54 protein-coding genes (2 of these 54 running past the window's edge) are annotated in these 56,293 nt (G+C 71.7%); 31 read left to right on the forward strand and 23 right to left on the reverse strand.

Going from position 1 to position 56,293, the window contains the following annotated elements; all coding sequences use genetic code 11:
* The 3 genes in view from AB4Y76_RS04980 to AB4Y76_RS04990 are tightly spaced (at most 9 nt apart) and all read right to left on the reverse strand, a layout consistent with a single transcriptional unit that may run on beyond the window.
* Positions 1-68, reverse strand: the beginning of a protein-coding gene (locus AB4Y76_RS04980) for a S8 family serine peptidase (protein WP_441922742.1). It extends 1,615 nt beyond the left edge of the window; 68 of the gene's 1,683 nt are visible here — the first part of the coding sequence; the start codon lies at positions 66-68; the stop codon falls past the left edge of the window.
* Between the two features lie 9 nt (positions 69-77).
* Entirely contained in the window at positions 78-590 is a 513-nt protein-coding gene (locus tag AB4Y76_RS04985; protein WP_441922744.1) for a hypothetical protein, read from the reverse strand.
* The gene (locus AB4Y76_RS04990) at positions 587-1,201 is read right to left on the reverse strand and encodes an RNA polymerase sigma factor (protein ID WP_441922746.1); all 615 of its coding nucleotides are present in this window, start codon (positions 1,199-1,201) and stop codon (positions 587-589) included. Before AB4Y76_RS04990 ends, AB4Y76_RS04985 begins: the two co-directional genes overlap by 4 nt.
* 185 nt (positions 1,202-1,386) lie before the next feature.
* Here AB4Y76_RS04990 and AB4Y76_RS04995 point away from each other — a divergent pair, with 185 nt between their 5' ends.
* Positions 1,387-1,824 carry a DUF5709 domain-containing protein gene (locus AB4Y76_RS04995; protein ID WP_441922748.1) on the forward strand — a complete coding sequence of 146 codons (438 nt, stop codon included), beginning with the start codon at positions 1,387-1,389 and terminating at the stop codon, positions 1,822-1,824.
* On the opposite strand, the gene AB4Y76_RS05000 is transcribed toward AB4Y76_RS04995, so the two are convergent.
* The 3 genes from AB4Y76_RS05000 to AB4Y76_RS05010 all read right to left on the reverse strand — a co-directional run bounded on the left by AB4Y76_RS05000 (position 1,821) and on the right by AB4Y76_RS05010 (position 4,305).
* Positions 1,821-2,195 carry a hypothetical protein gene (locus AB4Y76_RS05000; protein ID WP_441922750.1) on the reverse strand — a complete coding sequence of 125 codons (375 nt, stop codon included), beginning with the start codon at positions 2,193-2,195 and terminating at the stop codon, positions 1,821-1,823. The two genes, AB4Y76_RS04995 and AB4Y76_RS05000, sit on opposite strands and share 4 nt — an antisense overlap.
* A gap of 62 nt (positions 2,196-2,257) precedes the next feature.
* Positions 2,258-3,139, reverse strand: coding sequence for a crotonase/enoyl-CoA hydratase family protein (locus tag AB4Y76_RS05005; RefSeq protein ID WP_441922752.1), 882 nt, complete (start codon positions 3,137-3,139; stop codon positions 2,258-2,260).
* Complete coding sequence (locus tag AB4Y76_RS05010; RefSeq protein ID WP_441922754.1) at positions 3,136-4,305, reverse strand: LCP family protein; 1,170 nt, start codon at positions 4,303-4,305, stop codon at positions 3,136-3,138. Before AB4Y76_RS05010 ends, AB4Y76_RS05005 begins: the two co-directional genes overlap by 4 nt.
* Before the next feature lie 123 nt (positions 4,306-4,428).
* Here AB4Y76_RS05010 and AB4Y76_RS05015 point away from each other — a divergent pair, with 123 nt between their 5' ends.
* The 7 genes from AB4Y76_RS05015 to AB4Y76_RS05045 all read left to right on the forward strand — a co-directional run bounded on the left by AB4Y76_RS05015 (position 4,429) and on the right by AB4Y76_RS05045 (position 15,988).
* Positions 4,429-5,868, forward strand: a complete 1,440-nt coding sequence (locus AB4Y76_RS05015) for an LCP family protein (RefSeq protein WP_441922755.1) — start codon at positions 4,429-4,431, stop codon at positions 5,866-5,868.
* A 24-nt stretch (positions 5,869-5,892) separates the two neighbouring features.
* A complete protein-coding gene (locus AB4Y76_RS05020) occupies positions 5,893-7,701 on the forward strand; it encodes a glycosyltransferase (RefSeq protein ID WP_441922757.1) in 1,809 nt (602 codons plus the stop codon).
* A gap of 62 nt (positions 7,702-7,763) precedes the next feature.
* Positions 7,764-8,942 (forward strand): UDP-galactopyranose mutase, encoded by a 1,179-nt coding sequence (gene glf, locus AB4Y76_RS05025; protein WP_441922759.1) that lies wholly within the window; start codon positions 7,764-7,766, stop codon positions 8,940-8,942.
* The gene (locus AB4Y76_RS05030) at positions 8,935-10,944 is read left to right on the forward strand and encodes a glycosyltransferase (protein WP_441922761.1); all 2,010 of its coding nucleotides are present in this window, start codon (positions 8,935-8,937) and stop codon (positions 10,942-10,944) included. Before glf ends, AB4Y76_RS05030 begins: the two co-directional genes overlap by 8 nt.
* A complete protein-coding gene (locus AB4Y76_RS05035; protein ID WP_441922763.1) occupies positions 10,941-11,963 on the forward strand; it encodes an ABC transporter permease in 1,023 nt (340 codons plus the stop codon). The genes AB4Y76_RS05030 and AB4Y76_RS05035 overlap by 4 nt, the downstream gene beginning before the upstream one ends.
* A complete protein-coding gene (locus AB4Y76_RS05040; RefSeq protein ID WP_441922765.1) occupies positions 11,963-12,739 on the forward strand; it encodes an ABC transporter ATP-binding protein in 777 nt (258 codons plus the stop codon). The genes AB4Y76_RS05035 and AB4Y76_RS05040 overlap by 1 nt, the downstream gene beginning before the upstream one ends.
* A gap of 204 nt (positions 12,740-12,943) precedes the next feature.
* Positions 12,944-15,988: an FG-GAP-like repeat-containing protein gene (locus AB4Y76_RS05045; RefSeq protein WP_441922767.1), complete on the forward strand. Its 3,045-nt coding sequence runs from the start codon at positions 12,944-12,946 to the stop codon at positions 15,986-15,988.
* Here AB4Y76_RS05045 and AB4Y76_RS05050 read toward each other — a convergent pair.
* Positions 15,985-16,650, reverse strand: coding sequence for a TIGR03089 family protein (locus AB4Y76_RS05050; RefSeq protein ID WP_441922769.1), 666 nt, complete (start codon positions 16,648-16,650; stop codon positions 15,985-15,987). The two genes, AB4Y76_RS05045 and AB4Y76_RS05050, sit on opposite strands and share 4 nt — an antisense overlap.
* Before the next feature lie 38 nt (positions 16,651-16,688).
* On the opposite strand from AB4Y76_RS05050, the gene AB4Y76_RS05055 reads away from it, so the two are divergent.
* Positions 16,689-17,768 (forward strand): mannose-1-phosphate guanylyltransferase, encoded by a 1,080-nt coding sequence (locus AB4Y76_RS05055; protein ID WP_441922771.1) that lies wholly within the window; start codon positions 16,689-16,691, stop codon positions 17,766-17,768.
* A gap of 2 nt (positions 17,769-17,770) precedes the next feature.
* Here AB4Y76_RS05055 and AB4Y76_RS05060 read toward each other — a convergent pair whose 3' ends face one another.
* The 4 genes from AB4Y76_RS05060 to cofD all read right to left on the reverse strand — a co-directional run bounded on the left by AB4Y76_RS05060 (position 17,771) and on the right by cofD (position 21,502).
* A complete protein-coding gene (locus AB4Y76_RS05060; RefSeq protein ID WP_441922773.1) occupies positions 17,771-18,496 on the reverse strand; it encodes a DUF3105 domain-containing protein in 726 nt (241 codons plus the stop codon).
* A 184-nt stretch (positions 18,497-18,680) separates the two neighbouring features.
* Complete coding sequence (locus AB4Y76_RS05065; protein ID WP_441922775.1) at positions 18,681-19,403, reverse strand: DUF3105 domain-containing protein; 723 nt, start codon at positions 19,401-19,403, stop codon at positions 18,681-18,683.
* A gap of 84 nt (positions 19,404-19,487) precedes the next feature.
* Entirely contained in the window at positions 19,488-20,471 is a 984-nt protein-coding gene (gene cofE / locus AB4Y76_RS05070; RefSeq protein ID WP_441922777.1) for a coenzyme F420-0:L-glutamate ligase, read from the reverse strand.
* Positions 20,468-21,502 (reverse strand): 2-phospho-L-lactate transferase, encoded by a 1,035-nt coding sequence (gene cofD / locus AB4Y76_RS05075; protein ID WP_441922779.1) that lies wholly within the window; start codon positions 21,500-21,502, stop codon positions 20,468-20,470. The genes cofE and cofD overlap by 4 nt, the downstream gene beginning before the upstream one ends.
* A 209-nt stretch (positions 21,503-21,711) precedes the next feature.
* On the opposite strand from cofD, the gene AB4Y76_RS05080 reads away from it, so the two are divergent.
* The 3 genes from AB4Y76_RS05080 (at position 21,712) to AB4Y76_RS05090 (ending at position 26,211) form a co-directional block, all read left to right on the forward strand.
* Entirely contained in the window at positions 21,712-21,966 is a 255-nt protein-coding gene (locus AB4Y76_RS05080; protein ID WP_441922780.1) for a WhiB family transcriptional regulator, read from the forward strand.
* An 85-nt stretch (positions 21,967-22,051) separates the two neighbouring features.
* On the forward strand, positions 22,052-24,910 hold the full coding sequence (locus AB4Y76_RS05085; protein WP_441922782.1) for a glycosyltransferase: 2,859 nt from the start codon (positions 22,052-22,054) through the stop codon (positions 24,908-24,910).
* Positions 24,907-26,211 (forward strand): DUF5719 family protein, encoded by a 1,305-nt coding sequence (locus tag AB4Y76_RS05090; RefSeq protein WP_441922784.1) that lies wholly within the window; start codon positions 24,907-24,909, stop codon positions 26,209-26,211. The genes AB4Y76_RS05085 and AB4Y76_RS05090 overlap by 4 nt, the downstream gene beginning before the upstream one ends.
* On the opposite strand, the gene AB4Y76_RS05095 is transcribed toward AB4Y76_RS05090, so the two are convergent.
* The gene (locus AB4Y76_RS05095; protein ID WP_441922786.1) at positions 26,212-26,676 is read right to left on the reverse strand and encodes a metallopeptidase family protein; all 465 of its coding nucleotides are present in this window, start codon (positions 26,674-26,676) and stop codon (positions 26,212-26,214) included.
* A gap of 49 nt (positions 26,677-26,725) precedes the next feature.
* Between AB4Y76_RS05095 and AB4Y76_RS05100 the strand changes: the two genes are divergently transcribed.
* The 4 genes from AB4Y76_RS05100 to AB4Y76_RS05115 are packed head-to-tail and all read left to right on the forward strand — an operon-like array spanning position 26,726 to position 29,687.
* Entirely contained in the window at positions 26,726-27,082 is a 357-nt protein-coding gene (locus AB4Y76_RS05100; protein ID WP_441922788.1) for a DUF3499 domain-containing protein, read from the forward strand.
* 10 nt (positions 27,083-27,092) lie between these two features.
* Positions 27,093-28,439: a phosphomannomutase/phosphoglucomutase gene (locus AB4Y76_RS05105; RefSeq protein WP_441922790.1), complete on the forward strand. Its 1,347-nt coding sequence runs from the start codon at positions 27,093-27,095 to the stop codon at positions 28,437-28,439.
* Between the two features lie 28 nt (positions 28,440-28,467).
* On the forward strand, positions 28,468-28,653 hold the full coding sequence (locus AB4Y76_RS05110; protein WP_441922792.1) for a Trm112 family protein: 186 nt from the start codon (positions 28,468-28,470) through the stop codon (positions 28,651-28,653).
* 11 nt (positions 28,654-28,664) lie between these two features.
* Positions 28,665-29,687 (forward strand): SIS domain-containing protein, encoded by a 1,023-nt coding sequence (locus tag AB4Y76_RS05115; RefSeq protein WP_441922794.1) that lies wholly within the window; start codon positions 28,665-28,667, stop codon positions 29,685-29,687.
* Here AB4Y76_RS05115 and AB4Y76_RS05120 read toward each other — a convergent pair.
* Complete coding sequence (locus AB4Y76_RS05120) at positions 29,684-30,637, reverse strand: DUF808 domain-containing protein (RefSeq protein WP_441922796.1); 954 nt, start codon at positions 30,635-30,637, stop codon at positions 29,684-29,686. The genes AB4Y76_RS05115 and AB4Y76_RS05120 overlap by 4 nt on opposite strands.
* A gap of 125 nt (positions 30,638-30,762) precedes the next feature.
* Between AB4Y76_RS05120 and ahcY the strand changes: the two genes are divergently transcribed.
* The 9 genes from ahcY to AB4Y76_RS05165 all read left to right on the forward strand — a co-directional run bounded on the left by ahcY (position 30,763) and on the right by AB4Y76_RS05165 (position 40,676).
* A complete protein-coding gene (ahcY, locus tag AB4Y76_RS05125; RefSeq protein ID WP_441922798.1) occupies positions 30,763-32,202 on the forward strand; it encodes an adenosylhomocysteinase in 1,440 nt (479 codons plus the stop codon).
* A gap of 4 nt (positions 32,203-32,206) precedes the next feature.
* Positions 32,207-32,953 (forward strand): MtrAB system response regulator MtrA, encoded by a 747-nt coding sequence (gene mtrA / locus AB4Y76_RS05130; protein ID WP_441922900.1) that lies wholly within the window; start codon positions 32,207-32,209, stop codon positions 32,951-32,953.
* A 67-nt stretch (positions 32,954-33,020) separates the two neighbouring features.
* On the forward strand, positions 33,021-34,673 hold the full coding sequence (mtrB, locus tag AB4Y76_RS05135; RefSeq protein WP_441922800.1) for an MtrAB system histidine kinase MtrB: 1,653 nt from the start codon (positions 33,021-33,023) through the stop codon (positions 34,671-34,673).
* Positions 34,670-36,427, forward strand: coding sequence for an LpqB family beta-propeller domain-containing protein (locus AB4Y76_RS05140; RefSeq protein WP_441922802.1), 1,758 nt, complete (start codon positions 34,670-34,672; stop codon positions 36,425-36,427). Before mtrB ends, AB4Y76_RS05140 begins: the two co-directional genes overlap by 4 nt.
* A 74-nt stretch (positions 36,428-36,501) precedes the next feature.
* A complete protein-coding gene (locus AB4Y76_RS05145; protein WP_441922804.1) occupies positions 36,502-37,203 on the forward strand; it encodes a ComF family protein in 702 nt (233 codons plus the stop codon).
* A gap of 424 nt (positions 37,204-37,627) precedes the next feature.
* Positions 37,628-38,242, forward strand: coding sequence for a ribosome hibernation-promoting factor, HPF/YfiA family (gene hpf, locus AB4Y76_RS05150; RefSeq protein ID WP_441922806.1), 615 nt, complete (start codon positions 37,628-37,630; stop codon positions 38,240-38,242).
* Positions 38,243-38,343: 101 nt separating this feature from the next.
* Positions 38,344-39,021, forward strand: coding sequence for a response regulator (locus AB4Y76_RS05155; protein WP_441922808.1), 678 nt, complete (start codon positions 38,344-38,346; stop codon positions 39,019-39,021).
* A 34-nt stretch (positions 39,022-39,055) separates the two neighbouring features.
* Positions 39,056-40,264: a winged helix-turn-helix domain-containing protein gene (locus tag AB4Y76_RS05160; protein WP_441922810.1), complete on the forward strand. Its 1,209-nt coding sequence runs from the start codon at positions 39,056-39,058 to the stop codon at positions 40,262-40,264.
* 25 nt (positions 40,265-40,289) lie between these two features.
* On the forward strand, positions 40,290-40,676 hold the full coding sequence (locus AB4Y76_RS05165; protein WP_441922812.1) for a PLD nuclease N-terminal domain-containing protein: 387 nt from the start codon (positions 40,290-40,292) through the stop codon (positions 40,674-40,676).
* Here the strand turns inward: AB4Y76_RS05165 and AB4Y76_RS05170 are convergent.
* From AB4Y76_RS05170 to AB4Y76_RS05180, 3 genes are read right to left on the reverse strand one after another with little or no spacing between them, the layout of a single operon-like run.
* Positions 40,673-40,810 carry a hypothetical protein gene (locus tag AB4Y76_RS05170; protein ID WP_441922814.1) on the reverse strand — a complete coding sequence of 46 codons (138 nt, stop codon included), beginning with the start codon at positions 40,808-40,810 and terminating at the stop codon, positions 40,673-40,675. The two genes, AB4Y76_RS05165 and AB4Y76_RS05170, sit on opposite strands and share 4 nt — an antisense overlap.
* Positions 40,807-41,685, reverse strand: coding sequence for a glycosyltransferase (locus tag AB4Y76_RS05175; protein WP_441922816.1), 879 nt, complete (start codon positions 41,683-41,685; stop codon positions 40,807-40,809). The genes AB4Y76_RS05170 and AB4Y76_RS05175 overlap by 4 nt, the downstream gene beginning before the upstream one ends.
* 1 nt (position 41,686) lies before the next feature.
* Positions 41,687-42,292: a TetR/AcrR family transcriptional regulator gene (locus AB4Y76_RS05180; RefSeq protein ID WP_441922818.1), complete on the reverse strand. Its 606-nt coding sequence runs from the start codon at positions 42,290-42,292 to the stop codon at positions 41,687-41,689.
* 167 nt (positions 42,293-42,459) lie between these two features.
* Between AB4Y76_RS05180 and secA the strand changes: the two genes are divergently transcribed.
* Positions 42,460-45,333 (forward strand): preprotein translocase subunit SecA, encoded by a 2,874-nt coding sequence (secA, locus tag AB4Y76_RS05185; protein WP_441922820.1) that lies wholly within the window; start codon positions 42,460-42,462, stop codon positions 45,331-45,333.
* A gap of 64 nt (positions 45,334-45,397) precedes the next feature.
* On the opposite strand, the gene AB4Y76_RS05190 is transcribed toward secA, so the two are convergent.
* From AB4Y76_RS05190 to AB4Y76_RS05210, 5 genes are all read right to left on the reverse strand, one after another.
* Positions 45,398-45,931: an Rv3235 family protein gene (locus AB4Y76_RS05190; RefSeq protein WP_441922822.1), complete on the reverse strand. Its 534-nt coding sequence runs from the start codon at positions 45,929-45,931 to the stop codon at positions 45,398-45,400.
* 145 nt (positions 45,932-46,076) lie between these two features.
* Entirely contained in the window at positions 46,077-47,546 is a 1,470-nt protein-coding gene (locus tag AB4Y76_RS05195; RefSeq protein WP_441922824.1) for a basic amino acid/polyamine antiporter, read from the reverse strand.
* 12 nt (positions 47,547-47,558) lie between these two features.
* A complete protein-coding gene (gene arcA / locus AB4Y76_RS05200) occupies positions 47,559-48,824 on the reverse strand; it encodes an arginine deiminase (RefSeq protein WP_441922826.1) in 1,266 nt (421 codons plus the stop codon).
* 98 nt (positions 48,825-48,922) lie between these two features.
* A complete protein-coding gene (locus AB4Y76_RS05205; RefSeq protein WP_441922828.1) occupies positions 48,923-50,299 on the reverse strand; it encodes a hypothetical protein in 1,377 nt (458 codons plus the stop codon).
* Positions 50,300-50,725, reverse strand: coding sequence for a hypothetical protein (locus AB4Y76_RS05210; protein ID WP_441922829.1), 426 nt, complete (start codon positions 50,723-50,725; stop codon positions 50,300-50,302). It abuts the gene before it with no gap.
* A gap of 128 nt (positions 50,726-50,853) precedes the next feature.
* On the opposite strand from AB4Y76_RS05210, the gene AB4Y76_RS05215 reads away from it, so the two are divergent.
* Genes AB4Y76_RS05215 through AB4Y76_RS05230 form a run of 4 tightly spaced genes read left to right on the forward strand, consistent with a single transcriptional unit; the run spans position 50,854 to position 54,481 of the window.
* Positions 50,854-52,281 (forward strand): WS/DGAT/MGAT family O-acyltransferase, encoded by a 1,428-nt coding sequence (locus AB4Y76_RS05215; RefSeq protein ID WP_441922831.1) that lies wholly within the window; start codon positions 50,854-50,856, stop codon positions 52,279-52,281.
* A complete protein-coding gene (locus AB4Y76_RS05220) occupies positions 52,278-52,625 on the forward strand; it encodes a DUF6912 family protein (protein WP_441922833.1) in 348 nt (115 codons plus the stop codon). Before AB4Y76_RS05215 ends, AB4Y76_RS05220 begins: the two co-directional genes overlap by 4 nt.
* 49 nt (positions 52,626-52,674) lie before the next feature.
* Positions 52,675-54,303 carry an L-glutamate gamma-semialdehyde dehydrogenase gene (pruA, locus tag AB4Y76_RS05225; RefSeq protein WP_441922835.1) on the forward strand — a complete coding sequence of 543 codons (1,629 nt, stop codon included), beginning with the start codon at positions 52,675-52,677 and terminating at the stop codon, positions 54,301-54,303.
* A 19-nt stretch (positions 54,304-54,322) separates the two neighbouring features.
* Positions 54,323-54,481, forward strand: coding sequence for a hypothetical protein (locus AB4Y76_RS05230; RefSeq protein WP_441922836.1), 159 nt, complete (start codon positions 54,323-54,325; stop codon positions 54,479-54,481).
* On the opposite strand, the gene AB4Y76_RS05235 is transcribed toward AB4Y76_RS05230, so the two are convergent.
* Together AB4Y76_RS05235 and AB4Y76_RS05240 are read right to left on the reverse strand one after the other, a co-directional pair.
* A complete protein-coding gene (locus tag AB4Y76_RS05235; protein WP_441922838.1) occupies positions 54,478-54,963 on the reverse strand; it encodes a DUF2505 domain-containing protein in 486 nt (161 codons plus the stop codon). The genes AB4Y76_RS05230 and AB4Y76_RS05235 overlap by 4 nt on opposite strands.
* Positions 54,963-55,442 (reverse strand): DUF2505 domain-containing protein, encoded by a 480-nt coding sequence (locus AB4Y76_RS05240; RefSeq protein ID WP_441922840.1) that lies wholly within the window; start codon positions 55,440-55,442, stop codon positions 54,963-54,965. Before AB4Y76_RS05240 ends, AB4Y76_RS05235 begins: the two co-directional genes overlap by 1 nt.
* Before the next feature lie 42 nt (positions 55,443-55,484).
* Here AB4Y76_RS05240 and AB4Y76_RS05245 point away from each other — a divergent pair, with 42 nt between their 5' ends.
* Positions 55,485-56,293, forward strand: partial view of a tryptophan 2,3-dioxygenase family protein gene (locus AB4Y76_RS05245; protein ID WP_441922842.1) — the 5' portion only. Its footprint extends 22 nt past the window's final position; only the first 809 of its 831 coding nucleotides appear in the window; the start codon lies at positions 55,485-55,487; its stop codon lies off the right edge, out of view.

A 56,293-nucleotide genomic window follows, 5' to 3' on the forward strand; every position in this document is an offset into this window, starting at 1 on the left:
CGCGCGCGGATGGCGCTGAGCTGGTCGTGGGTGAGCCGGCGGACGGGCTTCAGGCTGTCGTCGGGCATGGGAGTACCTCAGATCCAGAAGGGAGGGGTGACCAGCGGGCGGGTGCTGCCGCTGGGGCCCGAGAAGAACGTGAGGCGGCAGGCGCCGGTGGGGGTCACCGGGAACTCGAACCTGCCGGATTCGCTGACCTGTGCCTCGTCGCTGCTGCCGCGCTTGCCCATCGAGGTGAGGTGCACGGTCATCGGCTGGGCGGGCACGACCCAGCCGTCCAGGCGGGCGTGCCGCTGGCTGCGCGAGATCCGGACCTGGACCCGGAAGCCGGGGCCGAGGTACTCCAGCGACCAGGTGCCGACCTCGTCGGGGGCACGCAGCATCGTCACCGAGCGGACGCCGGCGAGCTCCTTGTCGAACTCGACCAGGGTGAGCAGCTCGGCGTCGAGGCTCTCCACCTCGATCCGGGCGAGCACGCCCTCGGCGAGGTCCTCGGGCGGCGGGTCGATCGCGTCGTACAACATGCCGATCGCCTCCAGCAGGGCCTCGTCGGAGAGCGGGTCGCGCGGGGCGTCGTCGTCGGGAGTCACCGGGCACCTCCCGCCAGGACGAGCTCGTCGCGGAGCTTGTCGAGGCACCGGGCCCGGGTCGGGCCGATGCTGCCGACCGGCATACCGAGGGTGCGGGAGATCTCCTGGTAGTCCGGCCGGGCGCCGGCGGCGACGATCCGGAGCAGCCGGCGGCAGCGGTCGTTGAGGCGTTCGAGGCAGGCGAGCAGGAGCGCGTGGTCGTCGGCGAGGACGACGGCGTGCTCGGGACTGTCGGCGTGCGGGAGGGCAGGGGCGAGGGTCTCGTCCTCGGTGGCGGTCTCGCGCTTGTCCTTCTTGCTGACCCGCCAGGCCTCCCGGCGCGCGGTCGTGCACAACCAGCCGGCGACGGCCTGCGGGGTGCTGATCGAGTCGGCCCCCTTGACCAGCGCCAGCCAGGTCGACTGCACGACGTCCTCGGCCTGCGCCCGGTCGAGGCCGGTGGCGCGGACCACCTGCCAGAGCACCGGGCTCAGCGCCCGGACCAGCTCCTCGAGCGCCGCCTCGTCACCGTCGCGCCAGGCGACGAAAGCGGCCGCGGACGCGGACCAGCGGGCACCCGACTCGACGTCGGCGCCTTGCTGGGTCCCCGGCAGCTCGGAAACGGTGGTCACACCCCCCTGGAGACGTGCTGACGCCCCCTGATACGTCCTGATCCGGAAATCTAGTGGTGCAGGAGGCTCGCGGCCAGCATTTGCCGCTGCCCGCACTCACGCCCGCCGTGTGCGCTAGACCGTGCCGGCCGGCCGGATGGATCCCGGCGACGCGGGTACCGGCTGCTGTGACGTCAGGAGGAGAGATGAGCCAGACCCCCGACCCCGAGACCTACGGCGCCCAGAGCGTCGACGACGAGGACCAGCTCCAGCCCGAGGACACCCTGGACGACAGGTCGCTCGAGGACGTCCTCGACGAGGGCTTCTCCCCGCCCGAGCGCGAGCCGTCGCACCTGCGCCACGGGACCACCCGCGAGGAGATGCGAGCGGGTCCGAGCCTCGACGAGCGGCTCGCCGCGGAGGAGCCCGAACCGGACCCGTACGCCGAGAGCGACCGCGACCCCGGTCCGCCCGACCCGCGCGCGGGCCGGCTGGTGGCGCCGGACGAGGGGGTGGCCGAGGACACCGAGAAGGACGCCGTGGCCACCGACGTCGGCATCGACGGAGCCGGCGCGAGCGCCGAGGAGGCCGCCGTGCACGTGATCGACGAGGAGGAGCCCGGTCCGGAGACCGAGCCCCTCTAGACCCAGAACGGCGGCGTGGTCGAGGTGGCGCCGGAGGGCAGCACGAACGTCAGCCGGCAGGCCCCGGCCGGGACGCCGGAGAGCTCGAACCGGCCCGACGGGCAGACCACGGTCCCGGGCGTCGCCGCGCGGTGCAGGCGGCGGGATCCGTGGGTCAGCGGGAGCAGCCGCACGGTGACCACCTCGCCGGGCTCGGGCGCCGGCGACATCCAGCCGGACAGCTCGACGGCGCGTCCGTGGCTCGCGATCCGCAGCTGAACCCGGAAGCCGGGGCCGAGGTACTCCAGCGACCACGCACCGACCTCCGGCCGGCGCCCGCGGGCGTCGGTCTCGAAGGTGTCGAGGGCGTTCACGCCCTGGCTGGCGGTCACCCCTCGATCATGAACCCGTTCGGGCCCGGTGTCGCCGTGACCTTGGCGACACCCAGGAGAGCTCAGTACAGCTCGGGAGCCTCGCTGGCCTTCGCCGTGAAGACCGGCTCGCGCTTCTCCAGGAACGCGGCCACGCCCTCCTTGCCGTCGCCGATCGAGGAGTGCCACATCGCCAGGCTGTCCGCGCGGTGGGCGACGATCGGGTGCTCGGCGGCCGAGTTGGCGTAGAGCATCTTCTTCGCCAGCGCGAGGGCCATCGGGGAGCGGCCCACGACGAACGAGCGGGCGAGCGCGTACGCCGCCTCGAGCAGGTCCTCGGGCTCGTGCACCGAGCGGAGCAGCCGGCCGGCGAGCGCCTGCTCGGCGGTCAGGATCTCCGCGGAGTAGACCCATTCCAGCGCCTGCTGGATGCCGACGATCCGCGGCAGGAACCAGGTCGACGCCGCCTCGGGGACGATGCCGAGCCTGCCGAAGACGAAGCCGATCCGGGCCCTGGTCGAGGCCAGCCGCAGGTCCATCGCGAGCGTCATCGTGGCGCCGATGCCGACCGCCGGGCCGTTGATCGCGGCGATCACCGGCTTCGGGCAGTCGTGGATCGCGAGGGTGACCTTGCCGCCGGTGTCGCGCACGCCGGACTGGAACGGCTCCTCGGTGAGCCGGTCGCGCAGGTCGGCCGGCGTCGGGGCGGCGCTCTCGTCGAGCCCGAAGACGTTGCCCTCGGCGGAGAGGTCCATGCCGGCGCAGAAGGCGCGGCCGGAACCGGTGACGACGATCGCCCGGATCGTGTCGTCGGCCGCGGCGGCGCGGAAGAACTGCTCCAGCTCGCGCGCCATCGTGACCGTGAACGAGTTGAGCGCGTCCGGTCGGTCCAGCAGCAGGGTGGCGATGCCGTCGTCGTCGACGGTGACGGTGAGGGTCTCGAACTCGGTCACGGGGCTACTCACGGGGCAAGTCCTGTCGGTCGRCAGAGTCGCTTCGGGATGTCTGCGGTGCTGTCGGTCTTGATGTGCGCCAAGAGTGCCAGGGCGCGCTGCCGGTCCCAGTGCACGGCCAGATCGCGGATCGGCATCGAGCAGGTCAGCCCGTCCTTGCCGTTGACCTTCGTCATCGCCCACGCGAACCGGGCCATGTCGAGCATGCCGGTGTCCTCGCTGACCCGCAGCGAGGAGACGGCGCCGTTGATCACCTTGGTGTAGCGGAACGGGTTGAGCACGGTGGCCGGCGACTTCACCTCGTCGCCGATGGCGCTGACGACCTCGCGCTGGTGCTGAGCGCGGGTGATGTCGCCGAGGGCGGGGTCGGTGTGCCGGGAGCGGGCGTAGCCGAGCGCGACCAGGCCGTTGACCTCCTGGCAGCCCTTCCTGATGTTCAGGTTGGCGCGCCGGTCGACCATCCGCCGGGTCGGGCAGATGGTGACGCCGCCGACCGCGTCGACGGCGTTGACGAAGCCGCCGAACCCGATCTCGACGAAGTGGTCGACCCGGACGCCGGTGCTCTGCTCGATGGTGCGGACCAGGAGCTTCGGGCCGCCGTACGCGAAGGCGGCGTTGATCTTGGTGGTGCCGTGGCCCGGGATCGGGACGATCGAGTCGCGCGGGATCGACAGCAGGACCGGCGGGCCGTCCCCGGTGTGCAGCAGCATGATCGTGTCGGTGCGCTGGCTGGTGTCGCTGACCCCGCCGGCGCCCATCGCGCGCTTCTGCGCGGCGGTCAGGCCCTTGCGCGAGTCGGAGCCGACGAGCAGGTAGGTGGTGCCGGGCTGCTCGGCGGGTCGCGCACCCGCCGGGGTGGCGTCGACCTTCTCGACCTTGCCCCAGGCGATCAGCGGGACCGCGACCAGGAAGGCGAGCCAGCAGACGAGGAGGAGCAGCAGGATCCTGCCCGTCCCGAACCGGCGGCGCTTCTTCCCGTCCCTGCCGGTGGATGGCGCCTTCGGCGGGGTCGTCGGCCGGGTCGTCGGCGGGGTCGTCGGCGGGGCAGGGGTCTTGCCCAGCACGCGGGTCTCTTCGGGGGCGTCGGACGAGGAGGAGGGCTGCCCGGGGTTCTTGTCGGCGGGCTGCCGGCCTCCGTAGAGCCAGTCGAATTCCGGCTCGTCGGGGTCGTTCGGCATGCGCCAGACGGTACAGGGGCACCCCGTGCGGAACCTGAGCGCGCCCGGGGCCCGCGTGATGCGTCTCTCGTGCTTCGGCGCGGCGGACGTCTGTGACGCGTGTGACTGGTGATACTGAGCGCCATGCAGTCCGCCCTTCCCCCGGACCCGCGTGTCCAGCTCGGCCGCATCCGCTTCCGGCGTGCCGTGGCCCTGATGATGATGACCCTGGTGCTGCCCGGGTCCGCCCAGCTCGTCGCCGGGAGCAAGCGGACCGGCCGGATCGCGATGCGGATCTGGTTCGGCGTCGTCGCGTCCGCGCTGCTGCTGGTCCTGCTCAGCCTGGTGTCGCACACCTTCGCCTTCTGGTTCGTGACGAACGGCCCGCTCGGGCTGCTGCGGCTCGTGTTGATGGCGCTCGCCGTCGGCTGGGCGTACCTCTTCGTCGACGCCTGGCGCCTGGGGGAGCCGCTCTCGCTGCACCAGAAGCAGCGGCTGGCCATGGTCGGCATCAACGGCGTGCTCTGCTTCTCGGTCGCCGGCGCCCTGCTCTTCGCGGCGCACGTGGTGAACGTGAACAAGGACTTCATGGCGACGATGTTCGCCAGCACCACGGTCAGCGATGCCGAGGACGGCCGCTACAACGTGCTGCTGCTCGGCGGCGACTCCGGCGCGGACCGCTGGGGCCTGCGCCCGGACAGCATCACCGTCGCCAGCATCGACGCGGACACCGGGAAGACGGTCCTCTTCGGGCTTCCCCGCAACATGCTGAACTTCCCGTTCAAGAAGGGCTCGGTGATGGCCGAGCAGTTCCCCGACGGGTACAACTGCGGCGTCCAGTGCGAGCTCAACTCGCTCGCCACCTGGGCCAACGACCACAAGGCGCTCTTCAAGGGCTACGACAACCCCGGCGTCGAGGCCACCACCGAGGCGGTCGAGGGCATCACCGGCCTGAAGATCAACTACTGGGCGATGGTGAACCTCAAGGGCTTCCAGAAGATGGTCGACGCCGTCGGCGGCGTCACCCTCAAGGTCCGCGACCGGATCCCGATCGGTGGGGTCGGCGGCCCGGTCACCGGCTACATCAAGCCCGGCACCCGCAAGCTCGACGGTTTCCACACGCTGTGGTTCGCCCGGTCGCGCGAGTCGGCCGACGACTACTCCCGGATGGCGCGGCAGAAGTGCGTGATGAACGCGATGCTGCACCAGCTGAGCCCGAAGACCGTGGTGATGAAGTTCGGCGCGATCGCCGACGCGAGCACCGAGCTGATCTCGACGAACATCCCGGCCTCCGAGGTCGACCGGTTCGTCCCGCTCGCGCTGAAGGCCCGCAGCCAGCCGATCCGCACCGTCTCCTTCGTCCCCCCGATGGTCAACACCGGGCACCCCGACATCGCCAAGATCCGCAGGGCCGTCCAGAACGCGATCCACCCGAAGAAGGCTGCGAAGAGCACCAAGGCAGCCAAGTCCGGTGGCACCGTCTCGGCCGCGCCTCGCAACCAGGGAACCACCGGCGGGGCCATCGGCAGCCTGCGCAGCGGGTACGCCGCCAACCAGGCGAGCGACCTCGGCGCGGCCTGCTGACCGGGCCCGAACTAGGGTTCTCCCGTGCCTGCTGCCCCGGACTCCGCCTCCGGGTCCGCGCCTGCGCGCGTCGTCGCGGTGGTCGTGACCTGGAACCGGATCGAGCTGCTCCAGGAGTCGGTCGCCGCGCTGCGCGCCCAGACCCATCTCCCGGTGGCGGTCGTCGTGGTCGACAACGCCTCCACCGACGGCACCGCTGAGCTGCTCAACTCGGACTTCGCCGCGGCGCTCGACGTCGTCCGCCTGTCCGAGAACACCGGCGGGGCAGGCGGGTTCACGGTCGGCGTGGAGCGTGCGCTCGCGCACCACCCCGACCTGGTCTGGCTGCTCGACGACGACACGGTGCCGACCCCGACCGCGGCCGCCGAGCTGGTGCGGGCCTGGACCGGGCACCCGGGTGACGAGCACGGCCGGCGACCCGCGGTGCTCGCCTCCAAGGTCGTCTGGACCGACGGCCGGGACCACCCGATGAACACCCCGCGGCCGAAGCCGGGCGCGCGCGCCGCGGAGCGGGCGGCCGCGGAGACGGTCGGCGCGCTGCCGGTCCGGTCGGCGTCCTTCGTCTCGATCATGTGCGACGCGGACCGGATCCGGGAGCGCGGGCTCCCGGTGGCCGACTACTTCCTCTGGAACGACGACTTCGAGTACTCCACCCGGCTGATCCGCGACGGCGTCGGCCTGTACTGCCCGGCGAGCGTGGTGGTCCACAAGACCAAGGTCTTCGGGAGCACCGACGTCGACCCGGGGGAGCGGTTCTTCTTCGAGGTCCGCAACAAGCTCTGGGTCTTCACCCGGTCCCAGGGACTCGCTCCCGCGGAGAAGGTCCTGTACGGCGGCTCGACCGCCCGCCGCTGGGCCCGCACCTTCCGCGCCTCCGCGGACCGGGGGACGCTGCGCCGGGCGCTCGGCCGGGGCCTGGTCGCCGGGTTGCGCCGCCCGCGCACCAACGCCGAGGTGCTGGCACCGGCCCGTCCGGACGCCCCGGCACCGACCGGCCCGGTGCCGTTCAGCCTGCTGATCAGCACCTACGGCGGCGACGACCCCGGCTACCTCCGCGACGCGTTCGTCTCCTCCACGACCGCCCAGACCCGGCCGCCGGCCGAGGTGGTGCTGGTCCAGGACGGCCCGGTCCCGGACGCGCTCGCGGCGGAGATCGCGGACCTGGTCGCGACCAGCCCGGTCCCGGTGGTGCACCTGCCGCTGCCGGCGAACGTCGGCCTCGGCCCGGCCCTGGACGCCGGCCTCGCCGCGGCCGCCCACGAGGTGGTCGCCCGGATGGACGCCGACGACGTCTCCGTGCCGGACCGGTTCGCGCGCCAGCTCCCGCTGATCGAGGCCGGCGCGGACATCGTCGGCGCGGGCCTGCTGGAGTTCGGGACCGACGTGGACGACGTGGTGGGGCGCCGTACGCCGCCCACGGACCCGGACGAGATCCGCCGGGTGATCCGGTTCCGGGACCCGTTCAACCACCCGACCGTGGTCTACCGCCGGGGCGCGGTCCTCGCCGCCGGCGGCTACACCGACATGGCGCTGCTCGAGGACTACCTGCTCTTCACCCGGATGGTCGAGGCCGGCGCGGTGCCGGCCAACATCGGTGACCCGCTGGTCTACTACCGGGTCGGGGACGGTGCCTACGCCAGGCGCGGCGGCACCGGTCTGCTGCGCAGCGAGCTGAAGCTCCAGCGCCGCTTCCGCCGGCTGGGGATCACGAGCCGGACCGAGTACCTGCGCAACGTGGCCGTCCGGGGCGGTTACCGGCTGGTTCCGGAGGGTGTGAGAAAGGTCGCCTACCGCCGCCTGTTGGCGAACAGGAGCGGTTCGGCCCGCCGCTAGACTGACCTGGGCTCGGAGTGCCTTCGGCGGAGCCCTGCCCGCAAGTCGTTTGAGGAGTGTGTGTGGATCACGATCTCGTCGTCGTCGGAGCCGGATTCTTCGGTCTGACCATCGCTGAGCGCTGCGCGAACGAGCTGGGCCTGCGGGTGCTGGTGCTGGATCGCCGTCACCACCTCGGCGGCAACGCGTACAGCGAGCGCGACCCCGAGACCAACGTCGAGGTGCACAAGTACGGCGCGCACCTCTTCCACACCTCCAACGAGAAGGTGTGGGAGTACGCAAACCGGTTCACCACCTTCACCGACTACCGGCACAAGGTCTTCGGCAAGTACCAGGGCCAGGTCTACTCGCTGCCGATGAACCTGGCGCTCATCAACCAGTTCTTCGGTCGTAGCCACACCCCGGACGAGGCCCGAGCGCTGATCGCCGAGCAGGCCAGCGAGTTCGAGACGTCGACGGCGACCAACCTCGAGGAGAAGGCGATCAGCCTGATCGGCCGACCGCTCTACGAGGCGTTCATCAAGGGCTACACCGCCAAGCAGTGGCAGACGGACCCGAAGGAGCTGAGCGCGGACATCATCACCCGCCTCCCGGTCCGGTACACCTTCGGCAACGGCTGGTTCAGCGACACCTTCGAGGGCCTGCCCACCGACGGCTACACCGCCTGGCTGACCCGGATGGCCGACCACCCGAACATCGAGGTCCGGCTGAACACCGACTTCTTCGACGTGTCTGAGGACTACAAGGGCGAGGTCCCGATCGTCTACACCGGACCGGTCGACGAGTACTTCGGCAACTCCGAGGGGCGGCTGTCGTGGCGCACCGTCGACCTGGAGGAGTCGGTGGTCGACGTCGACGACTTCCAGGGCACCGGCGTGATCAACTACAACGACCAGGAAGTCCCGTTCACCCGGATCATCGAGTTCAAGCACTTCCACCCGGAGCGGGAGAAGACGCACCTGCCGGGCAAGTCCGTGATCGTCCACGAGTACTCGCGCTTCGCCGAGGAGGGCGACGAGCCGTACTACCCGGTCAACACCGCCGAGGACCGCGAGAAGCTGCTCAAGTACCGCGACCTGGCCAAGAAGGAGCCGATGGTCCTCTTCGGAGGCCGCCTCGGCACGTACAAGTACCTCGACATGCACATGGCCATCGGGTCGGCGCTGTCGATGTACGAGAACAAGCTCAAGCCGCACTTCTCCGAAGGCGCCGAGCTCAACTCCGGAGGCGTCGATGAGTAAGGCTTCGATCGAGCAGGGCACCGTCCGCAGGGTGCTGCAGCGCTTCGTGCTGCCCGCGGACCGCGACCTGGACGTGGTGCCGCTCTACGTGGACACCGAGGCCGCGATGCTGGACGCCGACAAGGAGGCGATCGGCTCCAACAAGGGTGCGCAGAAGCTGAACAAGGCGTCCGCGCGGCAGGCGATCTCCTCCGGTACGACGCTGCACCCGGACGCGATCCTGGACCGCCGCCGGCTGCGGGTGGAGGCGTCGAGCCGGATCTCGCTCGGCACCTACTTCAACGGCTTCCCGGCCAGCTACTGGCGGCGCTGGACGATCGTCGACCAGGTCCGCCTGGACCTGACCCTGCGCGGTCGCGGCGCCAGCGTGATCGTCTACCGCTCGATGGCCAACGGCCGCTCGCAGCGGGTCGACGGCTGGACCTGCGAGACCGACGGGCCGAGCTCGGCCTCCTTCGACCTGACGCTGACCCCGTTCGTGGACGGCGGCTGGTACTGGTTCGACGTCATCGCCGGCGACGAGGACGCGGTCGTCGAGGAGGCGACCTGGAGCGCCGAGGTGCCGGCCGACCGCGCCGACCTCGGCCGCGTCACCATCGGCATCACGACGATGAACCGCCCGGACTTCTGCTCCGCGCTGGTGGCCCAGATCGGCGAGGACGCGGACGTGAACGCGATCCTGGACCAGGTCCTGGTCATGGAGCAGGGCACCCAGAAGGTCGTGGACGACCCGGGCTTCGCGAAGGCCGAGGCGTCGCTGGGCGACAAGCTGCGGATCGTCGAGCAGGGCAACATCGGCGGCTCCGGCGGGTTCGCGCGCGCGCAGTTCGAGGCGCTGAAGGGCTCCTCGAAGTACGTGCTCTTCCTCGACGACGACATCGTCGCCGAGCCGGAGAGCATCCTGCGCACGGTCACCTTCGGCGACCTGGCCCGGCGCCCGACGATCGTCGGCGGGCACATGTTCTCGATGTTCGCCAAGAGCCAGCTGCACAGCTACGGCGAGATCATCAACCGGCACCGGTTCTGGTGGATGTCCCCGAAGTCCTCGGAGGACCAGTGGGACTTCGGCGCCCGCAACCTGCGCAGCTCGCGCTGGCTGCACCGCCGGGTCGACGTGGACTTCAACCCGTGGTTCATGTGCCTGATCCCGCTCGACGTGGTCCGCAGGATCGGGCTCAGCCTGCCGCTGTTCATCAAGTGGGACGACTCCGAGTACGGCCTGCGCGCCCAGGCGGCCGGCGTACCGACGGTGTCGCTGCCGGGTGCCGCGGTGTGGCACGTGCCGTGGACGGACAAGAACGACGCGCTGGACTGGCAGGCCTACTTCCACCAGCGGAACCGGTTCGTGGCCGCGCTGCTGCACTCGCCGTTCCCGCACGGCGGCCGGCTGATCCGGGAGAGCCTGAACCACCAGATCAAGCACCTGATCGCGATGCAGTACTCGACCGTCGAGCTCCGGCTGCTGGCTCTCGAGGACGCGCTCGCCGGGCCGCACGGCCTGCACGGCCAGCTCGGCAGCCGCCTGGGCGAGGTCCGCGCGTTCCAGAAGGGCTTCGCCGACGCTCAGCTCTCCGGTGACCCGGACGCGTTCCCGCCGGTGCGGCACTCCAAGCCGCGGCGCAACGCCGACACCTCGGAGATCCCGAGCAAGCCGTCCCAGCTGGTCACGGCCGTCCTCGGCGGGATCCGCCAGTTCCGCGGCGCCCGCGGGCTGTCGCGGGAGTTCCCGGAGGCGAACCTGCCGGCCATGGACGCGCGCTGGTACCACCTGGCGAACCTGGACTCGGCCATCGTGAGCATGCCCGACGGCACCGCGGCCGCGTTCTACAAGCGTGAGCCGCAGCAGTTCCGCGACCTGCTCCGTCGTACGGTCGAGACGCACGAGCGGCTCTACCGGGAGTGGCCGGAGCTGTCGCAGCGGTACCGGGACGCGCTGGGCGAGATCACCTCGCCCGAAGTCTGGGAGGCGACGTTCGCCGCGTCCCTGGGAGAGAAGCGATGAGAGCAGCAAACAAGGCTGAGAAGAAGGTCGAGATCGACGAGCGCGGCCGGCGCAAGAACGCCGCCAAGCGCGCCCGCGCGCTGGCCGAGAAGAAGGCCGACTCGATGCCGGTGGTCGCACCGATCGACGGTCCGAAGGCCGAGCGCGTCGTCGACGCCGACCTGGTCAGCCCGTCCCCGCGCGGCGGCATCATCGAGGTGCTCCAGCAGCGCTACCTGCTGCGGCTGATCGTCGGGCGCGAGCTCGCCCAGCTGTACGCCGCCTCGGTGCTGGGCCTGATGTGGTCCTACATCCAGCCGGCGCTGCGGTTCACGATCTACTACTTCGTGTTCGGCGTGGTCATCCACGCGCACGGGAACATCCAGTACTTCGCGATCCACCTGTTCTGCGGCATCGTCTTCGTGCACTACTTCAGCGAGACCTGGGCGGGCGGCACCCGCTCGATCTGGACGAACCGCAACATGGTGCTGAAGATGCGGGTGCCCCGGGAGATCTTCCCGGTGGCCTCGATGGTGGTGGCGTTCTACCACACGGGTCCGCAGATCCTGGTCCTGGTGATCGCCTGCATCCTGGCGGGCTGGGCGCTCACGCCGGGCGCGATCGCCGCCGGCATCCTGGGCACGCTGATCCTGGTCACCTTCGCGATGTCGATGGCGCTGATCTTCGCCGCGCTCAACGTGTACTACCGCGACTTCCAGAACATCGTCGCCACGGTCACGCAGTTCCTGCACTTCATGGTCCCGATGATGTACCCGTTCGCGCTGGTCTACGAGCTCCGGGACAGCCACCCGGTGGCCTACCAGCTCTACATGGCCAACCCGCTGGCCGAGGCGGTGCTGCTGATGCAGCGGTTCTTCTGGGCGCCGACCACGGACAACCAGGCCGAGGTCCTCAAGACCGAGTTCCCGCCGGACCTGTGGGAGCGGGGCCTGATCATGCTGGTGCTCTGCTTCGGCCTGCTGTACCTCGCGCAGAAGTTCTTCGCCCGCCTCGAAGGAAAGTTCCCGGAGCGTCTCTGATGACCGAATCCATCGTCGTGGACCACGTGTCCAAGGACTTCACCATGCAGTACCACCGCACCCTCAAGCAGATGGCGGTGGCGTCGGTGCGCGGCCTCCCGCTGAAGGAGGAGTTCAAGGCGGTCAACGACGTGTCGTTCACCGTCGAGCAGGGGGAGTCGATCGGCCTCATGGGCCTCAACGGCAGCGGCAAGAGCACGCTGCTCAAGCTCATCAACGGGATCATGCGCCCGGACCAGGGCACCATCCGCACGCGAGGCCGGATCGCCGGCCTGATCGCCACCGGCGCCGGTTTCCACCCGCAGCTGTCGGGGCGGGACAACCTGTACCTCAACGGCGCGATCCTGGGGATGAACGAGGCCGAGATCAAGCGGAAGTTCGACTCGATCGTCGACTTCGCCGACATCGGCAAGTTCCTCGACACCCCGGTCTCGCACTACTCCTCGGGCATGTACGCCCGCCTGGGCTTCGCGATCGCGATCCACGTGGACGCCGACATCTTCCTGGCCGACGAGGTGCTCGCGGTGGGGGACCGGCCGTTCAAGCGCAAGTGCCTGGCGAAGATGCAGGAGGTCCGCGCCCAGGGCACGACGATCTTCTACGTCAGCCACGCGACCGCCTCGGTGCGCTCGATGTGCGACCGCGTCCTGGTGCTCGAGTCCGGCCACCTCAACTTCGACGGCGACGTCGAGGACGGCATCCGCTACCTCCAGTACGACGACGACACCGACACCGACGAGGCTCAGGACGACGCCGAGCTCGGCGCCGACGTCTGAGACAGGCGGTTTTTCGTGTCCTGCCACGCCTCGGGGGCGCGCCGGGGCACACTGGAGAAATCCACCGGGAAATGCATTAAATAACACCGTTGTAATTCACGAATTACAGGTTTGTAATTAGCAGGAATATATTGCTAACGCCTGTTACTGATGTGAATCTTGGGACTCGTGTGAACACTTCCCCCTCACATGGAGTCCTGAAATATGCGTTTCAACCGAGCTCGGTACATCACGGTCTGCCAGCAGTTCCTCGTCACGGCTGTCGTCGTCGCGGTGGGCCTGTCGGCCGCCGGCGTGATGACGCTGCAGATCGTCTCGCCCGAGGCAGCCGCCCCCGAGGCGCTCGACCTCGCGCCCGCGATCGAGGTCGGTGACGCGTACGTGGCCGAGTCCCCGGTCACCCCGCAGGTCCGTGAGGTCAAGGTGGCGCCGCTGCGCGCGACCGCCCAGAAGCCGGTGTCGCAGCCGGTCCGGAAGCCGGTCCAGGCGCAAGCCCGGACCGCGAGGAAGGCATCCGGGCCGGCTCGCACCCTGGCGGCGGTCTCGTCGCCGACGAAGGTGCACGGCTACGCCACCGTCGGCGTGACGTGGAAGTCCGGAACCCGGCTCGCCGAGGACCAGATCGCCGTCCAGGTCCGGACCCAGAAGGACGGGGTCTGGTCGGGGTGGACGACCGCGGCGTACCACGACGAGCACGGCCCGGACGCGGGCTCCGCCGAGAGCCGCCGGATCCGCCCCGGGACCGACGCCGTCGTCGTCGGTGACGTCGACGCCGTCCAGATGCGCGCCGAGACCACCGACGGGCAGGCGCCCTCGGACCTCGAGCTCGCGGTCATCGACCCGGGCCAGACGGCCGAGAAGAAGGCGCCGGCCGCGATCGACACCGCCGAGCTGCCCGCCGCGGACCGCGACGCCACCAGCGCCGCCCCGATCGAGCGCACCGCAGGCACGGGGGAGGAGCAGTCGTCGGGCACCGCCGGCGACGCCGCCCTGATGGCGATGAAGATCGCCCCGAAGCCGGTCATCTACTCCCGGGCCCAGTGGGGCGCCAACGAGAACCTGCGCGACAAGAGCTCGCTGCGCTACGGCACCGTGAAGACCGGCTTCATCCACCACACGGTCAACGCGAACGACTACACCGCCGCCCAGGTGCCGGCGCTGCTGCGCGGTATCTACGCGTACCACACGCAGTCCCGCGGCTGGAGCGACATCGGCTACAACTACCTCGTCGACCGGTTCGGCCGGATCTGGGAGGGCCGCTACGGCGGGGTGGACCGGGCCGTCGTCGGCGCCCACACGCTGGGCTACAACGAGTACGCCTTCGCGATGTCGGCGATCGGCAACTTCGACGTCGCCCAGCCGCCGCAGGCCTTGCTCGACGCCTACGCCCGGCTGTTCGCCTGGAAGCTCTCGCTCTACAACATCCGGGCCGACTCGACGAAGCTCTGGGTCAAGGACCGCTACCTGCAGGCGATCAACGGGCACCGCGACGTCGGCCAGACCGCCTGCCCGGGCCGCTACCTCTACGCCAAGATCCCGGCGGTCCGGGCCGCCGCGCAGGCGATCCAGAACACCGGCATCGTGCCCACGACCCCGACCACCCCGACCACTCCTACACCGCCGACCACGCCGACCACCCCGACGGACCCCGCGGCGATGGTGCCGCTGGCCGCGCCGGCCGGCACGCCGGAGCCGACGACCGCGCCGGGCGCGGCGTTCCGGCAGCCGGCGATCACGTTCCCGGCCCGTCGCGACCTCACCGGGCTGCCCTGGGCGGACCTGGTCGTGAAGAGCGCGAGCGGGGCCATCTCGATCGTGCCGACCGGCGGGATCATGGGGTACGACGCCCCGGTCTCCAACGCCGGACCGTGGGCCGGGATGTCCCTGATCACCGCGCTCGGCGACGTCACCGGCGACGGCAAGGGCGATGTCCTCGCCAAGACCGCCGCCACCGGCTACGCACGGGTCTTCCGTGGCGACGGCAACGGCCACGTCAGCAGCAAGGGCATCGGCGGCACCTACGCGTTCAAGACCGCCAACCTGATCGTCTCCGCCGGCGACTTCAACCGCGACGGCCGCCGCGACGTGATCTCCCGCGACCGGCGTACCGGGAAGCTGATGCTGCACCGCGGCAAGGGCAACGGGACCTTCGCCCCCGCCACCGTGCTCCGCGCCACCTGGCGCTACAGCTACACCGCCGCCGCCGACGTGAACAAGGACGGCAGGATCGACCTGCTCGGCCTGCGCCCGGACAACGGACTGGTGCTCTTCCCGGGCAAGGGCGGCAGCACCGCCAAGAAGGCCTTCGGCACCCCGCGGGTGATCGCGAAGCTCCCCGGACGCGTCACCGGCATCGCCGCCGGCGCCGACGCCACCGGCGACGGGCTGTCCGACATCGCGCTGCGCTACTCGACCAACCTGACCGCCCTGTACGCCGGCAGCACCACCGGCGCCCTCGGTGCCGCCTGGGGCCCGTTCACCGACGCCGCCGGCCTCGGCCAGCTCAGCGGGGCCCAGATGGCCGGCTCGGCCGCGATGGACCTCGTCGGCAAGACGACCACCGGCCGCCTCGTCGTGCTGCCGAACAACGGCCGGCGCAACATCGGCTCCCGGGTCGCCACCAACCTGACCATCGCCGGCGCCAGCCAGGTGCTCAGCGTCGGTGACTGGGACAGGGACGGCAAGGCCGACGTGATCACCCGGGAGCAGGCCGGCAACCGGCTGGTGCTGCGTCCGGGCCTGGGTGGCGGCAAGTTCGGCCGCGGCCGCTCGCTCGGCAACGGCTGGTCGACGATCACCCGGCTCGCCGCGGTAGGCGACGTCACGGGCGACGGGTTCCCGGACCTGATCGGCCGGATCGGCACCGGTCCGATGCTGGTCTTCCCCGGCGCCGGCCTCCAGGCCTTCAAGGCTCCTGTACTCGCTCCGGCATCACTGCGGACGTTCAACCAGATCGGGGGCCCCGCGTGGGCCTCCCAGGGTGCGACGCTCGCTTCCGCCGACGGCACGTTCGTGCCGCTGGCGGCCGGTGATCCGGAGTCCGCCCTGCGGGCGGCGAACGGGTCCACGGCCGCGACCTACGACACCTACGTCGGCGCCGGTGACGTCGACGGGGACGGCGTCGCGGACGTGCTGGCCCGGCAGAAGGGAACCGGCACCATCTGGCTGCTCCCGGGGAAGACATCCGGAGGCTTCGGCCCCCGGGTGTGGGTGGCAGACGGATACGCCGGCTACCAGCTGATCGGCTAGATCGGCTGGTTCGCCCGCACGGCAGCGGTGGCCCGCTCACTCTGGGAGTGAGCGGGCCATCCGCTGTTCCGCTGCTCGTCCGCCGAGTTCACGACCAGGACCAGCGAGCCGGACCCGGCCAGCAGGCCGAGCAGAAGCGCGCCGCCGTCGGCGAACGGGTCGAGGTCGGTGACCACCCGGCGGTCGTCGGCCGCCGGTGCGCCGAGGTCCGTCGGCCCGACCGGCGAGAAGACGTCGCTCTGCCCGGCCCAGAGGATCCCGTGGTCCAGGACCCCGGCGGGGAGCGGGTCCCGGAACCGGGTCGCGAACGGCAGCAGCGCGCAGGCCAGCACCGTGCCGGTGCCCCGGTCGAGCGCGGCGGCGATGCCGTCGGGGCCGACGACGGCCACCTCGGCCTCCTCGTCGCGGACGAGTCCGCAGGAGAGCGTCGCGCCGAGGAAGACCGCGCCGAGCCAGTGCGGCGGCAGGTCGATCCGGACCCCGTCGCCCGGATCGAGCATGAGCTCGTCGGCGAGCAGGTTCGCGGTCTTCGAGACCCAGTTCGCGTACGTCGTCACCGACAGCTCGGTGCGTTCCCCGGTGGCGTCGTCGTAGAACGTGACGAACGGCTGCGCGGGGTCGGTCCGGAGCCGGCGGGCCAGCAGGTCGGGGAAGGTGGTCACGGGCGAAGCCTAGAACGGCGGCTGGCATCATTCCGCGCATGGATGAAGACCTCTGGGCCGTCGTACCCGCGGGCGGCGCCGGAACGCGGCTGTGGCCGTTGTCCCGGGCGCACGCGCCGAAGTTCCTGCACGACCTCGGCGGCACCGGCCGGACGCTGCTCCAGGCCACCTACGACCGGCTGGAACCGCTGGTCGGCGACCGGCTGCTCGTCGTCACCGGGGCCGTGCACCAGGACGCCGTCCGTGGACAGCTCCCGGAGCTGCCCGCCGAGCACGTCGTCGCCGAGCCGTCGCCGCGCGACTCCATGGCCGCCATCGGCCTGGCCGCCGCGCTGGTCGAGCGCCGGGACCCGGACGCGGTGATCGGCTCCTTCGCCGCCGACCACGTGATCGCCGACCCGGACGCCTTCCGCGCCTGCGTCACCGAGGCCGCCGCCGTCGCCCGGACGGGAGTCCTGGTCACGATCGGGATCGACCCGGACCGGCCCTCGACCGGCTTCGGCTACATCCGGCTGGCCGAACGCCTCGGCGACTTCCCGACCGCGCACGCCGTCGCCTCCTTCGTGGAGAAGCCCGACCTCGACCGCGCCACCGCGTACGTCGCCTCGGGGGAGTACCGCTGGAACGCCGGGATGTTCGTGGCCCGGGCGAGCGTCCTGCTCGACCTGCTCGCCGAGGAGCAGCCGGACCTGGCGGCCGGCGTGCGCGCTATCGCGGCCGAGCCCGACCGCATCGACGAGATCTGGCCGGGTCTGACCAAGATCGCGATCGACCACGCCGTCGCCGAGCCCGCCGCGGCCGCGGGCCGGGTCGCGGTCGTCCCGGGCTCCTTCGGCTGGGAGGACATCGGCGACTTCGAGGCGCTGCGCGACCTGCTCGCCGCGGCCGGGGACGCGAAGGGCCTGCAGGTCCTCGGCGACGCGGCCGACGTGGTCGCCGTGGACGCGAGCGGGCTCGTGGTCCCGATGAGCGGTCGCACCGTCGCCGTCCTCGGCCTCGACGACGTCGTGGTCGTCGACACCGGCGACGCGCTGCTGGTCACCACGACCGAGCGCGCTCAGGACGTGAAGGCCGTAGTCGAGGCCCTCAAGGCGAACGGCCGCGCCGACCTCGCCTGAGGTCACCCCTGAGGCACGTCCTCGGGTGCGTCGGTCCGCGGGAACCGCTTGATGAACGAGGCCACGACCTCACCGCTGGGCTTTCCGCAGTACTGCCAGGCGCCCTTCTGGTTGTCCGGGCCGGTCCAGTGCGTCAGCACGACGTGCCTACCGTCGGGGAAGGCCGCGCCATCGGCGCTGGTCCACGGGACGATGTTGAAGGACGGGTCGTCGGAGAACTTGGCGGCGATAGCCTGGAGGTCCTCGTAGGAACCCGTTCCAGGCTTCACGGTCTCGTCATACCAGTACAGCGTGTGGCCGTGCTCCAGGCTGTGCACCAAGCGCTCGACCTCGGGACGGTCCTCGGGCGAGAAGAAGTTCTTCCTCTCGACACCGGTGAGGAAGTTCGGCCAGTGTGCGCCGAACGCCGGCGGGGCGTCGGGATAGTCCAACTTGGTGCCGATGTCCTTGTGCTCGCCGCTGCCGGCGGCCGATTTGGTGGTCACGTCCGAGCAGGCCGCCGCGGCCTCGGCGACGCCGACCTTGCTCAGCTCGAGGCCTGCGAACCGGTCCTTCTCGCGCTGGCTGTTGAGGTACGGCACCAGCGCCGCGGCGAGCAGACCGAGGACGACGACGATGCAGCCGCCGAGGATGAGCATGCTGCGCCGGCGCTCCTTGCGGGCCTGCTCCTGGCGCATCTGCTCGACGAGCGCGCGCCGCTCGGTGTTCTTGGGGTTCTTCTTGGCCACGGTCTGCTCTCTGACGGTCGGGTCGGTCCAGCGGCCGCCCGGCTCGCCGAGCGCGCGAGCAGCCTAGGAAACACGCAAGGGCCCGTGCCTCGAAAACCGGCCTCGAGGACGCATTTCTTTCAGCCGGAACGTGGAGTGCCCCGGACCGATGGTCCGGGGCACTCCACGATGAGAAAGCTGCCGATCAGGGCGCGCCGGGCTCAGGGGCGTTGTCCGGCTGGTACTTCGTGGTGAAGTCCTTGACGACCTCGCCGCTCGGCTTGGCGCAGTACTGCCAGACGCCCTTCTGGTTGTCCGGGCCGGTCCAGTGCGTCAGCGCGACGTGCTTGCCCTCGGGGAACGAGCCGCCGTCGGCCTTGGTCCACGGCGCCGTCATGAAGTAGTCGTTGCCGGAGAACTTCGAAGCGATGTCCTCGAGGTCCTGGTACTCCTGGCTGCCCTTGGTGATCGTCTCGTCGTACCAGTAGATCGTGTGGCCGTGCTCGAGGGAGTGCACCAGGCGCTCCTTCTCGGGACGGTCGTCGGGCGAGTAGAAGCTCCGGATCTCCGAGCCCTGGAGGTAGTTCGGCCAGTGCGGGCCGAAGGCCGGCGGGGCGTCGTCGTAGGTGAGCGGGACGCCGGTCGTCTTGTGCTGGCCGCTGCCCTGGGCCGACTTGGTCACGATCGCGTCGCAACCGGCGGCCGACTTGGTGGCGCCGATCTGGTCGACGCCCTTGCCGGCGATCACGTTCTTGTCGTGCTGGTCCTTGAGGTATGGCACCAGCGCCGCGGCGAGCAGACCGAGGACGACGACGATGCAGCCGCCGAGGATGAGCATGCTGCGCCGGCGCTCCTTGCGGGCCTGCTCCTGGCGCATCTGCTCGACCAGCGCGCGCCGCTCGGTGTTCTTGGGGTTCTTCTTGGCCACGGTCTGCTCTCTGTCAGTCGGGGTCGTGTCCGTCGTCGCTCGACGCAGATCCGCCCGGGGGTTCCGGACGGATCGCTGGGAAGTCTACGAAAGCGGAGCAAGGAGCGCGGGGGAGTCCGCCGATCGGGGGCCGGGATTCTCCGTCGCCCGCACCCGCCAGCCGAAGGCGAACGCGAGCGTGGTCAGCCGCAGGTCGGTCCGGGCGGCGTCGACGAGGACGCTGTCGGGTCCCCGCCCGAGCACCTCGAAGCCGCAGACGGCGAGCGCCGCCAGCAGGTCGTCGGGGGAGGCGGCCGCACCGAAGGCGACCTGCTGGGTGCGGGTGAGCGCGGCGACCACTGCCTCCCGGCTGCCGAGGCCGAACATGTCGGTCCCGGTCTCGCGGACGACCGAGCGCGCGCCCGGGCCGTGCTCTCCTGCCGGCAGCACCCGCTCCGCGAGCCCCCGTACGACGGCCAGCGGCCGGCCGCCGAGCTTCCCGCTGGCCAGCTCGGCCGCCGAGGCGATCTCGTCGCCGACCGCCGGGGCGGTGACGGCGAGCTCGTTGCCGTAGGCGTCGACCCGGCCCTCGAAGGAGTCCAGCGGCTCGATCCCGGCGGCGCCGATGGCCAGGTCGGTCTGGCCGTGCCGCCAGGCCCGGCCGGCGGTGTCGGTCACGATTACCGCGACGTTCGCCCCGGTGCGCTCCCGGACCGCCTCCCGGATGGCCCGGGCGGTCGCGTCCGGGTCGAGGGGGAGCAGCACGAGGCGGCCGGTGGCGACGTTCGAGGCGTCCACCCCGGCCGCGGCCATCACCAGGCCGAGGTGGTTCTCGACGATCGCGGTGCCGCCGCGGCGCGCCACCACCCGGACGGTCTCGGACCGGATGGCGCCGTCGCGGTCGCCGGTGGCGACGCGGCCCTCGGCCTTGCTCACCACCTTGCTGGTGAGCAGGGCGACGTCGCCGTCGACGGCGTGCTCGGCGACCAGGGCGGCGAGGTCGGTGCCCTCGGTGACCTCGCCGATCCCGTCGGGGGCGAAGACCTCCAGGCGAGCCCCCGGACCAGCGTGGATCTCCGAGCCGCTCACAGGCCGGCCAGGGACAGCGCCTCGGCCGCCATGTCGGCGGTGGCGTCGTGGTCGGTCATCATCAGCGGCACCGCGCGGCAGCGGATGCCGGCGGCCTCGACGCGCTCGACCAGCCCGGCGTCGACGGTGTCGACCAGCCAGCCGTCGAGGATGCCCTCCTGCGCCCGGGCGCCGTAGTGCTCGGCGACACCGGCCGCCGAGACCTCGACGTCGAGGATGCCGAGCAGCTGCCGGGCCATCCCGCGAACGTGGTCGCCGCCGACGATCCCGGAGACGCCGACGACGGGGGCTGCCGTGCTGGTCAGGGCGTCGCGGACGCCGGGCACGGCGAGGATGGTGCCGACCGAGACGACCGGGTTCGACGGCGGCAGGATCACCACGTCGGCGTCGGTGATCGCCTCGACCACGCCCGGGCCGGGCTTCGCGGCGTCGGCGCCGATCGGCACGACCGAGTAGGCGGGGACGCTCGCCCGGTGCCGGATCCAGTACTCCTGGAAGTGCACCGCCTTGCGCTCGCCGGAGTCGGGGTCGTCGATGACGACGTGGGTCTCGATCCGGTCGTCCGACATCGGCAGCAGCCGCACGCCGTCGCCGAACTTGGGGGCGAGCCAGCGCTTGCAGAGTGCCTCGGTCACCGCGGAGAGCGGGTAGCCGGCGTCGAGCATCTGGGTGCGGACGAGGTGCGTGGCCAGGTCGCGGTCGCCCAGGCCGAACCAGGTCGGGCCGACGCCGTACGCCGCCAGCTCGTCCTTCGCGTGCCAGGTCTCGTCGGTGCGGCCCCAGCCACGCTCGGGGTCGATGCCGTCGCCGAGGGTGTACATCACGGTGTCGAGGTCGGGGCAGACCTTGAGGCCGTGCAGCCACAGGTCGTCGCCGGTGTTGGCGACCACGGTGATCTCCGTGCTGCTGCCGGTCCGCTCGACGAGGCGCCGCACGCCCTGGAGGAAACGGGCGCCGCCGACACCGCCGGAGAGCACCGTGACACGGGCGGGGGGAGTGGCCGTGGAGGCCGCCGAGGGGGTCGAGGTCATGGGAGAAGTGTGACCTCCGGGCCCACCTCCGCGCTCAGCGGCCCTCGAGAACGAGGGTGAGCATTATCAGAGACGGGCTTGACTTCGTGGGCGCGACAGGCATGTAATCACATCAGTGTGGTTTTCAACTCCGACTCACGGTCGGTGAGGAAGATCACCCTCACACAGAATCGCGGTCCGTCAGGGTCGCAGGGTCGAAGGGGAACATCATGCGCGAGCTGTACCTGCTCGAGGGGGACGCGGACGAGGCCGGTTGGCAGGAGCGGGCGCTCTGCGCCCAGACCGACCCGGAGGCGTTCTTTCCGGAGAAGGGTGGTTCCACCCGCGAGGCCAAGCGCGTGTGCCTGACGTGTGACGTCCGTGGGGACTGCCTCGAGTACGCCCTCCACAACGACGAGCGCTTCGGCATCTGGGGCGGCCTCTCCGAGCGGGAGCGCCGCAAGCTCAAGAAGCGCGCGGTCTGACCGCTCACACCCGGCCCGGCGCACGTTCGGAGCGTGCCCGGCCCTGGCAAAGCTCCCTCGACGCGCGACACTAGGCTGACCCCTCGTGAAGGTCACCGCACTCCTGGTCAGCCACAACGGCGCCCGCTGGCTGCCGGCTGTCCTCGAGGGCATCCGGAACGGCGAACGCCGTCCGGACCGGATCGTCGCCGTGGACACCGGATCGGCCGACGACTCGGTCGCCCTCGTCGAGGCCGCCCTCGGCAGCCCCGTGCTCCACCTCGACCGGCGCGCGCCGTACGCCGAGTCGGTGCGGGTCGCGCTGGAGAGCCTGCCCCCGGCCGAGCCCGACGAGTGGGTCTGGCTCCTGCACGACGACTCCAACCCGGCACCCGGCTGCCTGGCCGTCCTGACCGCGGCCGCCGAGGACGCGGGCGACGACGTCGCCGCCCTCGGCCCGAAGCACCGCGAGTGGCCCTCGCTGAAGCGGCTGCTCGAGGTGGGCGTCACGCTCACCGGCACCGGCCAGCGCGAGACCGGTCTCGAGCGCGGCGAGTACGACCAGGGCCAGCACGACGAGGTGCACCGGGTGCTCGCGGTCAACACCGCCGGCATGCTCGTCCGCCGTGCCGTCCTGGAGCAGGTCGGGCTCGACCAGTCGCTGCCCGTCTTCGGCACCGACGTGGACTTCGGCTGGCGGGTCGCCCGCGCCGGGCACGCCACCCTCGTGGTCCCCGACGCGGTCGTCTTCCACGTCGAGGCCTCGCGCCGCGGCCGCCGCACCTCCGAGCTGGTCGACCACCCGGGCCGGCAGGAGCGCGAGGGCGCCCAGTACACCCTCCTGGTCAACAGCCCCGGCTGGACCATCCCGTTCCGGACGCTGCGGATGGTCGTCGGCGGCCTGCTCCGCGCGCTCGGGCTGCTGCTCGTCCGGGCCCCCGGCGAGGCGGCCGACGAGGTCGCCGCCCTGCTCGACGTCTTCCTGCACCCGAGCCGGATCCTGCGGGCGCGCCGGGCCCGCGCCGGCACCGCGACCGTCCCGCACCAGGCGGTACGGCCGCTGCTCGCCCCGTTCTGGCTGCCCTACCGGCACGGCCTCGACTACGTGACCGACGTCGGCGTCGCGGTCGCCGCCAGCCTGCGTGACCGGGCCGAGCGCCGCCGGCCGCCGGGCGTCACCGACGACACCCCGCTGCTAGTGCGCTTCCTGCGGATGCCGGCGCTCTGGGCGATCGCCGTGATGCTCGTCCTCGCCGTCGTCGCCGGGCACGCCCTGCTCGGGACCTCCGGCTCGCTGCAGGGGGGCGCGCTGCTCCCGGCCCCCGACGCCGCCGCGCACTGGTGGAGCGTGTGGGGCTCGTGGCGGCACACCCTCGGCACCGGCACCCCCGAGCCCGGCGGCGCCTACCTGCTGCCGCTGGCGTTCCTCGGCACCCTGTCCTTCGGGCACCCGAACCTGGTGCTCACCGTCCTCTTCGTCCTCGCCGTGCCGCTGGCCTACCTCGGCGCGCACCGGTTCCTGCGCCGGCTCGGCATCGGTTCCTGGACGTCGATCTGGGGCGCCGCCGCGTACGGCGTGCTGCCGGTCGTCACGGGCGCGGTCGCCCAGGGGCGGATCGGCACGGTCGCCGGTGCCGCGGTGCTGCCCTGGCTCGCCTCAGCCGCCCTCGGCCTCGGCGCGACCGACCCCGACGTGCTCGCTGCCCCCGTGGTCGAGGAGCAGCCGCGCGCCGGACGCCGCGTGGCCGGCGCTCCCGAGCCCGCCCACCAGCCGGCCGCGGTCCGCCGCTGGCGGGCTGCCTGGCGCACCGCGATCGCCGGCGGGCTGCTGGTGGCGTTCGTGCCCCCGGCCTGGTTGGTGATCGCGATCGTCGTGCTCTTCGCCAGCATCGGCGGCGGCCTGCGCGGACGTCGCCGCGAGCTGGCCGTGGTCAGCCTGGTGCCGCTGCTGCTGGTGCTGCCGTGGGCGATCGGCACCCTCGCCGCGCCCGGGGCCTGGCTGGTCGAGGCCGGCCGGGTGACCGCGCTCCCGCTCGACCCGAGCATGCTCGACCTCGTCCTCGGCCGCGCCGGCGGCCCCGGCTCCGCACCGGCCTGGATCGGGATCGGCCTGCCGGTGGCCGCCCTGGTCGCCTTCGTCCGGCCGGACACCCGCAGCCGGGTCCTCCAGGTCTGGGTCGTCGTGCTGGCTGCGGCGGTCGTGCTCGCGGCGGTCTCCCGGGTCCCGGTCTCGCTGCCGGGCGTCGGGGTCGAGTTCCGGCCGTGGCCCGGGTTCCTGCTCCTCCTCGTCCAGGCCGGTTTCGTGCTCGCGGCCACCGTCGCCGCGGACGGCGCGGGCCAGGCGTTCTCCGGGTCGAGCTTCACCTGGCGGCAGCCGGTCGCGGCCGTCGCGGTCGTGCTCGCGGTCGCCGCGCCGGTCCTGGGGATCGGCTGGTGGGTCGGCCACGGCGACGACGGGCCGCTGCACCGCGGTGAGTCGACCAGCATGCCGACATACATGCAGGAGCTCGCCGACGGCACCGACCTGAGCGGCGTCCTCCGGATCCAGGGCGGGCTGCGCACCGGGATCAGCTACCAGCTGCTGCGCTCCGGGCCGGAGCGGACCGGCGACGACGGCCCGTTGGCGCTGACCAGCCCCGACCAGGAGTTCCAGGACCTGGTCGAGCGGCTGCTCTCCGCGGCCCGCCCCAACGACGCCGACCTGCTCGCCTCCTACGGCGTCCGGTACGTCTACGCGCCCGCCCCGGTGGCGGCCCAGGTCAGCGGCGGCCTCGACGCCGCCCCCGGCTTCAGCGGCGCCAGCGCCCCGGCGCCGGGATCGCGCGCCTGGACGGTGACGCCGGACCAGACTCTTGACTCCCTGGACCACAGCAAGGCCGTGCTCCGACCGGTGTGGGTCTTCCTCAGCCTGCTCGGCCTGCTCGTCTGCATCGTGCTGGCGGCTCCGGAGAGGAGGCGGCGATGAGCTCCCGCAGCGCCCGCGGCCGGGCCCGCGGCTCGGCCGTCCTCGGCATCATGGTGGTGGCGTTGACCGCCGGCCTGCTGGCCCTCGCCGGGACGACGCCCGAGGGCATCGGCGCACCGGTCGCGCCGGCCGCCCGGGTCGAGCTCGACCAGCGCACCTTCGTCTGCACCGGCAACCTGCCCGGCACCTCGGTGACCCAGGGCAGCGTCGTCGGCGGGCCGCAGGCACCGAAGCCCGCCAGCGGTCCGGTGGTGATCGACGTCGACCGCCGCGAGGCCGCGACCGCGTACGCCGCCCAGGCCGCGAGCGCCCCGCTCTGGGCGGCCTGGCTGCCCTGCCCGGAGGCGCACGCCCGCTGGTGGTTCGTCGGCGTCGGCGGTGCCGCGGTCACCCACGACACCGTGCTCTCGATCTCGAACCCGCGCGACGGTGCCGCCGTCCTCGACATCGACGTCTACGGCCCGGACGGCCCGGTGACCGCGCCGGGGCTCAAGGGCGTGATCGTCCCGGCCGGCGGCCACCAGGAGCTGGACCTCGCGCAGGCTGCGCCCGGAGTCGGCGAGCTCGCGGTCCGGGTGGTCGCCCAGCGCGGCCTGGTCGCGATCTCGGCCGCGGACCGGTACTCACCGCGCGCGGTCGGCAAGGACGTCCGCGAGTGGGTCCCGCCGCAGTCGCTGCCGGCGACCGCGGTCACCCTCGTCGGCCTCCCGGACAAGCCCTCCGGCTCGACGCTGGTGGTGGTCAACCCGGGCCAGCGGGAGGCGATCGCCCAGGTCGAGGTGATCGGCGCGACCGGGACCTTCGCGCCCGAGAAGGTGCCGACGCTGACCATCCCGCCGCAATCGGTGACGACGCTGCCGCTGACCTCGGTCTTCGACGGCACTGCGGTCGCGGTCCGGGTCAGCTCGGAGCAGCGGGTCACCGCCACCGTGCGGTCGGTCCAGGGCGGCGACATCGCCTACGCGACGGGGGTCCGGCCGGTCCGCGGCACGACCGCCTTCGCCGTCCCGCAGGGGACCCGGCGCGAGCTCGCGCTCTCCTCGCTCGGAGCCGCCGGGGCGGTCACCATGACGACGTACGACGAGGCCGGCCGCCAGCTCGCCAGCCAGGTCCAGACCGTCAAGGCGGGAACCACGCTCGGCATCGTCCTGGGGCCCCGGGTGCGGTCGGTCCAGCTGACCTCGGCGACGGCGACCACGGTCGCCGGCCTGTTCGGCACGGCCCCCCAGGGCATCACCGCGGGCGGGATCTCCCCGGCGCTGCGGTCGATCCGCCTGCCGGTGGTACGGCAGGGGTGGTGACTACTCGGCCTCGTACCCCGGGTGCACGTCCTCGGCCGGGATCCCGAGGACCTCGGCGAGCTGCTCGACCACGACGGTGAGCAGCAGCGTCTCCAGCTCGACCAGCCCCTCGGCGCGGTGCTCCAGCGGCCGGCGGAACAGCACCAGCCGGGGCGGCGCGGACCCGGTGGCGGCGACGTAGGAGGCCAGCGGCACCGAGCTGTCGTTCCATCCCGGGGGCAGCACCGGGACCTCCTCGACGGCCAGCTCGACGTGGCCGAGCCGGTCCTCCCACGGGCGGACCACGGCCCGCATCACCCGCAGCGCGATGTCGTCGAAACGCTCGGCCCGGGTCCGGGCGGCCGGGACACCGCGCGGGGCGAGGGTGCTCCGCCCGAACGCCGGTCCGCGCAGGCCGCGGTCGTGCCGGTCCCGGCGACGCGTGCGGCGGCCGGGCGACGGGGAGGGGGAAGGCAGGTCAACCACCCCGCGAGCCTAATCCGCGCGTGCCCGGCCAGCGGGTAATCTCGCCCGCGTGAGTCTGCTCCGTCGTTGTTCGCGCACCGCCTGCGGGCGTCCCGCCGCGACCACGCTCACCTACGTGTACGCCGACCAGACGGCCGTCCTCGGCCCGCTCGCGACCTATGCCGAGCCGCACGCCTACGACCTCTGCGAGCTGCACAGCGAGCGGCTCAGCGCGCCCCGCGGCTGGGAGGTGCTTCGTCTGGCCCACGACGACCCGCACGCCCACTCCGCCGACGACCTGCTGGCCCTCGCGGACGCGGTCCGGGAGGCCGCGCAGCCGCGCCCGGTGGCGGTCGAGCGGGAGCCGTTCGAGATGCGCGAGGTCGCCCGCAAGGGGCACCTGAGGGTCCTGAAGTCCGACGACTAGGGTTCGGGTCATGGCGACCGACCTGAACGCGTTCTTCAAGGCCTACGACGTCCGCGGCACCGTCCCGGACCAGATCAACGCCGAGCTCGTCCGCAAGATCGGCAACGCGTTCGTCGCCGTCGTCGGGGACGGACCCGTGGTGGTCGGCTACGACATGCGGCCGTCCTCACCCGGGCTGGCCCGCGCGTTCGCCGAGGGGGCCACCGAGGCCGGCGCCGACGTCACCCTGATCGGGCTCTGCTCGACCGACGGCCTGTACTTCGCCTCCGGCCACCTCGGCCGCGCCGGTGCGATGTTCACCGCCAGCCACAACCCGGCGCAGTACAACGGCATCAAGATGTGCCGCGTCAACGCCGCGCCGATCGGGATGGAGACCGGGCTCGCCGAGATCCGCGACCGGGTCGCGTCGGGAGAGACCCTGACCGCCGCGACGCCGGGCAGCATCGACGAGCGCGGCCTGCTCGCCGAGTACGCGTCGTACCTGCTCGGGTTGGCGCCGGTGCGCGGACGCCGGCTCAAGGTCGTGGTGGACGCCGGCAACGGCATGGGCGGCCTGACCACGCCGGCCGTGCTCGGCCAGGTCGACGCCGAGGTCGTGCCGCTCTACTTCGAGCTCGACGGCACCTTCCCGAACCACGAGGCGAACCCGATCGAGCCGGCCAACCTGGTCGACCTGCAGGCGAAGGTCCGCGAGACCGGTGCCGACATCGGCCTCGCCTTCGACGGGGACGCGGACCGCTGCTTCCTGGTCGACGAGCGCGGCGAGCTGGTCAGTCCGAGCGTGCTGACCGCGCTGATCGCGGCCCGGGAGCTGGCGAAGCACCCGGGCTCCACGATCATCCACAACCTGATCACCTCGCGCGCGGTGCCGCAGATCGTCACCGAGCTCGGCGGCATCCCGGTCCGTACCCGGGTCGGGCACTCCTTCATCAAGGCGACGATGGCCGAGACCGACGCGATCTTCGGCGGCGAGCACTCCGGGCACTTCTACTTCCGCGACTTCTGGCGGGCCGACTCCGGCATGCTCGCGGCGCTGCACGCGCTGGCCGCGCTGGCCGAGTCCGACGCCCCGCTGTCGCAGGTGCTCGCGCCTTACTCCCGGTTCGTCGCCAGCGGCGAGATCAATTCCGAGGTCGCCGACCAGGCCTCGGTCGTGGCCCGGATCGAGGCCGCGTGGGCGGACCGCCCGGGTGTCGAGGTCGACCACCTGGACGGCCTCAGCGTCGTGCACGCCGACTGGTGGTTCAATGTCAGGGCGTCGAACACCGAACCTCTGCTGCGCCTGAACGCCGAGGGCAAGGACGACGACACGATGCGCCGGGTTCGCGACGAGGTCCTCGCCGCCATCCGCAACTGACCCTGCCGGTCCTGAACGAGAGAGCGACATGAACCTCGACGAGAAGCTGCTCGACCTGATCGTGTGCCCGGCGTGCCACGGCTCGCTGGCCGCCGACGCGGCCGCCGAGGAGCTCGTCTGCTCCGGCTGCGGGCTGGCCTACCCGGTCCGCGACGACATCCCGGTGCTGCTGGTCGACGAGGCTCGCCAGAGCGCCCCCGGAACCAGCGCCTGAGCACGACCGCCATGGTCTTCGACGACGGTCTCCTCGACGACGAGGAGGCGCTCCGCAGGGCCGAGCCCGCCCTGCGCAACCTGGCCGAGGGCGGTGCCCGCGTACGCCGCGAGGCCGTCTCCGCCGCCGAGTCGCTCGCCGCGGCGGTCGAGGTGCTCTCCGCCGCGCCCCCGCGCGCCGTGGTGGCCGCCGGCCCGGACTCCCGGCTGCTCCGCGCGGTCCTGGAGCCGACCTGCCCGGTCCCGTTCGTGGCCTGGCCCGGACCCGGCCTGCCGGGGTGGGCGGGCGCGCTCGACCTGGTGGTCGTCCTCGCCCCCGACGGGAACGACCCGGGGACCGCCGCCGGCGTCGCCGAGGCGGTCCGCCGGGGCTGCCCGCTCGTGGTGGCCACGCCGGAGGACTCGCTGGTCGGCCGGCACACCCCGGGGCGTTACTCGAACCTGCTCCCCACCGTCACCGGTGACCAGCTGGCGACGGCCGTGGTCATGCTCGAGCTGATGGACCGGCTCGGGCTCGGTCCCGACACCGACGCCGAGGTGGTCGCGGTGGCGCTCGACGACGTCGCGCTGGCGTGCGGCCCGTACCGCGACCTCGCGGTGAACCCGGCCAAGATCCTGGCCAGCGGCATCGCCGAGACCAGCCCGCTGCTCTGGGGCGGTACGGTGCTCGCCGCCCGCGCCGCGCGCCGGGTGGCCGAGTCGCTGCGCCGGGCCACCGGTCGGGCAGCGCTCGCGGCCGACGCCGAGCACCTGCTGCCGGTCCTGGCCGGGGCGCCGCCGGCCGACGTCTTCGCCGACCCGTTCGCCGACGAGGCCAGCGAGCCGAGGCCGTCCCTGCTCGTCCTGGACGACGGCTCGCCGGACCCGGTCGTCGCCGAGACCCGGTCGCGGCTGACCGAGCAGGCCGACGCGCACGGGATCCGGGTCGAGACCGTCACCGCCGCCGGGGACGGCGCGGTCGCCTCCTACGCGTCGCTGCTCGCCACCGGCACGTTCGCGGCGCACTACCTCGAGGTCGGGCTCGCCGGCGACTAGTGCGCGTGCGCGGCCTTGCCGCGCTTCGGCACGAAGTGCATCACCAGCACGACGACCGCGCCGAGCAGCAGCCCGAAGACCATCGAGCAGAAGGTGTTCGCGAGCCAGCCGAAGACGCCGCTCAGGGTGTCGATCGCGTGCTCGACCTCGTGCTCGACGTGGTGGACGAAGTCGTACGGCGCGGACCAGCCGAGCTCGTCGAGGCCGTTGAGCACGATGTGCCCGCCGACCCAGAGCATCGCGGCGACGCCGATCACGGAGATCGCGTTCAGCACCTTCGGCATCGCCCGGACCAGCAGCCGGCCGAGCTTCTGGGTGGACGGCGACTCGCGGCGGGCCAGGTTGAGCCCGGCGTCGTCCATCTTCACGATCACCGCCACCACGCCGTAGACCAGCGCGGTGATGCCGAAGGCGACCAGGACCAGGATGACCAGCCGGGAGAAGAAGGGCTCGTTGGTGACCTCGTTGAGCGAGATGACCATGATCTCGGCGGACAGGATGAAGTCGGTCCGGATCGCGCTCTGGATCGTCGCCTCCTCGACCTCCGGCCCGGAGCCGACCTGGGCGACGTCCTCGGAGACGGTGGCGTGGTGCCCGCTGATCCGTTCCCAGATCTTCTCGGCGCCCTCGTAGCAGAGGTAGGTGCCGCCGACCATGAGCAGCGGGGTCAGCAGCCCGGGCAGGAACTGGCTGAGCAGCATCACCGCGGGCAGGATGAAGAGCAGCTTGTTGCGCAGCGAGCCCTTGGCGATCCGCTTGATGATCGGGACCTCGCGCTCCGCCGCGACGCCCTGGACGTACTGCGGGGTGACCGCGGTGTCGTCGACGACCACGCCGGCGGCCTTCGCGCTGGCCTTGGCCGCGGCGGCCCCGACGTCGTCGAGGGAGGCGGCGGCGAGGCGCGCGAGGGCGGCCACGTCGTCGAGCAGTCCGAACAGTCCAGCACTCACGGGGTGACCCTAGCGGGTAACATCGAACCTGCGCCTCGCGCACGAGATCGTGGCCAGACGCTCTTCACAGGCCTCCGCCTGTATTCAGCCTCGCCCGAATCCACTCAGACATGCAAGGAACAACGATGGACTTCAAGGTCGCAGACCTTTCCCTGGCCGCGTTCGGCCGCAAGGAGCTCACCCTCGCCGAGCACGAGATGCCCGGCCTGATGGCGATGCGCGCGCGCTACGGCGCCGACCAGCCGCTCAAGGGAGCCAGGATCGCCGGCTCGCTCCACATGACGATCCAGACCGGCGTGCTCATCGAGACGCTGACCGCGCTCGGTGCCGACGTCCGCTGGGCCACCTGCAACATCTTCTCCACCCAGGACCACGCCGCCGCCGCGGTCGTCGTCGGCAACGGCACCCCGGAGGACCCCCAGGGCACCCCCGTCTTCGCCTGGAAGGGCGAGACGCTGGCGGAGTACTGGGACGAGGCCGAGAAGGTCTTCGACTTCACCGACGAGGACGGCAACCCGGTCGGCCCGAACATGCTCCTCGACGACGGCGGTGACATCACGCTGCTCGTCCACAAGGGCGTCGAGTTCGAGAAGGCCGGCGCGGTGCCGGGCCAGGACTCCACCGACAACGAGGAGTACAAGGAGGTGCTGCGCGTCCTGGCCCGTTCGCTGGAGAACAACCCGACGCGCTGGACCAACATCGCCAACGACATCAAGGGCGTCACCGAGGAGACCACCACCGGTGTGCTCCGGCTGTACGACCGCTTCAAGGAGGGCTCGCTGCTCTTCCCGGCGATCAACGTCAACGACTCGGTCACCAAGTCGAAGTTCGACAACAAGTACGGCTGCCGGCACTCGCTGATCGACGGCATCAACCGCGGCACCGACGTGATGATCGCCGGCAAGACCGCGGTCGTCTGCGGCTACGGCGACGTCGGCAAGGGCTCCGCGGAGTCGCTGCGCGGCCAGGGCGCCCGCGTCATCATCACCGAGATCGACCCGATCTGCGCGCTGCAGGCGGCGATGGACGGCTACGAGGTCAAGCGCTTGGAGTCGGTCGTCGACTTCGCCGACATCTTCATCACCACGACGGGCAACTTCGACATCATCCGGGTCGAGCACTTCGAGAGGATGAAGAACCAGGCGATCGTCGGCAACATCGGCCACTTCGACAACGAGATCGACATGGCCGGCCTGGCCAAGATCCCGGGCATCGTCAAGGACGAGATCAAGCCGCAGGTCCACCAGTGGATCTTCCCCGACGGCAAGAAGGTCATCGTGCTGTCCGAGGGCCGCCTACTGAACCTGGGCAACGCGACCGGCCACCCGTCGTTCGTGATGTCGAACTCGTTCACCAACCAGGTGCTGGCGCAGATCGAGATCTTCACCAAGCTCGACGAGTACCCGGTCGGCGTGTACGTGCTGCCCAAGCACCTCGACGAGGAGGTCGCCCGCCTGCACCTCGACGCGATCGGCGTCGAGCTGACCGTGCTCAACCAGGCGCAGGCCGACTACCTCGGTGTCCCGGTCGAGGGTCCGTTCAAGTCGGACCACTACCGCTACTGAGTTGATCAGCCAGCCGGACCAGGCCGGGAGGGCGCGCATCCTCGTCGTGGACGACGATGCGGCCCTCGCGGAGATGCTCACGCTCGTCCTGCACAACGAGGGCTTCCAGAGCCACATCGTCGCGCGCGGGGACGAGGCGTTGGCGGCCTTCCGGGACTACCGTCCCGACCTGGTCCTGCTGGACCTGATGCTCCCGGGCACCGACGGCATCGAGGTGTGCCGTCAGATCCGGGGTGAGTCGGGCGTTCCGATCGTCATGCTCACCGCCAAGAGCGACACCGTCGACGTGGTCGTCGGCCTCGAGTCCGGGGCCGACGACTACGTCGCGAAGCCGTTCAAGCCCAAGGAGCTGATCGCCCGGATCCGGGCCCGGATGCGGCACTTCGAGGAGCCGCTGCCCGAGGCGATCACCGTCGGCGACCTGCAGATCGACGTCGCCGGCCACACCGTCACCCGGGACGGCGCGGCCATCGCGCTGACCCCGCTCGAGTTCGACCTCCTGGTCTGCCTGGCCCGCAAGCCGTGGCAGGTCTTCACCCGCGAGATGCTGCTCGAACAGGTCTGGGGCTACCGGCACGCGGCGGACACCCGCCTGGTCAACGTGCACGTCCAGCGCCTGCGCGCGAAGGTGGAGCACGACCCGGAGAACCCCATGATCGTCGTCACGGTGCGCGGTGTCGGCTACAAGGCCGGCACGACGGATTCCTCCGAACCACCGCAGGACGGCGAGCCCGATGGCGATCCGGCCTGACGAGGCGGCACCGCCTTCGGATCGGCCTGCGACCACCCGCGAGCAGGCCCCGGGCGCACGGCGGCGGGTGGGTGACTCCGTCGTCGCGGGCCTGGGAGCCGCCTGGTCCGCCGTACGCCGCGGCGTCGGCAACGCCCTGACGTTCTGGCGGCGCTCGATCCGGACCCGGGTCGTCGTCTCGATCGTGCTGCTGGGCGCCATCGTCGCCGGCGGCGCCGGCTGGCTGGTCATGCAGCAGATCTCCGACGGCCTGGTGCGCTCCCGGACCAGCGCCGCGGTGAACGAGGCCACCAGCGAGACCAGCACCGCCCGCGAGCGGCTCGGCTCGGCGGGGAGCAGCGACTTCGACCCCTCGACCCAGCTGCGCCAGCTCGTGGAGAGCCTGGTCGCCCGCGGCGAGGTCCGCGGCTTCGACGTGGTCGTGCTCGGCCCGGTCGGCACCGACGCGGACCCGACCCCGGTCACCGGCATCCGCACGACTCCCGGGATCTCGGCCGCGAGCATCCCCGACAGGCTCCGCCGCGAGGTCGAGTCGTCGACGAAGACCGCGTGGACCTACACCCGCATCCAGCGCCTCTCCGACGACCCGGGGGAGGGCACCCCGGCGGTCGCCGTCGGCTCCCGGGTCGTGCTGCCCTCGGACGGCGGCACCTACGCGCTCTACTACCTGTTCGGGATGCAGGAGGAGCAGCGCACCATCAACCTCGCCCGCAGCTCCCTGCTCACCTCCGGGGTGCTGCTGCTCCTGCTCACCGGCGGCGTGGTCTGGCTGGTCACCCGGCAGGTCATCAACCCGGTCCGGCTCGCGCGACGCGTCGCCGAGCGGATCGCCTCGGGCCGGCTCGAGGAGCGGATGCACGTCCAGGGCGAGGACGACATCGCCCGCCTGGCCACCTCCTTCAACCAGATGGCCCAGACCCTGCAGCTGCAGATCCGGCAGCTCGTCGAGCTCTCCCGGGTGCAGCGCCAGTTCGTCTCCGACGTCTCCCACGAGCTCCGTACGCCGCTCACCACGGTCCGGATGGCCGGCGACGTCCTGCACGACTCCAAGGAGAGCTTCGACCCGGTCACGGCCCGGGCGGCGGAGCTGCTCCAGAAGGAGCTCGACCGGTTCGAGAACCTCCTCGGCGACCTGCTGGAGATCAGCAGCTTCGACGCCGGCGCGGCCGGGCTCGAGCTCGCCGAGGTCAACGTCGTCGACGTCGCCCACCGGGTGGTCGACCAGTCCGGTCCGGTCGCCGCGCGGCGCGGGGTCGAGCTGGTCCTGGACACGCCCGTCCCGTGCGTCGCCGAGGTCGACGAGCGCCGGGTCGAGCGGGTGCTGCGCAACCTGGTCGGCAACGCGATCGACCACGCGAACGTCCGTGGCGACGCCCGGGTCGTGATCCGGGTCGCCTCCGACACGCACGCGACCGCGGTCACCGTCCGCGACTACGGGGTCGGGCTCGAGCCCGGCCAGGCGGCGATGGTCTTCAACCGGTTCTGGCGTGCCGACCCGGCCCGCGCCCGCACCACCGGCGGCACCGGCCTGGGACTGGCCATCTCGCTGGAGGACGCCCAGCTCCACGGCGGCTGGCTCGAGGTGTGGGGCGCGCCGGAGCAGGGGGCGCAGTTCCGGCTGACCGTGCCGCGCCGTGCCGGGGAGCCCCTGGCGCACAGTCCGCTCCCGCTGGTGCCCGACGACGTGCGCGTCGCGACCCGGGACGGGGACGCCCGGTGAGCGCCGGGAACCGGGTCCGCGTGCTGACGCTCGCCGCCCTCCTCCTGCTCGCCCTGGTCACCGGCTGCACCACGCTCCCGACCACGGGCGAGGTGCACACCCGGCCGGACGCGGACGCGTCCGCGAGCAACCAGGCGCCGTACTTCGTGCCGCCCGGCCCGACGCCGGGCGACGACCGCGAGGGGGTGGTCCGCGGGTTCCTGCTGGCGATGCAGGCCAACCCGCCGAGCACGACCGTGGCGCGGAGCTTCCTGTCGAGCAGCGCCCGCGCGAGCTGGAAGCCCGTCGGCGGCACGATCGTCTACGACTCCTCGTCGGTGGTGACCGAGGGCGACCAGGTCGTCGCGCGGCTCGGCGCCGCGCACCGGCTCGACGCCACCGGCACCTGGGACGCGTCCGCCCCGGCGGGCACGCAGCCGGTCCCGTTCTCGCTGGTGCAGGAGAACGGTGAGTGGCGGATCGACAACCCGCCGAACGCGCTGGCGGTGCCGGCGTCGTACTTCTCCAGCCTGTTCGTGCCGTTCCACCTGTACTTCTTCGACCGGACCGGCACCGTGCTGGTGCCGACCCGGGTGTACCTCCCGCGCGGCGAGCAGACCGCGACCAACCTGGTCCGCGGCATCCTCGCGGGCCCGCCGGCCGGCCTGTCGGGTGTCGTCTCGAGCGCCTTCCCGCCGCGCACGGCCCTCGACCTGGCCGTGGTGGTCAGCGACGAGGGCGTCGCCGAGGTTCCGCTCGGGCCGGACCTGCTCAAGCTGTCCCCGGCCGACCTGAACCGGGCCGTCGTGCAGCTGGCGTGGGCGCTGCGCCAGGTTCCCGGGATCACCCGGATCCGGCTGACCGTCGACGGCGTCACCGTGCCGCTACCGGACGGCCGCTCCGACGTCGGCGTCCTGGAGGGCATCGAGTACGACCCGCTGACCGCGCCGTCCCGCGACCTGGTCGCCGTCGCCGACGGCCGGGTGGTGCAGGAGGACTCCACCGGTAGCACGCCCGTCGGCGGCCCGTTCGGCCGGACCGGCTTCGCGCTGCGCTCGGTCGCGCTCGACGCCGACCGGCACCTGGTCGCCGCGGTCGCCAGCAACGGCCGCCAGGTGTACCGCGCCCCGGACCAGGGCTCCCGGGCGGCGTCCCGGGTCCAGACGTTGCTCACCGGCGGCACGTCGCTGCTGCGCCCGGCCTACGACCGCTTCGGCGGCCTCTGGGTCGTCGACGCGACGGCGCGCGGGGCGGTGGTGCACCTCATCGTCGGCCGCAGCGACCGGGTCGTGCACCTCCCCGGCATCAGCGGGCGCCGGATCAGCGCCTTCACGGTCAGCCGCGACGGCACCCGGTTCGTCGCCGCGCTCGTGGACGCGAACGCCCCCGCCGTCCTGGTCAGCCCGCTGCTGCGCGACGCGGCCGGCCGGTTCGTGCGGGCCGACCCGCCGACCCGGGTGGGCCTGGGCGCCGACGAGGTCGGCCCGATCAAGGACGTGTCGCAGAGCGGAGCCACCACGGTGGCGGTGCTGACCCAGGCCGCCGGCGGCCCGGGCCGGATCGTCTTCGTCGAGATGGACGGCTCGCCGGGGGAGCCCGGGGCCAGGACGCCGGACCTCGTGCCCGGTCAGATCGCGGCGATCGCGGCCAGCCCGGACACGGACCTGACGCTGCGCGTGGTCACCGGGGACCAGCACCTGCTCACCCTCGAGCCGTCCGGGCAGTGGGTGCGGTCGCCGCTGACCGACGTCCTCGCCGCGGCCTATCCCCAGTAGCTCCGCCGCCGCAGTTCTCCCCAGGTGGGCGCCCGGCCACGGTGCCCGGGCCGGCGGGCGGGCACCGTGACCCGGTGCGCGACGCCTGGCTCGACCTGGTCCTCGGTGGCTCCTGCCTGTCCTGCGCCCGCCCCGGGCGTGCGCTCTGCCCCGCGTGCGCGGCGGCTCTCCCGACCGGCGCCGGTCCGGTCCGGCCGGACCCGTGCCCGCCCGGACTGGCGCCGGCGTACGCCGCCGGCCCGTACGCCGACCCGCTGCGCCGCCTCCTCCTGGCGCACAAGGAGCGCGGCCTGCACGCGCTCGCCGGACCCCTCGGTCGGGTGCTCGGGGTCGCGGTCGGCGCCGCACTGGCCCGGACCCCGCCGGACGCGCCGGTCCTGCTCGTGCCGGTGCCCTCGCGACCTTCCGTCGTGCGCGCCCGCGGCCACGACCCGCTCGCGCGCCTGACCCGCGCGGCGGCCGGTCACCTGGCCGGGCACCGTGCCGGGAGCGTCCGGGCGGTACGGCTGCTGCGGCAGCGCCACCGGGTCCGCGACCAGGCGGGCCTGGACGCGGGCGCACGGGCGGAGAACCTCGGCGGGGCCTTCGCGGCACGCCCGGGCTCGCTGCGCCGGCTGGCCGGATCCGGGGAGCCGGTGGTCGCCGTGGTCTGCGACGACGTCCTCACCACCGGGTCGACCTCCCGGGAGGCGCAGCGTGCGCTCGCCGCGGTGGGAATCCCGGTGGCCGGGATCGCGGTGGTCGCGGCCACCCGGCGGACGAGATCGCCCGTCTGATCACGGGATGATCGCCGCGTTCGCTACCCCTTTTCGGTACTGGCGGCTAACGTCTCTACATGGAGTCCGTCCGGGTCCGTGGTTGCGTCAGGCAGGTCACGAACCGGGCATGTCTCGGTGGAGGTCCCGTCCGACAAGCCGATGCCAGTCGCAGGCGAAACGGTCCACGTAAGGCGTTCGCCCCTCGCGGGGCTGCGTCGATCACGGTGCGGCTTAGTCGTAAGTCCTGCCCGGCGTTCCCCGTCAGATACGGGGAAGCGCTGGAGAAGGTCAGTAGTGGCAAAAAGCTGCGAGCGCCTCAGCAGGCGGGTGTGGGGACGAAGACCAGGTCGGCCGGACGGACTCCTTCCTTGCTGCCCGCACGCGGGAGCGTCGGGCGGTAGCCAGCGGGCGGGTCGTCCTGCCCAGAGATCGGGAGGTCTGCATGGACGTTGTGGTCAGCAGTAGGCACTGCGAGGTCTCGGAGCGGTTCCGCGAGCACGTCGAGGAGAAGCTCCTCCGGCTCGAGAAGCACGATCATCGGATCATCCGTGTGGAGGTACTCCTGGAACGAGAGCGCAACGCCCGCCAGCCCGAGCGCCAGATCCGGGTCGAGCTGACCGCGAAGTCGAAGGGCCCGGTCCTGCGCGCGGAGGCGTGCGCCGAGGACAAGATGGCCGCCCTCGACCTCGCCCTCGACAAGATGTCGGCGCAGATGCGCCGCGCTGCCGACCGCCGCAAGGTGCACCGCGGCCAGCACGCTCCCGAGTCCGTGCACCAGGCGATGGCGCGCTCCGCCAACGGCGTCGCCCCGGCGGAGACCGAGGACGAGTTCTCGGTCCACCAGGTCGGCCCGGTGACGGTCGACGGCGACGGCCCGCTCGTGGTCCGCGAGAAGACCCACGCGGCCACCCGGATCACCTTGGAGCAGGCGCTCTACGAGATGGAGCTCGTCGGCCACGACTTCTACCTGTTCGTCGACAAGGAGTCCGAGAAGCCGTCGGTGGTCTATCGTCGGCGTGGATATGACTATGGCGTGATCTCGCTCGACGTGAGCTAGGTCCCGCCCGGGACAGGGGGAGTCCAGATGTCACGCAGTTCCGATGAACGGTCATGGCCGTATGGCCCGTTCGGGCGGTGTCCGTCTGACATGATCAGGTCGTGGCAGCAGACATGACCGGCTCAGAGGCCGTGCGCGTGGTCGTGGTCGACGACCAGGAGCTCTTCCGTCGCGGACTGACCATGCTGCTCGGCGTCGAGGCCGACATCGAGGTCGTCGGCGAGGCCGGCGACGGACTCAGTGCCCTCGACCTGATCGCGGAGACGACGCCGGACGTCGTGCTGCTCGACGTCCGGATGCCGAAGCGCAGCGGGCTCGAGGCGTGCGTCCGGATCAAGGAGATCGCCCCCTCGACGCGCATCATCATGCTGACGGTGAGCGACGAGGAGGGCGACCTCTACGAGGCCGTCAAGAACGGTGCCTCCGGCTACCTGCTCAAGGACTCCTCGATCGACGAGGTCGCCCAGGCGGTCCGTGTCGTCGCGGAGGGACAGTCGCTGATCAGCCCGTCGATGGCCGCCAAGCTGATCGACGAGTTCAAGGAGATCTCCCGGGTCGACCGCGACCAGGGCGGCTCGCCGCGCCTGACCGATCGCGAGCTCGAGGTGCTCCGGCTGGTGGCCAAGGGGCTGAACAACCGCGAGGTCGCCAAGCAGCTGTTCATCAGCGAGAACACGGTGAAGAACCACGTCCGCAACATCCTGGACAAGCTGCAGCTGCACTCGCGCATGGAAGCCGTGATGTACGCCGTGCGCGAGAAGCTCCTCGACATCCCGTAGCCCTTCTGTCCGACCGCGCCGCTAGCCTCGGCCCATGCAGGAGCTGAGCCGCGCCCAGGCACGCCGGATCGCGCTCGCGGCCCAGGGGTTCCTGGACACCCCGCACGCGACCCCGACGATGGCGACGCTGGCCCGGACGCTCCGGCGCACCGGGGTGCTCCAGGTCGACTCGGTCAACGTGCTGCAGCGGGCCCACTACATGCCGCTGTTCAGCCGGATGGGCGGCTACGACACCGACCTGCTGCGGCGGGCGTCCACGGGTCGGGAGCGGCGCCGGCTGGTGGAGTACTGGGCGCACGTCCAGGCGTTCATGCCGGTCGAGCTCTGGCCGCACATGCAGCACCGGATGGAGTCCTACCGGCCGCAGCGCGGCAAGTGGTGGACCGACGCGGTCACTCCCGAGCTGGAGGCCTCGCTGCTCGCCGAGATCGCCGACCGCGGCGCGAGCACGGCGCGTGAGCTCGACGACGGCCTCCCGCGGAGCAAGGAGAACTGGGGCTGGAACTGGTCGGCGACCCGCAAGGCGCTCGACTTCCTCTACGTCGTGGGCGACCTGGCCATCGCCGGGCGCACCAGCCAGTTCGAGGTCCGCTACGACCTCCCCGAACGCGTGCTGCCGGCGGCGGTGCTGGCCCGGCCGGTCCCGGAGCCTGCCGAGGCGCACCGCGAGCTGGTCCGGCGGGCGGCGGCCTCGCACGGCATCGGCACCGAGCCGGACCTGCGCGACTACTTCCGGATGAAGCCGGCCGAGTCGCAGGCGGCGGTGGCATCCCTGGTCGAGGACGGCGAGCTGGTCCCGGTCCGGGTCGAGGGGTCGGCGCGGCCGGCGTACCTGCACGCCGGGGCGCGGGTGCCGCGCCGGGTCCGGGCGCGGGCGCTGCTCAGCCCGTTCGACCCGCTGGTCTGGGAGCGGGCCCGTGCCGAGCACCTGTTCGGCTTCCGCTACCGCATCGAGATCTACGTGCCCGCCGACCAGCGGGAGTTCGGCTACTACGTGCTGCCGTTCCTGCTGGGGGAGCGAATCGTGGCGCGGGTCGACCTCAAGGCCGACCGGGGCGCGCGGGTGCTCCAGGTCAAGGCCGCGTACGCCGAGGAGCACGCACCGCCGGAGACCGCCGCCGAGCTGGCCGCCGAGCTCCGGCTGCTGGCCGACTGGCTCGGACTGGAGGAAATTCACGTCGCATCTCGCGGAGACCTGAGCGTGGTGCTCCGATCCGCCGTACGATCTGCCGACTCGTCCTGATCCCCGAGAGCCGAGAGAGGCCCCGATGCTCCGTTTCGAAGGTGGCCTGGTGCTGCTCTTCCTCGCCCTCGACGTGTTCTGCGTGATCGACCTGATCCAGTCGCGCGAGGACGAGGTCCGCGGGCTGCCGAAGATCGCGTGGCTGCTGCTGATCCTGATCTTCACCCCGATCGGCTCGATCGCCTGGCTGGTGGCCGGTCGCCCGCAGGGCGCCGGGTCGCGGAGCCGCTACGAGCGTGCCGCGCCCGCCTACCCGGAGTACGACCGTCCGGGACGGGCGGCCGGGCTGACCGAGGAGTCCGACGAGGAGTTCCTCCGCCGGGTGCGCGAGCGGGCCGAGGAGCAGCGCCGGAAGGCCGCCGAGGACAAGAGGCGCCGCGAGGCCGAGCAGGACCCCGACGCCACTTCCTAGGCCATCGCGCCGTTCCCGATCAGCTCCTCGAGCCGGTCGGCCGCGGCCTCCCGCCCTCGCAGTCCGCGGATCTCGGCGCCCAACCGCGCGGCCGCGTCCCGGTGCGGGCCGTCGCCGAGCAGCTCCTCGATCACCGGGCGAAGGGTGCCCGGCGAGGACTTCTTCGCCAGCCGGCGTCCGGCGCGAGCGCCAGCATCGTCGTCGAGTGGCCGCCGTGGCAGACGACCATGGAGGCCGTCGGCATCAGCTCGGCGTGCGGGACCCAGCGGTGCGCCTCGGCGTTGCCGGGGAGCCGCAGCGCGGCCGGGTCGACCACCGGGCCGGTGGTGACGACGACCCGGGCCGGGAGGTCGGCGCAGGCGTCGAGCACCCGCTGGAGCGTGGCCGCGATCCCGCTGTAGGCGTAGGTCGACAGGCTGACCAGCACCGTGGGCTCCGCCGGGGCGGCTGGGGCGGCGTCGAGGACCGGACCGGTCCAGGTCAGGTTCGCCGGTGCCGGGCGGGACGCAGCGGGGTCGAGGCTCGGGACCGAGGCGACCAGCCGTGCGGCGGCGCCGTCCAGGCCGGCCCGCCAGTCGACGCCGCGCATCCGGACCAGGAGGCCGATCGGGCCTCGGAGGAGCGACGGCATGAAGCCGTCGAAGAGGTGCTCGACGACGACGTACGGGAGACCGGCGCGACCGAGGGCCCGCATAGCCCCGGGGAGCAGGCAGTCGACGACGACCAGGTCGGCCGCGATCCGCCGCGCCTCGTCGACGACGTCCTGGCCGAGGTCGGCGCCGCCCCAGGTGGCGGCGAGTGCGACCGGGCTGTTGTTGCGCTGGGAGGTGAACGCGCGCGCGGTCGGGTAGCCGGTGAAGGCGAGGCCGGCGTCCGCGACGGTCGCGGCCTGGCCGGCGTGGCCGATGACGTGGACGGTGTGGCCGCGCCGGCGGGCTTCCGCGGCGATGCCGAGCAGCGGCGGGACGTTGCCGCCCCCGTCCCAGGTGACGAACAGGATCCGGGCCATGTCAGGTGTCCTTTGGGTCGGTGGCGGTCGCGAGGACCGCGGCCACCAGGGTGTTCATGCGCCGCTCGGTCTGCGGGCGGGACAGCCCGCGGTCGCGGCGGAGCAGTTTCCAGGTGTAGACGTCGGTGGCGACGACGAGCAGGTCGAGGACCTGCTCGGCGGCGTCGGCCGGCAGCCGGTCGAGGTCGGGGGCGAAGACCTCGGCGACCCAGCGGCGGTGGGTGACCTTGCCGGCGTCGCTCATCTGCCGGACGTGGTCGTAGCTGTTCTCCTGGGCGAGCATGAGGAGCGCGAAGTCGCCGCGCCGCTCGTAGTGGTCGACCAGGACCCGCAGCGCGGCCTCGCGGTCGCCGACCGGGGCGCGGCGCTCGTCGACGATCTCCTCGTTGGCGTACCGGATGCTCGCCTCGATCAGCCCTGCCCGGTTGCCGAACCGGCGCAGCAGCGTCTGCACGCTCACCCCGGCCCGCTCGGCCACGTCGTCCAGGGAGATCTCCGAGCTGAGGCGCTCCGTCTGCAGCTCGAAGGCGGCGCCGAGAATGCGCAGCCGGGTCTCCTCGGCGGCGGCGGCTCGGGCGGTCTGGGTGTACGTGCGGGTCGTTTTCATGTCACTTTCAGTTGAGATGAAAGAGGCATTGATGTCAATGGGCGTGCACGCCAATATCCGGTCGGCCCCGGTTTGCCGCCTGATCGGGCGCCGTTCACGACCTGCTGGGTAGAGTTGGGAGCCGCATCACATGCCACTTCCACTTCCACCGGGAGCCCTGAGAAAACGTGCCTGCCCTCTTCGACAAGATCCTTCGCATCGGCGAGGGGAAGATCCTTCGCCAGCTGGAGACGATCGCCAAGGCGGTCAACTCCATCGAGGAGGACTTCGTGGCGATGTCCGACGCCGAGCTGCAGGGCATGACGGACGAGTTCCGCAAGCGCCTCGCGGACGGCGAGACCCTCGACGACATCATGCCGGAGGCGTTCGCGACCGTGCGCGAGGCCGCCAAGCGGGTCCTCGGTCAGCGGCACTACGACGTCCAGGTGATGGGCGGCGCCGCGCTGCACCTCGGCAACATCGCCGAGATGAAGACCGGTGAGGGCAAGACGCTGGTCTCGACGCTGCCGTCGTACCTCAACGCGCTCGAGGGCAAGGGCGTCCACGTCGTCACCGTCAACGACTACCTCGCGAAGTACCACGCCGAGTGGATGGGCCGCGTGCACCACTTCCTCGGCCTGACCGTCGGCCGGGTGCTGCCGGAGATGACCCCCGCCGAGCGGCGCGAGGCCTACCTCTGCGACATCACCTACGCGACCAACACCGAGCTGGGCTTCGACTACCTGCGCGACAACATGGCGAACGCGCTCGAGGACTGCGTCCAGCGCGGCCACAACTTCGCGATCGTCGACGAGGTCGACTCGATCCTCATCGACGAGGCCCGGACCCCGCTGATCATCTCGGGCCCGACCCAGGACGAGGTGAAGTGGTACGACGAGTTCTCCAAGATCTCGCTGACCCTCGTCAAGGACACCGACTACGAGGTCGACGAGAAGAAGCGCACCGTCTCGATCCTCGAGCCCGGCATCACCAAGGTCGAGGACCACCTCGGCATCGAGAACCTCTACGAGTCGGCGAACACCCCGCTGATCTCCTTCCTGAACAACTCCATCAAGGCCAAGGAGCTGTTCCGCAAGGACAAGGAGTACGTCGTCCTCGACGGCGAGGTGCTCATCGTCGACGAGCACACCGGCCGGCTGCTCGCCGGGCGCCGCTACAACGACGGCCTGCACCAGGCGATCGAGGCCAAGGAGGGCGTCCAGGTTCGCGAGGAGTACCAGACCCTCGCCACCATCACGCTGCAGAACTACTTCCGCCTCTACAGCAAGCTCTCCGGCATGACCGGTACGGCGATGACCGAGGCCAGCGAGTTCGACAAGATCTACAAGCTCGGCGTGGTCCCGATCCCGCCCAACAAGCCGCTCGCCCGCATCGACCAGCCCGACCTCGTCTACCGGACCGAGGAGGCCAAGTTCAACGCGGTCGCCGACGACATCGAGGAGAAGCACCGCAAGGGCCAGCCCATCCTCGTCGGCACCACCTCGGTCGAGAAGTCCGAGCTGCTCGGCTCGCTGCTCAAGAAGCGTGGCGTCCCGCACACCGTGCTGAACGCCAAGGAGCACGAGAGCGAGGCGAAGATCGTCGCGCTCGCCGGTCACAAGGGCGCTGTCACCGTCGCCACCAACATGGCCGGCCGCGGTACCGACATCATGCTCGGCGGCTCCACCGAGTTCCTCGCCGACCAGGAGCTCCGCAGCCGCGGCCTGGACCCGCTCGAGAACCCCGACGAGTACGAGGCCGCCTGGGCCGCGACCCTGGAGAAGGTGAGCGCGCAGGTCAAGGCCGAGCACGACGAGGTCAAGGAGCTCGGCGGCCTCTACGTCCTCGGCACCGAGCGCCACGAGTCCCGCCGCATCGACAACCAGCTCCGCGGGCGCTCCGGCCGCCAGGGCGACCCGGGCGAGTCCCGGTTCTACCTGTCCCTCGAGGACGACCTGCTCCGGCTCTTCAACGCGGCGTTCGTGGAGCGGGTGCTGATCGCGCTCAAGGTGCCCGACGACGTCCCGATCGAGAACAAGTCGGTGACCCGCTCGATCCAGTCCGCCCAGGGCCAGGTCGAGGGCCAGAACTTCGAGTCCCGCAAGAACGTCCTCAAGTACGACGACGTGATGAGCCGGCAGCGCGAGGTCATCTACGGCGAGCGCCGCGAGGTCCTCGAGGGCGCGGACCTGCACGAGCAGATCCGCACGATGATCGACGACGCCGTCACCACCTACGTCACGGCCGCGACCGAGGGCTTCGGCGAGGAGTGGGACCTGGAGGCGCTCTGGACGGCGCTCGGCACGCTCTACCCGGTCTCGCTGAACCTCGACAAGGTCGTCGCGGACGCCGGCGGCAAGGAGGGTCTGGACCGCGACGAGCTGCTGGCCGACCTCAAGGCCGACGCCCAGGCGGCGTACGACGCCCGCGAGGAGCAGATCGGCAGCGACGTCATGCGCGAGCTCGAGCGGCGCGTGCTGCTCTCGGTGCTCGACCGCAAGTGGCGTGAGCACCTCTACGAGATGGACTACCTCCGCGAGGGCATCGGGCTGCGCGCCTACAGCCAGCGCGACCCGCTGGTCGAGTACCAGCGCGAGGGCTTCGACATGTTCATCGCGATGAAGGAGGGGATCCGCGAGGAGACCGTCGGCTACCTGTTCAACCTGGAGGTCCAGGTCGAGGAGCCCGCCGAGGAGTACGCCGACGTGGAGGTCCCCGAGGGCATGGAGATCGAGCCGGGCCACGAGGGCCACTCGCACCCGCCGATCTTCCGCCCGATCGGGTCCGGCGCGATCGCGGCGGCCGAGGCCGAGGCCGAGGCGCACCGGGTCGCGTTCACCGCGAAGGGCCTGGAGGCCCCGAAGGCGCCCACGCACCTCACCTACGCGGGTCCGAGCGAGGACGGCGGCGTCGAGGTGCGCGGGGAGACCGTGACGAACGCCGACGACCCGTTCGCGAACGTGGGCCGCAACGAGCAGTGCCCGTGCGGCTCGGGCAAGAAGTACAAGCAGTGCCACGGGGCGCCGAACGCGACGGGTATGACGACCCGCGCCGGAGGCTGAGCACCGGAGCGACGAGAACGGCCCGCCGGGATTCCCGGCGGGCCGTTCCGCGTCCTGGCGGCGATCAGCCGAACTGGAGGACGCTGCACCTCCACCGGCCCTCGATGAGCTCGATCCGGGCGGCGATCGCGCGGGAGCGGGCGCCGTGGCGGACGTGGATGCTGATCTCGGCGGCCTCGGGGTGGGGGCGGGACAGGTGGACGCTGCGGACCTGGGCGCGGAGCCGGCGGACCCGCTGCTGGGGCGGGGTGGTGCGCTGCAGCGCCTGGGAGCGGCGCAGCATGTCGGCGTACACCTCGTCGGTGGTCCACCGCATCAGCTGGTGGACGCCGCGGTCGCCGCCGATCACCTCGACGACGGCCTGGGCGAACCGGGCCGCGAACCGGTCGAGCTCGGTCTCGTCGCCGGTGACCAGCCGGAGGCGCGGGCGCTCGCCGGAACCGGACGGGTCGGCCTCGAAGGCGAGCTTCTCCTGGGTCGTGGCGATCGGGACGACGTGCTCGCCGCGGTCGATCGGCAGGGCGACGACCGAGGCGATACCGCGCGGTGGTGTCGGTGGCGGGAACGGGGGGACGACGGCGAGAGCGGTGAGTTTCATGGTTCCTCCGAGTAGGTGTCCGTGACGCGCCGAGCCCGGGAAGGGCACAGCGCCTCACTGGTGAGGACACGCCAGCGGGCCGCATCGCACGCGAAACCGACGCAAAAGGGCCCGAATCAGGGGGTCGCGGGGCCCGGCGACCGCGTCACAGCGTGATCCGCCCGGTCCACAGCCCGACCGCCCCGACCACCCCGCCGACGACGATCACGGCGCACAGCACCATCTCGGTGGGGGAGAAGATCCGCCGGCCGTGCTCGCTGCGGGCCTTCACGTAGAGCAGCGTCGCGGGGGCGAGCAGGACGGTCGCCAGCAGCAGGAATTTCAGTCCCGCGGCGTCGAAGAGGAAGAGCGTGTACGCCGTCGCGATCCCGGCGCAGACCGCCTCCTTGGTCCGCTCCCGCGGCGCGACGTCGCCGTACGCCTCTCCGGTGAGCGTGATCTTGAGCGCGTACGCCGCCGCCAGGAAGTACGGGATCAGAGCCAGGCTGGTGGAGAGGTCGAGCATGAAGTTCAGCGCGTCGGTGAGCACCAGCGTGGCCGCCAGCAGCGCCTGGATCGCCAGCGAGGTGACCACGAGCGCCGTGATCGGGGTGCCGTTGCCGTTCTCCTGGCCGAGGAACTCCGGGAAGTCCTCGTTGCGGGCAGGCACGTACATCACCTCGGCGGCCATCAGCGTCCAGGCCAGGTAGGCGCCGAGTACGGAGACGATCACGGCCACGCTGATGAAGACCTCGCCCCAGTCGCCCACGACGGACTCGAAGACGCCGATCATCGACGGCTGCCGGGTGGCGGCGAGCTCGGGCTGCGGCACCACCGAGTAGCTCGACAGCGTCACCAGGGAGAAGAGCGAGAGCACGCTGAGGAAGCCCAGCACCGTGGCCCGGCCGACGTCCGAGCGCTTCTTCGCGTAGCGCGAGTAGACGCTGGCGCCCTCGATACCGATGAACACGAACGTCGTGATCAGCATCGTGTTGCGGACCTGCTCGTTGAGGTTGCCCAGGTCGCCGTACCCGTACGCCGTCCAGTTGTCGGCGAACACCCCGGCGTCGAAGTTCACGAACAGCACGACGATGAAGACCAGGATCGGGATGATCTTGAAGACCGTCACGATCCGGTTGATCACCGCCGCGTCCCGGACACCCTTGGCGATCAGGTAGTGGAAGAGCCAGACCCCGGCGGTGGAGAGGGTGGCCGCGAGCACGGTGTCCCCGTCGCCGAAGCCGTCGAAGAAGGTGCCCAGCGTGGCGCCGATGAACACCCAGTAGAAGGTGTTCCCGGCGACGGTGCTGGCCCAGAACCCGATCGCGGAGTTGAAGCCCGCGTAGTCGCCGAAGCCGGCCTTCGCGTAGATGAAGACACCGGAGTCGAGGTCGGGCTTGCGGATCGCCAGGTTCTGGAAGACGAACGCGAGCATCAGCATGCCGGTCCCCGCGATCGCCCACGCGATCAGCGATCCGAGGATGCCGGTGGCGACGCCGAACCGGGCCGGCAGCGAGAAGACCCCGGCGCCGACCATGCCGCCGACGACCATCGCGGTCAGCGTCGGGAGCGTCAGCTTCGCGACGGCCTTGCCGGTCGTCGGGACCTCGGTCTCCGCGGTGCTCTCCGCGCTCATCTCGTCTCCTCGCTAGAAGTCGATCGGGTCCCGCGAGATCGGGCAGGTCATGCAGTGCCCGCCGCCGCGGCCACGGCCGAGCTCGGCGCCGACGATCGTGACCACCTCGACGCCCGCCTTGCGCAGCAGCGTGTTGGTCACCGTGTTCCGGTCGTAGGTGAAGACCACGCCCGGTTCGACGGCGACGGCGTTGTTGCCGCTGTCCCACTGCTGGCGCTCGGACTGGTAGGCGTCGCCGCCGGTCTCGATCACCTGCAGGCCGGGCAGGCCCAGCGACCGGGCGACCACGTCGACGAACGGGTCGGACTCGTCGGTGACGTGCACGCCGCCCTGGTCGCCGGGACCCGACGGGCGCAGGGTGAACGGGTGCACCGCGTCCATGATCGTGGGGAAGAGCGTGACGATGTCGCGGTCGGCGAAGGTGAAGACGGTGTCGAGGTGCATCGCCGCGCGCAGCTTCGGCATCCCGGCGACCACCACCTGCTCGGCGGCGCCCTGGGCGAAGAGTGCGGCCGCGACCTGGGTGATCGCCTGGCGGGAGGTGCGCTCGCTCATCCCCATCAGCACGACGCCGTTGCCGACCGGCATGATGTCGCCGCCCTCGAAGCTGGCCTGGCCCCAGTCGAGCTCGGGGTCGCCCCACCAGACCGTCGAGCCGACGAAGTCCGGGTGGAAGGTGTAGATCGCCTTGTAGATCAGGGTCTCGTCGTGACGGGCCGGCCAGTAGAGCGGGTTCATGGTGAGGCCGCCGTACAGCCAGCAGGTGGTGTCCCGGGTGTAGAGCGTGTTCGGCAGCGGCGGCATCAGGTACTCGCGCGCGCCGGTCGACTCGCGAGCCAGGGCGAGGTAGTCCGAGCGGAAGTCCTCGGGCAGGTCGGAGGTGGCCAGGCCGCCGATCAGGTACTCGGCGAGCTCGGCCTCGGTGATCGACTCCAGGTAGGCCCGGGTTCCGTCGATCAGGCCGATCCCGACCTGGTTGGGCACGATCTTGCGGTCCAGGACCCAGTCCTTGGCGCCGGGCACCGCGAGGGTCTCGGCGAGCAGGTCGTGCAGCTCGACGACCTCGACGCCGCGGTTGCGCAGCTTGTTGACGAAGTCGGCGTGGTCGCGCTGGGCGTTCTCCACCCAGAGGACGTCGTCGAACAGGAGGTCGTCGGCGTTGGTCGGCGTGAGCCGGCGGTGCGCCAGGCCGGGCCGGCAGACCAGCACCTTCCGCAGCCGGCCCACCTCGGAGTGGACGCCGTAGGAATCGGACGGACGGGCACCGGCAGCAGACATCGGGGTCGCCTTTCGCGCACGGAAGAATCAGCCGACCCAGGCAACGTACGAGATGAGGCTGCAGGCCGCCACCCCCCGATACGGGTGACCGCCCGGGGCTACGCGCCGAAGAGCAGGTACAGGCCGGTCGACGTGTAGAGCACCATCACGAGCAGGAGTCCGAGCTGGCCGGTCACCTGGTGCCGCTTCGGCAGGATGGTGAGCGCCTTGTCGTGCGCGGCGACGACGCCGACGATGTGCCCGCCGACGACGGCGAGGACCTTGATGCAGGCCAGTGTGGTCGGGTGGAACGACAGCCAGTAGTTCACCGACCAGTTCGCGGTGCCGAGGAGGTTCGAGCCGTTGACCATCGGGTCGCTCAGCTGCAGCACCGTCGTCTGGCCCTGCTCGACGAAGTAGCTCAGGTAGTGCGCGGTCATGTAGCCGACGATGATCGGGATCACCGAGTGCGCGAACAGGGCGGGGAGCGCGCGCCGGGTCGGGGCGTGCGGTGAGTCCGGATCCACCCCGGTGGTCATGGTCGCGACCGTGAAGGTGATCCCGATGGTCGCGCAGAACACGAGCAGCGCGACCGTGTTGATCGCGACCACGTCGACGTCGAGCCTGCCCACGAAGTTCACCCAGCGCAGGGTGTCCTTGTAGGAGTCGAAGGCGGTCGAGCCGAAGAGCACGGCGACCACCGCGACCAGGCCGGGCAGCGGGCGCGTGGTGGCGAGGTTGGCCAGCGGGCTGCGGAAGACCAGCACGCCCTTGCTGGTGCGGCCCCAGAACGACAGCTTGGCGAGCAGGCTGGAGTACACCTCGAACGGGTCGGCACGTTCGAACCAGGTGTCGCCGAAAATCGCGGCGCCGACCAGCATCACCGCCAGGTAGATCGCCAGCCACAACCGCACCGGCCCGATGTACGCCGACTGCGGGTTGACCAGCTCCTGCCAGACGAACGCGAACAGCCCGGCCGCGGCCGGCCAGTACCCGAGGCGCGCCGGGTAGGTGTACATGCCCTTGGCGGGGTCACCGCCGGTCGCCTTGGCGATCAGCGCGTTCAGGGTCCGGACCGGGTTGATCGCGTAGTAGAACCGGCCGAACAGCAGCGAGGCCGGGACGATGCCGACCCAGAGCAGCACGTAGAAGGTGCCGAACACCGGGTTGGTGACGAGGTCGGGCCCGGACAGCAGCGCCCAGGTCAGGTACGCCGCGAACGCGAGCCCGAGGCCGCGCAGGGTCCACCGGTAGCCGGGGCTGTCGAGCAGCCCGGCCAGGCCCGCCGGGACCGGCCGGCCGCCGGCACGCATCGCCTCCGGCTCGTAGCGCGGGGAGCGCCAGGCCAGGATCAGCACGCAGAACGAGATCACCAGCGCCGCGGTGCCGCCGGCGATCGCCAGCGGCGCCGGGACCGGCAGGTCCTTCGCGCCGCCGAGGCCGTGCATCGGGACCAGCGGCCCCGCGATCAGCGGGGCCACCGGTGACAGCGCCACCTACTTGACCTCGAGCTGCACGACCAGCGTGCCGAGCTGCTCGATCTCCGCCTCGACCACGCCGGGCTTGCTGATCGTGATCTGGGCCTGGGAGGTGCCGGCCGGGTACTGGATCGCCTGCGCGGGGGAGCTGTGCACGTGCAGCTCGCCGGCGGTGTCCGCGTCGATCTGGAAGACGACCGGCTGGCCGGGCTTCACCTCGACCTTCACGCCGGACGGCGTCACCGTCTCGCCCTGGACCTTGACCGGGATCACCTTCGCGTCGGCGGCCGGGCTCGGCGCCTGCGCCTGCGGGGTGGCGCTCAGCTCGGTGTCCGGCTGGGTGCGCGGGCCGTCGTTCGAGTCGCTGCCGCAAGCGGTCAGCGAGAGCGAGAGAGCGGCCGCGGCACCGAGAACGGTGAGCAGGCGGACCGGACGTGCGTGCATGTGTCCTCCATCGGTCAAGACGAGCGGGCACACCTGTGGGTGCTCTGCCAGAATCCCATGAGGGGCTGAGAAGGTCCTGAGGGGTCCCGGATCCGGGACCACGGGCGGCACTGTGGAGGCGGACACTGATGAGCGAGCGGCTGCGGAGCAGCGACCTGGCCCTGCTGGCCGCGGACACCTCGCGGACGCCGATGCACAACGCGACCCTGGAGATCTTCGACCCGGGCGAGTCCGGCTTCGGCTACGAGGCCCTGATCGCGCACATCGAGGACCGGATCACGTTCGTGCCGCGGTACCGGCAGGCGATCCGCGGTGTGCCCGGACGGCTGGCCAACCCGGTCTGGGTCGACGACCCGGACTTCGACCTCGGCTACCACGTGCGCCGCTCCGCGCTGCCGCGTCCGGGCACGCTGGAGCAGCTGCGCGAGCTGACCGCGCGGATCATGTCCCGGCCGCTGGACCCGAGCCGCCCGCTCTGGGAGGTCTACTTCGTCGAGGGACTCGAGGGCGGCCGGGTCGCGGTGCTCTCCAAGTCCCACCAGATCCTGGTCGACGGGATCGGCACCGTGGACCTCGGCCAGGTGCTCCTGGACGTCGACCCCGGCCCGCGGCACCTGGTGCACGAGGACTGGCGGCCCGAGGCCGAACCGTCCCAGGCCAGCCTGGTCCTCGACGCGCTCGCCGAGAACGCCCGCGACCCGCGGACGGCGCTGAGCACCGTCGGCGGCGCCGCCCGGACCGTCACCGAGGGCGTCGGCACCCTGCTCGGCCGCGTCGGCTCGATCGCCGGCGCGCTCTCCAACCGCCGCACCGCCCCGGACAGCCCGTTCAACGTCGACCCGTCCGAGCAGCGCCGGGTGGTGCTGGTGCGGACCGCGCTCAAGGACTACCGCAAGGTCCGCCGGGTGCACGGCGGCACCGTCAACGACGTCGTCCTGGCGACCGTGACCGGCGCGATCCGGGGCTGGCTGATGACCCGCGCCGAGGCCGTCAACAGTGGCCGCCGGATCAAGGCGCTGGTGCCGATGAGCGTCATCGACGAGGACCTGGAGCCCACCTCGCTCGGCTCCCAGGTGATCGGCCACCGGGTCGACCTGCCGATCGGGGAGGCCTCGCCGGTGATCCGGCTGCACCAGGTCTCCTACGCGCTCAAGGCGCACAGCGAGACCGGGCGGGCCGTCGCCGCGGACCGGATCGCCGGCGTCGCCGGGTTCGCGCCGACCACCTTCCACGCGCTCGGCTCGCGGGTCGCCGCCGCCGAGGCGCAGGGGGTGAACCTGGTAATCACGAACGTGCCGGGCCCGCAGTTCCCGATGTACATGGCGGGCGCGGAGATGGTCGAGACCTACCCGGTCCCGCCGTTGATGAAGGGCTTCTCGCTGGCCATCGGCGTGACGTCGTACGACGGCGGGGTGTACTACGGCATCACCGCGGACCGCGACGTGCTGCCCGACGTCGACGTCCTCGGCCAGTGCCTGCGGGAGTCGCTCGACGAGCTCGTGGACAGCTCCAGCGACACCCGGCCCCGGGCCCCGCGCGGACGGAAGAAGCCGTGAGCGTCCGGGTCTACGTGCCGGCCACCGTCGGGCTGCTCGCCGACTACCACGACGCCGGTCGGGTGCCCCCGCAGGCCGAGCGCCTGGTCGCCGCGGACGAGTCCGAGGAGGCCGAGTACGACGCGCTGTCCGCGGCGGCCGACGCCTCGGCGCTGCTGGTCGGCGACCGCGGCCGCCGGGTCGTGCTGGTCGCGGAGGTCGCCGACGAGGACGCCGCCTTCGCGATGACCGAGGTGGTCGCGGTGCACGTCGACACCGAGCCGGTGGACCTCGCCGGCGGTTTCGACGACCTCCCGGACCTCGGCTGGTTCGCGACGCAGGAGATCGCCGACCTGGTCGTCTAGGGCGACCGGCGGTTTCTCCCGGTCCGCACCGCATGGCAACATCGCAGCCATGGACGCGATCACCCACACCCCGGCTCCCACCAACGAGCCGAACCTGGACTACGCCCCGGGCAGCCCCGAACGGGACGCCCTGGAGGCCGAGCTCAAGCGCCTCGCCGCGCGCACCATCAACCTCCCCGCCACGATCGGCGGCAGGCGACGGATGGGCGGTGGGGCGGAGTTCACGGTGGTCCAGCCGCACGACCACGCGTCGGTGCTCGGCGTCTCGAAGCACGCCACCACCGCGGACGCCGAAGCCGCGGTCCGTGCCGCCGCGAAGGCCGCTCCCGGCTGGCGCGCGCTGCCGTTCGACGAGCGCGCCGCGATCCTGCTGAAGGCGGCGGACCTGCTGGCCGGCCCCTGGCGGGCCCGGATCAACGCGGCCACCATGCTCGGCCAGTCGAAGACCGCCTGGCAGGCGGAGATCGACAGCGCCTGCGAGCTGATCGACTTCTGGCGGTTCAACGTGCACTACGCCCGGCAGATCCTGGCCGAGCAGCCGATCGCCAACAGCAAGGGCATCTGGAACCGCACCGACCACCGCCCGCTGGAGGGCTTCGTCTACGCGATCACCCCGTTCAACTTCACCGCGATCGCCGGCAACCTGCCGACGGCCCCGGCGCTGATGGGCAACACCGTGATCTGGAAGCCGTCGCCGACCCAGCAGTTCGCCGCACACCTGACGATGCAGCTGCTCGAGGAGGCCGGGATGCCGCCGGGCGTGATCAACCTGCTCCCCGGCGACGGCATCGACGTCTCGAAGGTGCTGCTCAACCACCCCGACCTTGCCGGCATCCACTTCACCGGCTCGACCCCGACGTTCCAGCACCTGTGGCGGACGGTGGGGGAGAACCTGACGTCGTACCGGTCCTACCCGCGGATCGTCGGCGAGACCGGCGGCAAGGACTTCGTGCTGGCGCACCCGTCGGCCGACGTCGACGTGCTCCGGGTCGCGCTGGTGCGCGGCGCGTTCGAGTACCAGGGCCAGAAGTGCTCGGCGGCCTCGCGCGCCTACGTCCCGAAGAGCCTGTGGAAGAAGCTGCGCGACCCGCTGGTCGCCGAGACCGAGGGCCTGGCGATGGGCGACGTGCGGGACCTGTCGAACTTCATGGGCGCGGTGATCGACGACCGTGCCTTCGCCAAGCACAAGGCCGCGATCGCGCGGGCCAAGCGCTCGCCCAGGCTCCAGGTCGTCGCCGGCGGTCAGACCGACGACTCGGTCGGCTACTTCGTCCGGCCGACGATCGTGACCTCGACCGACCCGACCGACCAGATGTTCTCGACCGAGTACTTCGGGCCGATCCTCGCCGTGCACGTGTACGACGACGCCCGGTTCGAGAAGGTCGCCGACCAGCTCGAGTCCTTCGCGCCGTACGCGCTCACCGGGGCGATCCTGTCGCAGGACCGGCAGGCGATCGACTGGGCCAGCGAGCGCCTGCGGTTCGCGGCCGGCAACTTCTACGTCAACGACAAGCCGACCGGTGCGGTCGTCGGGCAGCAGCCGTTCGGCGGGGCCCGGGCGTCCGGCACGAACGACAAGGCGGGCTCGGCGGACAACCTGCGCCGCTGGACCTCGCCGCGCTCGATCAAGGAGACGTTCGTCCCACCCACCTCGGTGGGCTATCCCCACATGGACTGAGGCAGGGCAGACTGGTTCCGTGACCGTCACCGAGACAGCGACCGTGATCCTCGAGCACCTGGGCAAGCTGCACGCCTACGAGCACGTCCTGGTCCTGGTGCTCGCCTTCGGTCCGCTGCTCCTGCTCGGCGTCACCATCTGGATCGCCGGCCGCCGGGAACGGGCCGAGGAGGACTAGCGGTCGAGCCAGGCCGTCCCGACCTTGTTCTCGGCCTTGAGCGCCTTGAGCAGCATGTCGCCGATGAAGCCCTCGAGCTTCCCGCCGATGAGGGGGATCGAGACCTTGGCCTCGACGTCCACGGTCTCGGTCACCCCGGTGGCGTCCGCGACCAGGGCGATGGTGCCCTTCATCTCGCCGGGCTTGCCGGGGATGGTCACCGTGAGCCGCCCCGCGACCGGGGAGGACCACTCCTCCTCCTGCAGGATGTTGATCTCGTCGCCGACGAGCTTGCGGGCGAACGACGGCACGTGGTCGGCGGGCCGGTGCTGGTCGACCTTGACCGTCATGCCGGCGCCGGCCGGGACGATGGTGACGGTCCGGCGGGGGTAGCGCTGGTACTCGCAGACCTCCTCGCGGAAAGCAGGGTCGGCGAGCATCGCGTGGACCTGCTCCAGGGTGGCGCCGTCGTACCGGAGCTCGTGCTTGATCCGCTTGCCCATCAGCGCTCTCCCGCCAGCCAGGCGGTGCCGACGGCCTGCTCCTTGTCGAAGCCCTCGGTGGTGAGGTCGACGACCAGCTTCTCCAGCTTGCCGCCGATCAGCGGCACCGACGCCTTGACGTCGAGGTCGTAGGTCAGCGTGCTGCCGGCGCCGGCCGCGGTGATCGCGATGCTGCCGGCCATCGAGGTGGGCTTGCCCGGCGTCTCCACGACGTACGTCGCGCTCAGCCCGGTCCAGACGGCGGTGTTGATCGCCCGGGTGGACTCGCCGACGAATTTCTTCGCGAACGAGGGCACGCCCTGGACGGCCTGCTCCTGGTCGACGACGACGGTGGTGTCGTCCCCGGCGGTGGAGACGGTGGCGGCGCTGGAGAGCGCACCGGTCGCGACGGCGACCTGGTCCCAGTAGGCCGGATCGGTCATCATCGCGCGGACGTCGTCGGGGGACGCGGCGTAGGAGAGCACGTGGCGCAGCTTCATGGGGGTCATCATGTCGTACCGGCGATGGCTTACGTTGGATCCATGGAGGCCACGGACCAGAACACGGAGAGCTTCGTCAGCTTCGGCGAGGACGGCGCGCTGCTCACCTACGGCAGCTACCTGAGGCTGGCAGACCTGCTCGACGCCCAGCACCTCGAGTCCGACCCGCCGGCGCACGACGAGCTGCTGTTCATCACGATCCACCAGGTCTACGAGCTCTGGTTCAAGCAGCTGCTGCACGAGGCCGAGTCGGTCCGCGACGCGCTGATGGCCACCGACGCGGCCAGCGGGGGTCGCGACCTCTGGTTCGCGCGGCACCTGCTCACCCGGATCCACGTGATCGAGCGCGTCCTGGTCCAGCAGGTCGACGTGCTGGAGACGATGACCCCGCAGGACTTCCTGGAGTTCCGCCAGCGGCTGGCGCCGGCGAGCGGCTTCCAGTCGGTGCAGTTCCGGGAGCTGGAGTTCCTCTCCGGCGCCAAGGACGCCACCTACGTGGACCGGTTCAAGGGCATCACCGACGTGGAGAACGCCCGGCTGGCCCGGCGGCTGGAGGAGCCGAGCCTGTGGGACGGGTTCGTGCACGTGCTCGGCCAGGCCGGCCTGGACACGTCCTCGGACGAGGCGATCACGGCGTCGGTGCGGACCGCCGCCCACGACCGCTCGTCGTACGCCGACCTCTGGGGCCTGGCCGAGGCGCTGCTCCAGCACGACGAGCTGGCGGCGGCCTGGCGCGGCCGGCACGTGGTGATGGTGGAGCGGATGATCGGCGGGAAGGGCGGGACCGGCGGCTCCAGCGGGGCCGACTACCTGCGCAGCCGGCTGGCGATGAAGTACTACCCGCTGCTCTG

Source organism: Marmoricola sp. RAF53, from assembly GCF_052114005.1.
Lineage (GTDB): Bacteria > Actinomycetota > Actinomycetes > Propionibacteriales > Nocardioidaceae > Marmoricola.

Excerpts from the sequence above, each read along its gene's own strand:
- AB4Y76_RS04995 (WP_441922748.1), top strand. The coding sequence starts at position 1,387 with ATGAGCCAGACCCCCGACCCCGAGACCTACGGCGCCCAGAGCGTCGAC.
- AB4Y76_RS05015 (WP_441922755.1), top strand. The coding sequence starts at position 4,429 with ATGCAGTCCGCCCTTCCCCCGGACCCGCGTGTCCAGCTCGGCCGCATC.
- AB4Y76_RS05030 (WP_441922761.1), top strand. The coding sequence starts at position 8,935 with ATGAGTAAGGCTTCGATCGAGCAGGGCACCGTCCGCAGGGTGCTGCAG.
- AB4Y76_RS05035 (WP_441922763.1), top strand. The coding sequence starts at position 10,941 with ATGAGAGCAGCAAACAAGGCTGAGAAGAAGGTCGAGATCGACGAGCGC.
- AB4Y76_RS05040 (WP_441922765.1), top strand. The coding sequence starts at position 11,963 with ATGACCGAATCCATCGTCGTGGACCACGTGTCCAAGGACTTCACCATG.
- AB4Y76_RS05045 (WP_441922767.1), top strand. The coding sequence starts at position 12,944 with ATGCGTTTCAACCGAGCTCGGTACATCACGGTCTGCCAGCAGTTCCTC.
- AB4Y76_RS05055 (WP_441922771.1), top strand. The coding sequence starts at position 16,689 with ATGGATGAAGACCTCTGGGCCGTCGTACCCGCGGGCGGCGCCGGAACG.
- cofD (WP_441922779.1), bottom strand. The coding sequence starts at position 21,502 with ATGACCTCGACCCCCTCGGCGGCCTCCACGGCCACTCCCCCCGCCCGT.
- AB4Y76_RS05080 (WP_441922780.1), top strand. The coding sequence starts at position 21,712 with ATGCGCGAGCTGTACCTGCTCGAGGGGGACGCGGACGAGGCCGGTTGG.
- AB4Y76_RS05090 (WP_441922784.1), top strand. The coding sequence starts at position 24,907 with ATGAGCTCCCGCAGCGCCCGCGGCCGGGCCCGCGGCTCGGCCGTCCTC.
- AB4Y76_RS05105 (WP_441922790.1), top strand. The coding sequence starts at position 27,093 with ATGGCGACCGACCTGAACGCGTTCTTCAAGGCCTACGACGTCCGCGGC.
- AB4Y76_RS05110 (WP_441922792.1), top strand. The coding sequence starts at position 28,468 with ATGAACCTCGACGAGAAGCTGCTCGACCTGATCGTGTGCCCGGCGTGC.
- AB4Y76_RS05115 (WP_441922794.1), top strand. The coding sequence starts at position 28,665 with ATGGTCTTCGACGACGGTCTCCTCGACGACGAGGAGGCGCTCCGCAGG.
- ahcY (WP_441922798.1), top strand. The coding sequence starts at position 30,763 with ATGGACTTCAAGGTCGCAGACCTTTCCCTGGCCGCGTTCGGCCGCAAG.
- hpf (WP_441922806.1), top strand. The coding sequence starts at position 37,628 with ATGGACGTTGTGGTCAGCAGTAGGCACTGCGAGGTCTCGGAGCGGTTC.
- AB4Y76_RS05160 (WP_441922810.1), top strand. The coding sequence starts at position 39,056 with ATGCAGGAGCTGAGCCGCGCCCAGGCACGCCGGATCGCGCTCGCGGCC.
- AB4Y76_RS05165 (WP_441922812.1), top strand. The coding sequence starts at position 40,290 with ATGCTCCGTTTCGAAGGTGGCCTGGTGCTGCTCTTCCTCGCCCTCGAC.
- AB4Y76_RS05175 (WP_441922816.1), bottom strand. The coding sequence starts at position 41,685 with ATGGCCCGGATCCTGTTCGTCACCTGGGACGGGGGCGGCAACGTCCCG.
- AB4Y76_RS05180 (WP_441922818.1), bottom strand. The coding sequence starts at position 42,292 with ATGAAAACGACCCGCACGTACACCCAGACCGCCCGAGCCGCCGCCGCC.
- AB4Y76_RS05190 (WP_441922822.1), bottom strand. The coding sequence starts at position 45,931 with ATGAAACTCACCGCTCTCGCCGTCGTCCCCCCGTTCCCGCCACCGACA.
- AB4Y76_RS05195 (WP_441922824.1), bottom strand. The coding sequence starts at position 47,546 with ATGAGCGCGGAGAGCACCGCGGAGACCGAGGTCCCGACGACCGGCAAG.
- arcA (WP_441922826.1), bottom strand. The coding sequence starts at position 48,824 with ATGTCTGCTGCCGGTGCCCGTCCGTCCGATTCCTACGGCGTCCACTCC.
- AB4Y76_RS05210 (WP_441922829.1), bottom strand. The coding sequence starts at position 50,725 with ATGCACGCACGTCCGGTCCGCCTGCTCACCGTTCTCGGTGCCGCGGCC.
- AB4Y76_RS05215 (WP_441922831.1), top strand. The coding sequence starts at position 50,854 with ATGAGCGAGCGGCTGCGGAGCAGCGACCTGGCCCTGCTGGCCGCGGAC.
- pruA (WP_441922835.1), top strand. The coding sequence starts at position 52,675 with ATGGACGCGATCACCCACACCCCGGCTCCCACCAACGAGCCGAACCTG.
- AB4Y76_RS05235 (WP_441922838.1), bottom strand. The coding sequence starts at position 54,963 with ATGGGCAAGCGGATCAAGCACGAGCTCCGGTACGACGGCGCCACCCTG.
- AB4Y76_RS05240 (WP_441922840.1), bottom strand. The coding sequence starts at position 55,442 with ATGAAGCTGCGCCACGTGCTCTCCTACGCCGCGTCCCCCGACGACGTC.